This window comes from Roseovarius confluentis, assembly GCF_002917925.1.
Taxonomy (GTDB): domain Bacteria; phylum Pseudomonadota; class Alphaproteobacteria; order Rhodobacterales; family Rhodobacteraceae; genus Roseovarius; species Roseovarius confluentis.
On sequence record NZ_PPFE01000009.1, the window covers coordinates 1 to 57,552 of the forward strand.

The window sequence follows — 57,552 nt, forward strand, 5'->3', positions numbered from 1 at the left end:
GCTGCTGCCGCGTGGCGTCGCCCACGCCCGGCCGCTCCACCTTCAGAACATCCGCCCCGAACCACGCAAGAAGCTGCGTGCAGGTCGGACCCGACTGAACATGCGTGAAGTCCAGAATCTTGATGCCGTCCAATGCTTTCATCAGGTCATTCCCCCTTGTTTTTCGTGATGCCTGCGCGGGTCCAGACCTCGCGCACGTGGTCGTGAAGGCGCATCGTGTGGTCGCGCACGCGAGCCTCTGCGAGGTCCACATCGCGCGCTTCGAGCGCCTCGATAATTTCCATGTGATCTGCCACTGATTGCGGCACACGGTCCTCCTCGGCCATGGATCGGCGACGCACCGCGTGCATGTGCACGAACAGGTTTTCCGCCATGCGGGCCAGCAACTCGCAGCCGGAGATTTCGAGGATTTTCTGGTGAAAGCGGATATTGTCGTCAGAATACTCCGCAATATCCGCCCCGCTCTTGGACACCGAGTATTTCATCGCGATGGTACGCAGGCTGGCGATCTGGCGGTCCGTGGCGGTGTCACAGGCCAGCCGCGCCGCCATGCTTTCCAGCGCGGCCCAGGCAACGATCATCTCCAGAATGTCCGACAGCGTCTTGCGCTGCACGAAAATGCCGCGACGCGGGCGCACCTCCAGAAGACCTTCCTGTTCCAGCCGCACCAGCACCTCGCGCAGCGGCGTGCGGGACACGCCCAGTTGCTCGGCCAGGCCGCGTTCGTCCAGCCGCAGGTCGACATCGTCGGAATAGATATCCATGTCGAGGATCGCCTCGCGCATGCGGTTGTAGATGTGATCCTTGAGCGTGACAGAGGTATCGATCGGATTCAGTTTCATGGCAGCGTACCGAGGTGAGTCGTTAAGTTCGAAATCTGGTATACCACGAACCAGCATCGTGCAACGACAATCATTTGCGGATGCAGCAAAAAGTGTTGGCGTCGTCCGAAACGCAGACCGCCAAGGCGCCGCAAGAAACAAAAGGGCCGGGAAACCCCGGCCCTTTTTCGATACTTCGCGTTGTTGCGATCTATTCCGCTGCCACAGCCTCTTCTGCCTTTTCCACCCGCACGGCCGAGTATTTGAACTCGGGGATCTTACCGTAGGGGTCGATAGCCGGGTTCGTCAGAATGTTCGCCGCCGCCTCGACATAGGCAAACGGCATGAACACCATGTCCGGTGCAATCGCCCGGTCGGCACGTGCCATCACATCGATTGAGCCGCGCTTGGTGGAGATGCGCACCATGCCGCCCGGCTCAACCCCCAGCTTGCGCAGGGTCGAGGGGTGCAACGAACAGTTGGCCTCGGGTTCCACCGCATCCAGAACGCTGGACCGACGGGTCATCGACCCGGTATGCCAATGCTCCAGCTGCCGACCCGTCGTCAGCACCATCGGATAATCTGCGTCCGGCAGGTCGTCGGGCGGGATCACGCTGGCCGGGGTGAACCGGGCGCGCCCCTCGGGCCGCGGGAAGGCATCGCCGAACACCACGGCCTGGCCCGGGTCCTCGGGGCTGAGCGACGGATAGGTCACCGCCTCGCGCTCCAGCCGTTCCCAGGTGATGTTGTCGAGGCTGCGCATGTTGATCGCCATCTCGTTGAACACCTGCGACGGGTCGGTATAATTCCAGTTCAGGCCACAGCGCTTGGCCAGTTCGACCTCGATCCACCAGTCCTCTTTCGCCTCGCCCGGCGGCGGCACCGCCTGGCGCAGCATCTGGACGGTCCGGTTGGTGTTCGACACCGTCCCGGACTTTTCATAAAGCGCCGAGGCCGGAAGGATCACATCGGCATAGTTGGCCGTCTCGGTGATGAAGATGTCCTGCACCACAAGGTGATCCAGCATCGCCAGCGCGTCGCGGGCATGTTCCACGTCCGGGTCGCTCATCGCCGGGTTTTCACCCAGAACGTACATCGCCTTGATATGACCCTCGTGTACCGCGTCCATGATCTCGGTGACGGTCAGCCCCTTCTCGCTGCTGAAGTCGCCCGTTTCCCAGACTTCGGTAAACGCCTTGCGCACCCCGTCATCCGTGACCGACAGGTAGTCGGGCAGGAACATCGGGATCAGACCCGCATCCGACGCGCCCTGCACGTTGTTCTGACCGCGCAGAGGGTGCAGACCCGTGCCCGGACGGCCCACATGGCCGCACATCAGCGCCAGCGAAATCAGGCAGCGGGAATTGTCCGTGCCGTGGATGTGCTGGCTGACGCCCATGCCCCAGAAGATCATGCCGGACTGCGCCGTGGCGAATTCACGCGCCACTTCGCGCAGCGTCTCGGCGGGAATGCCGCACAGCTCTTCCATTTTTTCGGGCGGGAACTGCGCCAGATGCGCCTTCTCGGCCTCCCAGTTCTCGGTGAACGCCTCGATATACTGCTGGTCGTAAAGCTCTTCCTCGACGATCACATGCATGATCGCGTTCAGCATGGACACGTCCGCGCCCGGCTTGAACTGCAGCATATGGCTGGCGAACCGCTTCATGCCCTGCCCACGCGGATCCATCACGATCAGCTTGCCACCGCGCTTGGTGAATTGCTTGAAATACGTCGCCGCAACAGGGTGGTTTTCCGTCGGATTGGCCCCGATGATGATCGCCACGTCGGCATTCTCGATCTCATTGAAGGTCGCGGTCACGGCCCCCGAACCGACATTTTCGATCAGCGCCGCCACCGAGGAGGCGTGGCACAACCGCGTGCAATGATCCACGTTGTTGTGGCCAAAGCCCTGGCGGATGAATTTCTGGAACAGGTACGCCTCTTCGTTGGTGCACTTCGCACTGCCGAAACCGGCCACCTCGCGGCCACGACCTTTCAGGCCGTTTGCCGCCGCATCCAGCGCCTCGTCCCACGAGGCCTCACGGAAGAAGTCCTGCCAGTTGTCCGGATCGACATTCAGGCCCTTTGCCGGGGCATCCTCCCGCCGGATCAGCGGTTTGGTCAGGCGGTGCGAGTGCTGGATATAGTCGTACCCGAACCGGCCTTTGACACACAGGCGGCCTTCGTTCGCGGGGCCATTGATACCCTCGACGTATTTCACCTTGTCGTCCTTGACCTTCAGGCTGATCTGGCAGCCCACACCACAGAAGGCGCAGACGCTGTCGACCTCACGGTCATAATCGGCGCTGTCACCCACTTGGGCGTCATCCACCACCGAGGACGGCATCAGCGCCCCGGTCGGGCACGCCTGCACGCATTCGCCGCAGGCCACGCAGGTGCTTTCGCCCATCGGGTCGTCGAAATCGAATACCGGAAAGCTGTCATGACCGCGACCGGCCATGCCGATCACGTCATTGACCTGCACTTCACGGCAGGCGCGGACGCACAAGTTGCACTGGATGCAGGCATCCAGGTTGACGCTCATCGCGACGTGGCTGTCATCCAGAAGCGGCACACGGTCCTGTTCCAGCTTGGGAAAGCGGCTTTCCGATACGCCGGTCAGCTTGGCCATGTCCCACAGGTGGCTGGACTTGTCATGCGCCTTTTCCGGTTCCGGCTGGTCGGCGATCAGCATCTCCATCACCATCTTGCGCGCGGTTTCCGCCCGGTTCGAATTGGTGGTGACGTTCATACCTTCGCTGGCTTCGCGTATGCAGGACGCAACGAGATTGCGCTCGCCCTCCACTTCCACCATGCAGGCGCGGCAGTTGCCATCGGGGCGGTACCCCGGCGCGGGCTTGTGGCAGAGGTGCGGAATCTTCAGACCCCGGCCATTGGCCACTTCCCAAATGGTCATGCCCTTTTCGGCTTCGACTTCCTTGCCATCGAGTGTCAACTTGATCTTGTCGGTCATGTCTTACACCTCGTCCGGGAAATGTTTCATCGTCAGGCGAATGGGATTGGGCGCCGCCTGGCCCAGGCCACAGATGGACGCGTCCACCATGGTCTGGCTCAATTCTTCAAGCAGCGACTGGTCCCACGTATCCGCCTGCATCAGCTTCACGGCCTTTTCACAGCCAACGCGGCATGGTGTGCACTGGCCACAGCTTTCGTCCTCGAAGAACTTCAGCATGTTTATGGCGGCTTCCTTGGCGCTGTCCTTGTCCGACAACACCACGACGGCGGCGGACCCGATGAAGCTGCCATGCGGCTGCAACGTATCGAAATCGAGCGGCACATCGTCCATGTGCGCAGGCAGAAGCCCCGAGGACGGACCGCCCGGCTGATAGGCCTTCAGGGTATGACCGTCCAGCATACCGCCAGCGGCCTCGACAATGTCGAGGATGGTCGACCCGGCAGGCAGCAGATGCACGCCCGGGTTCTTCACGCGGCCCGATACCGAGTAAGAGCGCAGACCCTTACGGTCGTTCTTTTCCACGCCCGACAGGATCTCGCCGCCCTCGCGCAGAACGCGGGCCACCCAGTAGAGCGTCTCGACATTGTTCACCAGCGTCGGCTTGTTGTAGACGCCGACCTGCGCCACGAAAGGTGGGCGATGGCGCGGCAGGCCGCGCTTGCCCTCGATCGACTCGATCATCGCGCTTTCTTCGCCGCAGATATACGCCCCCGCACCGCGGCGCAGTTCGATATAGCCTTCCTCGACGATGCCCGCCTCTTCCAGCGCCTTGATCTCCTTGGCGAGGATCTTAAGAACAGCGGGATATTCGTCGCGCATGTAGATAAAGCAGGTCTTCGCCTCGACCGCCCAGGCGGCGATCAACATACCCTCTAGGAACAAATGCGGCGTGCGTTCCAGGTAATAGCGGTCCTTGAATGTGCCGGGCTCGCCCTCATCGCCGTTCACGGCCAGATACCGCGGCCCGGACTCCGCCCGCACAAAGCCCCATTTCTTGCCCGACGGGAAGCCCGCGCCGCCCAGGCCGCGCAGACCCGAATCGAGCAGCGTTTCCTGCACGGTCTCGAACACGCCGTCCTTGCGCAGTTCGGCCAGCTTCTCATAGCCTCCGTCGGCCTTGTAGGTCGCGAAATCCTCGTACTCGGGGACATGCGTGTGGGTATCGCCACTGGCGATGGCCGATTCGACCTTCTCCACCGTCGCGTTGTCGATGTGGTTGTGGCCCAGCTCCAGCACCGGCGCCGTGTCGCAGCGCCCCATACAGGGTGCACGCAGCACGCGCACCTCGGAGGGGTCCATGCCATCCTCCAGCGCGGCCTTCAGCTGTTGCGCCCCGGCCAATTCGCAGGACAGTGAATCGCACACCCGGATGGTCAGCGCGGGCGGGGGAACATCGCCTTCCTTGACCACGTCGAAATGCGCGTAAAATGTTGCAACTTCATAGACTTCGGCCTGCGCGATGCGCATCTCCTCGGCCAACGCGCGCAAATGCGCCGCGCTGAGGTGGCCAAACTTGTCCTGAATCAGGTGCAGATATTCAATCAACAGATCACGCCGCCGGGGCGCACCCCCCAGAAGCGCACGTACCTCTTCCCAGGCCTGGTCTTCCAGCTGCCGGCCTTTGGGCGTGTGCCGCCCCTTGCCCTTGCCAGATTTCCATACACCGCTGCGATCGTCCAATGCCATGATCGGTCCTCCCGTTGCTTCCGGGATACTAAGGCATGCATTGCGCAATCAAAAATCGTATGATTCAAATCCGCGATAAGCAGGACTTATTGCAGCACTTCCTTCAACGCCTGCACTGTGCGCAGCGCAGGGCCTCTGTCCGCGGTTACAAGGCTGAGAGATTTGCGCACTTCCGGCTCGACCAACGGAAGGATGCGGACAGACCGGGGGGCGCCGGTATTCTCGACCAGAACCTTCGGCACCACTGTCGCCGCTGCTCCCTGGATTGCCATCACGACCCCAGCCGTAAGGCCCGACAACTCGGCAACGACGCGCGGGCGCGTGCCGACGTCCTGAAAGACCGTGTCGATGATGTGCCGATTCTGCATCCCCGGCTCCAGCAGGCAGAGCGGCAGAGCCCCCGCCTCTTTCCAGGTGATCTGGGTCTTGTCCCCATCAACCATATCTGCCGGCACCAGCAGTACGTATTCCTCGTCGTCGATCGGCGTCACGCTCAGGAAGCTGTGGATGGCGCTCTCGGAATTGGCACTATCGGTATAGGTGATCCCGGCATCGTAGGTCCCGGCCTCCAGCCCGTGCAGAATAGCCAGCGAATTCATCGTCTTGACGCGCACGGTAATTCCGGGATTGGCCTCTCGCAGCTGGATCACGGTACGCGCCGCCAACGCTGCCGCAGTGGGGATCGCCGCCAGTGACAGCACGCCCGTGACATCCCCGGGCTCGGCACTGAACTCGGTCTCCAGCCGCTTGACGTCCTCGAGGATCTGCAGCGCGTGGCGCACGATGCTCTCCCCGTCCGGCGTCAGCCCCTGAAACCGGTTGCCCCGGTGCACGATCTTGGTCTCGAGGTGCTCTTCCAGCTTGGCGATGCGCATGGAAAACGCAGGCTGCGACACGCCGCATTCCTCAGCGGCGCGGGCGAAATGCTTCTGCCGTGCCAGCGCGGTCAGAAATTGCAGGTCTTTGAGGTCAAGCACGCGCGCTCCATCGTCTGTCGCCAGTCGTGCCGGGTTAAATCAAGCCCCGCGCCGGATGTCTATTTGAAACCGGCCCTTTGCCGCATCACACCGGGCTGTCCACCCGCCCGAAGATCTGCGCCGCGTGCTTTTCAAGGTAGATGCGCAGCCACGGCGTATAGATGTCCGGCATGGTGCGCGCATAGTCGCGCAGGTCGTCAAGGTCGACCCAGGCCGTATCCATGACCTCGGCAGGGTTCGGTTTCGGGGTGATCCGCTGCGAAACTTTGGCCACGAACACATCCACCACTTCGTGCTCCACCAGCCCGCCGCCAACGTCGGCGCGATATTCCAGCTGGTCGCGATAGTCCAGCGCCAGGCCTTCGACTCCCAACTCTTCTATCAGCCGGCGATGCGCGCAGGCCTCGGCGTCTTCGCCCCAGTTGGGATGCGTGCAGCAGGTATTCGCCCAAAGGCCCGGCGTGTGATACTTGGCCAACGCCCGTCGCTGGATCAGCAGCTCATTGCCGCAAAGCACGAACACCGACACCGCCTTGTGCCGCAAGCCGCGCTCATGGGCTTCCAGCTTTTCGACGGCCACCAGGTCGCCGCCGATCCAAGTCGGGATCATCACGCTCATGTATAGGCCGCTGGCACCAGCCGCGTCAGATGCGCCAGGTTCTTCAGCCCGATCTTCAGGTGGGCCATGGGCCGGGCCTTTACCAGTTTCTTGTTCATATACGCCTCGAAGGTCAGACGCTGCACGTCGATATCATGGCACAGCGACACGAACCGCTCGCGCCGCTCGTCCGACTTGTAATAGGCATTCTGCATAGACGCCAGCACCCGGAACACCGTCTTGTGTTCCTTCATGAAAAGCTGCCGCGCCAGCCGCAGGTCCTTGACCCGCCCCGATGCCAGCGTCGCCGCCGCTGCCGTGGCCGCAACGCGCCCGCCTGCCATGGCGTAGTAGATACCTTCTCCGGAACTGGGCGCGACCACGCCGGCCGCATCCCCGGCCAGGACGACATCCTTGCCATTATCCCAGCGGTCCAGCGGCTTCAGCGGGATCGGCGCGCCTTCCTTGCGGATCGTCTCACACTCCGCCAGCCCGCTGGCCACGCGCAGATCGGCGGTGGCCTGCTTCACGTCCACCTCTTTCACAAGCGATCCCATTCCCACGCTGGCAGATTTGCCATGCGGAAAGACCCAGCCGTAGAAATCCGGGCTGATCCGGCCGTCATAGATCACGTCGCAACGGGTTGGATCGTATTCTCCGACCTTGCCGGGCGCCGCGATGATCTCATGATAGGCGATAACATAGGGAATCCGGTCGCCGCCCTCCACCTCATCCCGCGCGACGTTCGACCGCGCACCGTCAGCGCCTATCACCAGCTTGCAGGGCAATTCACGTTCGTTCCCGCTGACCTTCTCGCGAAAGATAACCTTTACCTGTCCGTTCTCGCGCACGATCCGCTTGTATGTCCCGGTGGCGCGCACAGCACCCGCGGCCTCGGCCCGGACGCGCAGAAATTCGTCGAAATCCTCGCGGTCAACCATGCCGACGAAACCGTTCTCGATCGGAATATCCACCTTTCGCCCGGTCGGAGAAATCATTCTTGCCGTCGTGATCCTGGCCACCAGCAGGTCTTCGGGAATATCGAAATCCGCGACCAGGCGCGGAGGGATTGCGCCGCCACACGGCTTGATCCGGCCAGCCCGGTCCAGCAGCGCCACCTTGTGACCGGACCTTGCCAGGTCCTCCGCCGCCGTGGCCCCGCTCGGGCCGCCTCCTACCACCACAACGTCATACATCTCTCATTCTCCCGGTTGCAGCAGCGGCGCATGAGGCCGGTGCAGGATGCGCACCGCCACCAACGCGGCGGCCAAGAACAGCACGGCCTCGAGGCCGAAGACAGCGGCATAGGCTGCCTCATCGCTCAATATCGTGCGGGCCAGGTCCAGCGTGCCCGTGGCAATCAATCCGGCCAGCCCGGCAGCCACCGCCTGGGCTGCCCCGAAAACACCCATCCGCGTGCCGGTGGCGCCCTCTTGCGCTGCGGCAAGCCGCATCATCGAGCCAATCGCGCCCACGACGAAAAAGCCGTTGCCCAGCCCGAGAATAACCGTGAATGGCACCAGTGCCGCGCCTGCACCAAGGCCCATCAGGCCCACCGCAGACACCACGCAGCCGGTAACGGCCCATGTCCGTAAGCTGCCCAGCTTGAACGTCGAAAACGCGCCCGCCATCAGCATCCCCAACAGCGCCGCGCCATCCTTGCCGCCCGACAGCTTGGTCGACTCGTCAGGTGTCAGACCGTGGATATGGCCTGCGAAAGGCTCCAACACCAGTTCACTGAGGTAGAAGGCCAGGATCGACAGGAAGACAAACCCGGTAAACGCCTTCGCCGCCGGGTCCGCCCACGTCGCGCGCAAGGCCGGGCCGAGGTTTGGCTCCTGTGGTGCGGGCACGGCGCCAAGGCGCCGCTCGACTCCCCAAGTGGCGATCAATGCAGCCACGAAACAGGCCGCCGCGACCACTGGAACAACCAGCATCAGCCGCTCCGGGCTGTAGGGTTTCAGCGCGACACCCGCGCCCACCGACGCCGCAATCGCGCCCGCAATCAGCATCAGCCAGGCGAACGTGGCCGCCGCGCCTTTCTTGTCATCCGGAGCCGCCGTCGCCAGTAAGGCCAGGAACGAGGTCCCCGCCGCCCCGATCCCGAACCCGATCAGTGCATAGGCCAGTATCCAGACCGCAAGCGCGACCTGCGTACTCGGCGCAAAGGCGATTGCCCAGGCCGTCAGCACAAGCCCCGCGCCCACCACGAGCGTTCCGCCCAGAATGAACGGTGTCCGCCCGCCCTTGGTGTCAGAACGATGCCCCCAGATTGGACGCGATAACTGCACGGCGTAATGCAGCGCCACCAGGAACCCGGGCAACAGCGCAGGCAACGCCAGCTCGACCGTCATCAACCTGTTGAACAGGTTCACCGGCAGGGCCGCCATCCCGCCGATCGCGGCGTTGGCCAGGCACAGCCTTGTGATACCGCCCCACCCCAGCGTCATACCACCCCCCTGACCGCAAAGGCCGCGACCATCATGCCGCTGACATAAAGCGTGACGCCCGTAGCGTTATACCAAGGCGCGCGGCCTTTCGGATCGGACAGCAGCACGCGCATTGCCCAAAGCTGAACCAGCAGCAGTGCAGCAATCGCAGCGGCGTGATACACCTGCCCCCACCACGCCAATGCTGCGATTACCACAAGTTGCGGCACAGCCATGATCCAGCTGGCCACGTGCGCCGCGCGCTCCGGGCCGAGCGTAACGGGAAGGGAGTTCACCCCTGTCTGCCGATCTCCCTCCAAAGCCTTGAAATCGTTGAGCGTCATGATCCCGTGCGCGCCCACGGCATAAAGCAGCGCCAGGGCCACGATCTGCCATGCCGGCGCGCCGGCCGACAATACGGCAGCCCCGGTGAACCACGGTAGCCCCTCGTAGCACAGCGCGACCAGACCCGGCCCCCACCAACCCGATTTCTTCATCCGAACAGGTTCGGCCGAATAGGCCCAGGCCGCCAGCACGCCAAACACAGTCGCGCCAAAGCCCCACGGGCCCAGCGTCGACCCCAGCGCCAGCGCGGCAATACTCATGAAAAGGGCGATCCACAGGCCCCAGCGCCCCGGGATGCGGCCCGACGGGATCGGGCGGTCCGGTTCGTTGATCGCGTCCACGTGCCGGTCGCACCAGTCGTTGGCCGCCTGACTCATGCCGCAGACCACCGGCCCGGCCAAAACCATGCCGATCAACACCAGCCAAGGCGCCGACATCACCGGCACGCCGCTGGAAACGACGCCGCACAGATAGGCCCAGACCGGCGGGAACCACGTGATCGGTTTGATCAGGGTCAGAATGGCGCGCGGTTCGGGCCAGCGGCGCAACGCACGTATACCCAATGAGACACTCATAGTGTCAAGTATGGTTTACAACTCGGATTCGGGAAAGGACTTTTTCCGAGCCGGCGACGACCTTCCGGGAAATGCTTTCACAAAAGATTTCCGAAAAGCTTTCCTCAAAGCTTTTCGATGCCTATTCGTCCGCGTTGGAGTTGATCAGCCCGTGCTTGCGCAGCTTTACGTAAAGGCTTTGCCGCGACAGCCCCAGCATCTCGGCCGCCGCCACGCGATTGTTGCCCGTCAATTGCACCGCCGTCTCGATGCACAGCTTTTCGATGACGTCCGACGTCGCCGAGACCAACTCCTTCAACGAGGCCGTACCGACAAGGTCCATGACGTTCTTCATGGCCTCATCGCTGACCACGCTGGATATTTCCGCCTCACCCGTGTCGTTCGAGGTCGAGCTGCGCAGGATGAAACCGAAGCCGAAATCGCCCGCCGGGTCACGCAAACGTGCCACGGACACGCCGACGCTGGCTCGCGTGCCGACAACGCTGGCAATCTGCGTGGCATAGTTGCGCAGCTTGCCCTGCTTGGCGGCAGCCTCCAGCATCAATTTGACGTCGACCGCGCCGCGCACAAGGAAATCGGCAAGGTCGCTGTCACGGACATCGCGCAACTGAGCAGCATCCGCCATGGTCAGAAACGCCTCATTGGCGTCGCGGATCACGCCCTTGCCATCGGTGATCACGATCGCATCGCTGGTGGCAGCGTAAAGCGCAGCCATCACCTGCGCCGATTCGACCGCCGTGCCGGCGTCACCATCCGCGGGCCGCACGCGGCACAGCAGAAAAAGATCGCCCGCCGCGCGGAAAAATTCGGGGTAGAGCTTCAGCTCGCGCTCGTTGCGTCGCGCCACCAGGTCAATTCCGCGCGCCTCGCGCGACCCGGCCGCGCTGCGCATCGCTTCCAACAACTCTTCGCGGCGCCGTCCGTCGAACGCCTGCGCCAGAGAAGACCCGCTCAGAGTGTCGGTATTGGTCCCCATAAGCATCGCCGCCGCACTGTTCAGGTCGCGAATGCGGCCCTTTTCCGGCTCGACCAGGATCAGCGGCGTCTCGGACGCCTCCAGCACGACGTGATAGAATGTCTGCTCCCCGCGCAACCGCTGCTGGTCACGTTCGCGCGCCGTCTGCTCCGCGACAAGGCGCTGCTGGACCTCCGCAATGGGCTGCATGTCTCGCCCAAGCAGAAGCAACCCACCGTCATAAACCCTGTGCAGGGTATAGCGGATTGGAAATTCCCAAGTGGCATTGTCGATGTGATTCAGCTCCAGCCCCCGCGGAGTCCGGTCGGGCTCGGCCTGCATCTCCGCCAGTCGCAGATCGAGCTTCTCCTTGCTCTCGACGGTCAGGAAATTCTTGAAAGGCCGCCCAACCCAATGGTCCAGACACCCGAGCGATGGACAGTCGGGATTTACGGAAATGCCGGCGACCTCACCATCGTCGGCCACGTAGACAGCCACGTCACCGGCCTGTTCCACGATATTGTGCACCCCGGAAGGATCGGGCAATGCCCCGGCGCGTAGTCGCTCAGACTTACGAGTCTCACGGGTCATCAGACCACTCCGTCAATCCCCGAACCAAGTACCATCAGATCGCTCCGCTGAACGGCAACGCCTCTGCTACACTCGACAGGCCACATTTTTCTATCGCTTCTCTAGCAGTGCGAACCGCGTGATCTGCGCCGGTCTTAGATACGACTTTCGGATCAGCCTCGACGGCTCGCCCACCGATCACGATTGGTGGCATATAGTTTGCATTCGAGCGGAGGTAATCTATAAGTTCGATGGTTTTTTCAACCGAATTCCGCGTCGCGACCGAAATTCCGATCATCGCGAAGCGCCGAGTGCCCGAAAGTTCAGCCAATTCCTCCCGTGTCAGGCCAATCGCCATGTGAACCCAAAGCCCATGCTGGCGAAGATTGTCGGCAGCGACAAAAGCGCCAAGAGCATGCTGTTCGTACTGCGGCACGACCATCAGCACAGATTGACCAAGCGGGATGCTTCGGTCGCTCCACTGCGCCGAAGCCTGGCCCCCTTTGTCGCGAAACAATCCCTGCAAACGCGAGGCGCCAACGGTGACATCGACGAAACTCGCCCGATCACTGACCCAAAGCTCACCGAGATAGGCCGAGACGGCCGGGATGTATGACTGGAAAATCTCTTCACTGCTGACACCGGTTGCCATCAGCGAGGCGATGGCCGCCCGGTAGCTGCTTTCCGAGTCCGACATAAGCGCTTCGCACAGCCTTTGGATCCACTCCTCCCGAGTCCGCGGCGCGGACCTGGTCGTGTTTGAAATGACCGTTCTCAGCGCCGATTCCACGAGAAACCGAATGGCCGGCTGCTGCGTCTTGGAAAGGCCGGAGCCTTTTCTGTCAGAGGACTCTCCCACGCGCTTCTCCCCCGCGTTCGACAACATGACTGTGCCCGCAGGCGTCAGGCACGTATGTAGTCTCAATTAGTCTGCGCCCGCCGCGCCTCAATGTCAATTTTTCCTGACATACACGCATGACGCGATCATTTAATCCCCTGTTTTCCAGAACTTTATTTCTTGAATCCAAGATCTGAGCGACGCGAAAACACCTTTGAAAATCACATATGTTCGAGTCGCGCCCCGCTCTCACGTGTCGACAGATCACAACGGATCAAGGTGTAAATTTTAGTTGACACTTTGAAGCCCGCGCCCCTAGCATCGTGCTACGACCTTACGGTCTGCGAGGGGGAGTCAATGACGCTTCAAGCGCCACCAAAAACGAGCCCGGGCCTGCTCTACACACCCGAACAGCGCGCCCGTCGCGATGCCAGTATCTGGACACTCGTTCAGGGCGTTCTCGCGCCCGCTCAATTCCTTGTCTTTCTCGTCTCGCTCGGCCTCGTGCTGCGCTACCTATGGACGGGCGAAGGCTATACGCTGGCCACGTGGTCGATCCTGGTCAAGACCGGCTTCCTCTACCTGATCATGGTCACCGGGGCGATCTGGGAGAAAATCGTTTTCGGTCAATACCTTTTCGCCAGCGCTTTCTTCTGGGAGGACGTGTTCAGCTTTGCGGTCATCGCGTTGCACACGGCCTATCTATGGGCGCTTTTCACGGCCGCATTGTCCCCTCAAGGTTTGATGATCCTGGCGCTCGCGGCCTATGCCGCCTACGCAATCAACGCCACCCAGTTCCTGCTCAAACTGCGCGCGGCGCGGCTTCAGTCGGCAAGCCCGTCAGAGGTGCCGGCATGACCGACGAAACCACGCCTCTTCCGGCCACCGGATGCCGTGACGCCCCGGTCCTGAAACAGCGCGGTCAGCACGAAGTCTTCTGCGGACTGACGGGAATCATCTGGCTGCACCGCAAAATGCAGGACGCGTTCTTTCTGGTCGTGGGCTCGCGCACCTGCGCCCATCTGCTGCAATCCGCCGCCGGCGTGATGATCTTCGCCGAGCCGCGTTTCGGCACCGCGATTCTGGAGGAAACCGACCTTGCCGGCCTCGCCGATGCCCAAGCCGAGCTTGAGCGCGAGGTCGCCCGCCTGCTGGAGCGCCGCAAGGATATCCGCCAGCTCTTTCTCGTGGGCTCCTGCCCATCCGAGGTGATCAAGCTGGATCTGGCCCGCGCCGCCGAAAAGCTGTCGCTGCAACACGCCCCCCATGTGCGGGTGCTGAATTACTCGGGTTCCGGCATCGAGACCACCTTCACCGAGGGCGAGGACGCGTGCCTCGCTTCGATGGTCCCGGTCCTGCCGAAAACGGACGAGCATCAGCTTCTCGTGGTCGGCGCCCTGCCCGACGTGGTCGAGGACCAGATGCTCGACCTTCTGTCCAAGATGGGCATCGGGAACGTGAAAGTGCTGCCAGCGCGCCGCGCCGACAGCACTCTCGCGGTTGGTCCCAACACCTCTTTCATCCTCACCCAGCCTTTCCTCGGCGGCACCCTCGCCGCACTTGGAAAGCGCGGGGCGCGTCACATTCCTGCGCCTTTCCCGTTCGGCGAAGAAGGCACCACCGCGTGGCTTCGCGCCGTGGCAATGGAGTTCGGTGTCGACATCACCCTGTTCGACACTGTAACACACGCGCCCCGCGCACGGGCCAAAAAAGCGATCTCGCAGGCGGCAGAGAAACTGGACGGCAAGTCCGTCTTCTTTTTCCCCGACAGCCAGCTTGAGATCCCGCTGGCCCGGTTTCTCACCCGCGAATGCGGGATGAGCGCCATCGAAGTGGGCGCACCTTACATCCACAAGGGCGTTGTCGGCCCGGATCTCGACTTGTTGGAAGAGGGCCCGACACTCTCCGAAGGCCAGGACGTGGAGATGCAGCTCGACCGCTGCCGCGTCGCCCAGCCCGACCTGACGGTCTGCGGCCTTGGCCTCGCCAACCCGCTTGAGGCCGAGGGAATGGCCACCAAGTGGGCCATCGAACTCGTGTTCACCCCGGTGCATTTCTACGAACAGGCCGGTGACCTTGCGGGTCTCTTCTCCCGCACACTGCATCGCCGCGCCAAGCTGCGGCTGGAGGCGGCGGAATGAAGCTGTCGGTCTGGACATATGAGGGCCCACCGCATGTCGGCGCCCTGCGCGTCGCCACCGCGATGAAGGGCCTGCATTACGTCCTGCACGCGCCGCAGGGCGACACCTATGCCGACCTGCTCTTCACCATGATCGAGCGGCGCAACCACCGCCCGCCCGTCACGTACACGACATTTCAGGCCCGCGACCTGGGAGCGGACACGGCAAATCTTTTCAAAACCGCGGCTCAGGCGGCCTATGAGCGGTTTCAGCCACAGGCGATGATCGTCGGCGCTTCCTGCACCGCCGAACTGATTCAGGACGACCCCGGAGGCATGGCCGAGCAGATGGGCTTGCCCTGTCCGGTGATCGCGCTGGAACTGCCCAGCTACCAGCGCAAGGAAAACTTCGGCGCCGATGAAACCCTGTTTCAGCTGGTGCGCAACCTCGCCCGCCCGATGGAGCGCACGGGCCATGTGACCGCCAACCTGATCGGCCCCACGGCCCTCGGCTTTCGCCACCGCGACGACATCACCGAGGTGACCGCCCTGCTCGAGGACATGGGGATCTCCGTCAACGTCTGCGCGCCTTTTGACGCAACACCCCAGGATCTCACCCGGCTAGGTGCCGCGCATTTCAACGTGCTGATGTATCCCGAAACCGGCGAGGCCGCCTGCCGCTGGATGGAACGTGAACTGGGCCAACCCTTCACGAAAACCATACCGATCGGTGTCGGCGCCACCCGCGATTTCATCGCCGAGGTGGCCGAGATCACGGGGCAAGAGCCAAACCTCGACGTCAGCCGCCTGCGCCTGCCGTGGTACTCGGCCTCGGTCGATTCCACCTACCTCACCGGCAAGCGCGTGTTCCTCTTCGGCGACGGCACGCATGTCGCCGCCGCCGCGCGCGTCGCCCGCGACGAGATGGGGTTCGAGGTGGTCGGCCTTGGGTGCTACAACCGCGAGATGGCCCGCCCGATCCGCGCGCTGGCCAAGGCCTACGGCGTCGAGGCGCTGATCACCGACGACTACCTCGACGTCGAACAGCGGATCAAGGAACTGGCGCCCGAGATGATCCTCGGCACCCAGATGGAGCGCCATATCGGCAAGCGCCTTGGCATCCCCTGCGCCGTCATCTCCGCCCCCGTCCACGTTCAGGACTTCCCGGCACGCTACAGCCCGCAAATGGGCATCGAAGGCGCAAACGTCATCTTCGACACCTGGGTCCACCCGCTGGTCATGGGGCTGGAAGAGCACCTGCTGCACATGTTCCGCGACGACTTCGAATTCCACGACGACGCGGGCGCCAGCCACCATGGGCACAAGGCGGTCGACCGCAAGGCGGAAGACCGTCCCGGGCTTGACCCGGGACCTCCCGACCATCCGGCCGAAGAACCGCAACCTGCGAACGACAACAGTTCGATCACTTGGCTCGACGACGCGGAAAAGGAGCTGAAGAAGATCCCATTCTTCGTGCGCGGCAAGGCCCGCCGCAACACCGAAACCTACGCCGCCGAGCGCGGCATGACGCAGATCAGCCTCGATACTCTGTACGAGGCAAAGGCCCATTATGCGCGATGACGCCATGATAACCCGGCCTTACAAGGTCGTGATCCTGACGCTGGACAGCCATGCCGCAGGACCTTGCGAACGCGCGGCACTGAACCTCGGCATGGATTTCCCGGGTCTGGAACTCAAGGTCCACGCCGCCGCCGAATGGGGTGAAAGCGACGCCGCTCTGGCCGCCGCCCGCGCCGACATCGCCTCGGGTGACATCCTCATCGCCAACCTTCTCTTCCTCGAAGACCACATCAACGCGATCCTGCCTGACCTCGAAGCGCGGCGCGAAAATTGCGACGCGCTGGCGGGCATCATTGCCGACGCCAAGATCGTGCGCCTGACGCGCATGGGCACGCTCGACATGCAGGCCCCGGAATCCGGCACGCGCAAGCTGATGAAAAAGTTGCGCGGCCAGACCAAGCAGAATGTCGACAGCGGCGCCAAGAAGATGAAGATGCTCCGCCGCCTGCCCCGCATCCTCAAGCTCATCCCCGGCAAGGCGCAGGACCTGCGCGCCTGGTTTCTGACGATGCAATACTGGCTCGGCGCGTCGGACGAGAATGTCGAAGGCCTGATCCGCTTCCTCATTTCGCGCTACTGCCGCCACGATGATTGGCGCGGCGCGCGCGTGGCCCTGCCCGTGGAATATCCCGATACCGGGCTTTTCCACCCCGACCTGCCCGACCGCATCACCACCGACCCCGCCGACCTGCCGGGCCACATCCCCGGCGCGCCCACTGTCGGCCTCCTGATGATGCGCTCCTATGTCCTGTCCGGCGACACCGCGCATTACGACGGCGTCATCCGCACCCTTCATGCCCGTGGCCTCAATGTATTGCCCGCCTTCGCCGGCGGTCTTGACGGCCGGCCCGCCATCGATGCGTTCTTCCGCACCGAGCGTGGCCCGAAGATCGACGCGCTTGTCTCGCTGACCGGCTTCAGCCTCGTCGGCGGCCCAGCCTATAACGACAACGACGCGGCCATCGCGGTGCTCAACGACCTCGATCTGCCCTACATCGCCGCCCATCCGCTGGAATTCCAGACACTGGGCCAATGGGCCGACTCGCCCCAGGGCCTCGGCCCGATAGAAACGACGATGCTCATCGCCCTGCCGGAACTCGACGGCGCGACCTGCCCCACCGTTTTCGCCGGCCGCCACGGCCCCGAGGGCTGCACCGGCTGCGCCCATGCCTGCAAGGCGGCTCCGGACAACAAGGCCATGGCCCCTTGCCCCGAGCGCATCGACAGCCTGGTCGAGAAAACCGAGCGCCTGATCCGCCTGCGCCGCCGCAAGCCGGCCGAAAAGAAAGTCGCCATCGTCCTCTTCGGCTTCCCGCCCAACGCAGGCGCCGTGGGCACTGCCGCCTATCTGTCCGTCTTCGAAAGCCTGCACAACACCATGCGGGAAATGCAGGCCCAGGGCTACGACATCGAGGTACCCGAAACCGTCGACGCCCTGCGCGCCGCCATCCTGCAAGGCAACGCCGCCCAATACGGGCAAGAGGCCAATGTCGCCGCCCATGTCAGCGCCGACACCATCGTCGCAAACGCGCCCCACCTTTCCGAGATCGAAGAGGTCTGGGGCCCCGCTCCCGGTAAGGTGCAATCCGACGGGCGCGGCGTCTTCGTGCTGGGCCAGGATTTCGGCAACGTCTTTGTCGGCATCCAACCCGCTTTCGGCTACGAAGGCGATCCGATGCGCCTGCTCTTCGAGCGCGGCTTCGCGCCCACCCATGCCTTCGTGCAATTCTACCAGTGGCTGCGCAACACCTACCAGGCCGACGCCATCCTGCATTTCGGCATGCATGGCGCGCTGGAATTCATGCCGGGCAAGCAGGCGGGTGTCGGCCCGCGCGACTGGCCCGACCGCCTGATCGGCGAGATGCCCAACATCTACCTTTACGCGGCCAACAACCCGTCCGAGGCCAGCCTCGCCAAGCGCCGCTCCGGCGCCGTCACCATTTCGCACCTCACCCCGCCACTGGCCACCGCCGGGCTCTACAAGGGTCTGGCCGAGCTGAAAGACAGCCTGACCCGCTGGCGCGCCACGCGCCCCGGCGCGTCTGAGCGCGCCGATCTGGAAACCCTCATCGCCGAACAGGCCGAGGCCGTCGACCTGGGCGACACTGACCCCGAAACGCTCTGGCTGAAACTGCTGGAAACCGAGGATGCCCTGATCCCCGAGGGTCTGCATGTCGTGGGCCGGCCCATGTCCGACACGGCCCGCGCCGAGTATCTCGATCTCATGGCCGACGCCGATGCCGCGACCCGCGCAACTGCCGACAAACATCTGCGGGAAAGCACCGAGATCCCCGCGATCCTGCACGCGCTGGCGGGCGGCTATACCGCGCCGGTGCATGGCGGCGACCTCGTCCGCTCACCCGACATCCTGCCCACGGGCCGGAACATTCACGCGTTCGACCCGTTCCGCATGCCGTCGGAATTCGCCTGCCGCGAAGGAGCCGCACAGGCGCAGCTTCTGCTGGACACTCACAAGACCCTGCCGCGCACCGTGGCGATCGTCCTTTGGGGCTCCGACAACATCAAGTCCGATGGCTCGCAACTGGCGCAGGCCCTGGCGCTCATGGGCGCCAAACCGCGCTTCGACAGTTTCGGCCGCCTTTGCGGGGCGGACCTCATACCGCTCACGGAACTGGGCCGTCCCCGCATCGACGTCATCATGACCCTGTCGGGCATCTTCCGCGACCTGCTGCCGCTTCAGACCAAGCTGCTGGCCGAGGCCGCGCTCAAGGCCGCGCAGGCAGAAGAGCCGGTCGAACAGAACTTCATCCGCGCCCATGCGCTGGCCTATGCCGAAAAGATCGGCTGCGATCTGCAAACCGCCGCCCTCCGCGTCTTTTCCAACGCCGAGGGCGCCTATGGCTCGAACGTCAACATGATGGTCGACAGCTCCGCCTTCGACGACGAGGACGAACTGGCCGACGCCTACCTGTCGCGCAAATCCTTCGCCTACGGCGTCGACGGCAAGGCCGCCGCCAATGACAAGCTCCTGCAAACCGCGCTTGGCGACGTGGAACTGGCCTACCAGAACCTCGAATCCGTCGAGCTCGGCGTCACCACGGTCGACCACTATTTCGACACGCTGGGCGGCATCTCGCGCGCGGTCAAACGCGCCCGCGGCGGCGAAGAGGCGGCGATCTACATCTCCGACACCACCCGCGGCGCGGGCAAGGTGCGCACGCTGGCCGACCAGGTCTCGCTTGAAAGCCGCTCCCGCGCGCTGAATCCCAAGTTTCACGAGGCACTGCTGCAACACGGTGCCGAAGGCGTGCGTCAGATCGAAAGCGCCTTCACCAACACGATGGGCTGGTCCGCCACTACCGGCCAGGTCGAGCCCTGGGTCTACCAGCGCTTGTCCGAGACCTTCATCCTCGACGCGGACATGCGCCAGCGCCTGGCGGAACTCAACCCGACCGCCTCCTCGCGCATGGCCAACCGCCTGCTGGAGGCGCATGCCCGCTCCTATTGGCAGCCCGATACGGACACTCTCTCGGCCCTGCGCAACGCCGCCGACTCCCTCGAAGATCACCTCGAAGGAGTCGCAGCAGAATGACACGTAACCCCGAAAGGACAGGCGACACATGAGCCCTCGCGACGACATTCCGGCCCTCAGGGGCCAAGACGGCGAAGGATCGGTTCAGGTTCACCAGGACCCATCGATGAAGATCGAAGGGGCCAAGGTCTTCTCGGTCTATGGCAAGGGCGGGATCGGCAAGTCCACCACGTCCTCGAACCTCTCGGCGGCCTTTGCCAAGATGGGCAAGCGCGTGCTGCAGATCGGCTGCGATCCCAAGCATGACAGTACCTTCACCCTGACCGGTCGCTTGCAGCCAACGGTGATCGACATCCTGAAAGAGGTCGATTTCCACCCCGAGGAACTGCGACCCGAGGATTTCGTGGCCGATGGCTGGGGCGGCGTCAAATGCGTCGAAGCAGGGGGGCCGCCCGCCGGCACCGGTTGCGGCGGCTATGTCGTGGGCCAGACGGTCAAGCTGCTGAAACAGCACCATATGCTGGAAGACACAGATGTGGTGATCTTCGACGTGCTGGGCGACGTGGTCTGCGGCGGTTTCGCGGCACCGCTGCAACATGCCGACCGCGCGGTGATCGTCACCGCGAATGACTTCGACAGCATCTACGCCATGAACCGCATCATCGCCGCGGTTCAGGCCAAGTCGGCCAACTACAAGGTCCGGCTTGCCGGGTGCGTTGCCAACCGCTCGCGAGAGACCAACGAGGTCGACCGCTATTGCGCGAAGGTCGGCTTCAACCGCATCGCGCACATGCCCGATTACGACGCCATCCGTCGTTCGCGCCTGAAAAAGAAGACCCTCTTCGAGATGCCCGACGAGGAAGACATCGTCATGGCCCGCAAGGAATACGTCCAGCTGGCCGAGACCCTCTGGCGCGGCACCGAACCGCTGGCCCCCGCCCCGATGGAAGACCGCGATATCTTCGAGCTCCTGGGGTTCGATTGATGAACTACGCCGCCGCATATCGCATTGCCGTCCCGGGCTTGACCCGGGACCTCTTGGCCAACGTCGAGGCCCCGGATCAAGTCCGGGGCGCGACACGTGCAGGGGACTCGGCATGACTTACGACCGCACATTGACCCGGGTCGAAACCTATTTCGACAAGACCGCCACCCGCACGTGGGAGGCGTTGACCAGCGATGCGCCGGTCTCGAAGATCCGGGAAACCGTGCGGCGGGGGCGGGACGCAATGCGCGAACAGATGCTGTCGCGCCTGCCCAATGACCTGCGCGGCGCGCGTATCCTCGACGCGGGCTGCGGCACCGGCGCCATGACCACCGAACTCGCCGCACGCGGGGCCGACGTGGTGGCCGTCGACATTTCGCCCTCGCTCGTGGGCATCGCCCAACGACGTCTGCCCGAAACGCTGGCCCACCGCGTGGCCTTTCACGCCGGCGACATGCTGGATGCGGGGCTGGGCCGCTTCGACCACGTTCTGGCGATGGACAGCCTGATCTACTACCGCGACGCCGATATCGCCCGGTCGCTGGCTACGCTCATGGCGCGCACATCGGGCAGGATCGTATTCACCGTCGCCCCGCGCACGCCGCTCTTGATGGGTATGTGGTACGCGGGCAAGCTCTTTCCCCGCTCCGACCGCTCGCCCACCATGATCCCGCACAGCCCCGCGCGCCTGTCGCGCGCCTATGCGCGGGCCGAAGGCACCGGCACCCTTGTGCCGCTTCAACGTGTGACCTCGGGCTTCTACATTTCCCACGCGATGGAGGTGACTGCATGAGCCGTCCTTCGCCCCTCAAGCACCTCAGCCTGCGCGCCCTGCCCTTCGCGGACGCGGCCAGCGAGGGGTTGCCGATGGGCGAACTGCTGCGGCTCTCACTGTTCCAGGTGTCAGTCGGAATGGCCACGGTCATGCTGCTGGGAACACTCAACCGCGTCATGATCGTCGAGCTTTCGGTCCCGGCCACCATCGTCGCCGTCATGATCGCCCTGCCCGTCCTGATCGCGCCCTTCCGCACTCTGCTCGGCTTCCGCTCCGACACTTACCGCAGCGCCATCGGCTGGAAGCGCGTGCCCTACCTTTGGTTCGGCTCGCTCTGGCAAATGGGCGGCCTCGCGGTGATGCCCTTTTCCCTGCTAGTCCTGTCGGGCAATACCGTCCACGACGTGCCCTTCGCGGGCGAGGTTCTGGCCGGCCTGGCCTTCCTGATGACCGGCCTCGGCCTGCACATGACCCAAACCGCCGGTCTGGCCCTCGCCACCGACCGCGCGGATGAGGCGACACGCCCGCGCGTCGTGGCGCTGCTTTACGTGATGTTCCTGCTGGGCATGGGCGTCTCCGCCATCGTCATCGGCTGGCTTCTGCGAGACTTCAGCGAATTGGCCTTGATCCGCGTCGTGCAGGGCGCGGCGCTCGCGGGCATCGTGCTCAACCTCATCGCGCTGTGGAAACAGGAAAAGATGGCGCCGATGACACACGCGGAACGCGCCGCCCCCCGCCCCCGGTTCGCCGAGGCCTGGGCCGACCTGATGTCCGGCGGTCAGGCCGGGCGTCTTCTGGCGGTGGTCTTCATCGGCACCATGGCCTTCAACATGCAGGACGTCCTGCTCGAGCCCTATGGCGGCGAAATCCTGGGCCTCTCGGTGTCGTCCACCACACTTCTGACCGCGCTCTGGGCAACGGGCGCACTGGCCGGCTTCGTCTGGACCGGTCGCTCCCTGGCGCAGGGGCGCAATGCGCACCGGCTGGCGGCCCTCGGCGTTCTGATCGGTGTCGCGGCCTTTGCCATCGTGGTCTTCGCCGCGCCGATGAACTCGACCGCGCTCTTCTTTGCCGGGGCCTGCCTGATCGGGCTGGGCGGCGGCGTCTTCGCCGTCTCGACCCTTACAGCGGCAATGACCATGACCACCCAAGACAAGGCCGGCAACGGCCTCGCGCTCGGTGCCTGGGGTGCCGCGCAGGCCACCGCGGCAGGGCTCGCCATCGCCTTTGGCGGGGGCATCCGCGACGCGGTCAATGCTGCCGCCACCTCCGGCGCATGGGGCGAGGTGCTGAACACGCCCGCCACCGGTTATACCTTTGTCTACCACACCGAAATCGCCCTTCTCTTTGTCACGCTCGCCGTGATCGGGCCACTGGTGCGCAACCCGCGCGCCGCCACCCATTCCACCCCATCGGAGGCGGCCCGCATCGGCCTGGCCGACTTCCCGACATGATGTGCCGATCCATGGAAAGGATATGCCATGAGTAACGCTTTCTTCGCCAACTTCGATCTAGCCAGTCTTTCGATCTGGCTGTTCTGGATCTTCTTCGCCGGGCTGATCATCTACATCCAGCGCGAGAACATGCGCGAGGGCTACCCCCTGGAAGATGATGACGGCAACCTGTCCGCCAACCAGGGTCCCTTCCCGATCCCGGGCGACAAGACCTTCATCCTGCCTCATGGCCGGGGCGAACTGACCGTTCCGTCGGGCCAGCGCCCCGACCGGCAGAACGTGGCGCTGCAAAAAACCGCTGCGGGCAACGGCTTTCCGTTCGAACCCACGGGCGACCCGCTTGCCGATGGCGTCGGCCCGGCCTCCTGGGCCAACCGCGAGGACGTGCCGGAACTTGACGGTCACGGCCACCCCAAGATCGTGCCGATGTCGGCCAACGAACACTTCCACGTGGCCGCGGGCCGTGACCCGCGCGGCCTGCCTGTCATGGCCGGCGACGGCGAGGTCGTGGGCATGATCACCGATCTCTGGGTCGATGAGCCTGAGCAACTGGTCCGCTATCTCGAAATCGAACTCGACGGCGATCGCGGCGGCGGCAAGCGACTGGTGCCGATGACCCTGACGCGGATCAAGAGCAACCACGTCAAGGTGCTGAAGCTCTACGGCAAGCACTTTGCCGGCGTGCCGCAACACGCCTCGCCCAACCAGGTGACCAAGCTCGAGGAAGACAAGATCTCGGCCTATTACGGCGGCGGCACGATCTATGCCGACGACGCCCGCCTCAACCCCAAGCTGGGCTGAGACAACCGGACCGACGGAGGAGACGACGATGCCCCATGACGACTTTCACGTGGAACCGGTGCCGGGCCTGCCCGAACGCCCGCCCGAGGGCGAGCAGATTCTGTGGCAGGGCCGGCCCAACTGGTGGGCGCTCACGGTGCAGTCGCTCAACCTATACTGGGTGGTGGGCTATTTCGTCGTCCTCTTTGCCTGGCGCTTCGTCACCCTATTCGATCAGGTTGGCATGGCACATGCGTTCCGGGTGTCCTTCCCTTTCCTGGTCATCGGCGCGGTGGCTGCGGCACTCCTGCTTCTGATCGGCTATGTGCAGGCCCGCGCCACCGTCTACACCATCACCAACCGACGCGTGGCGATGCGCGTCGGCGCGGCGCTGACCGTCACGCTCAACCTGCCCTTCAGCCGGATCGCCAGCGCCGATCTGGCGCTGCGCCGCTCGGGCAACGGCACCATCGCGCTCGACCTGATGGACCCGCCGCCGCTCAGCTACCTGACCTGCTGGCCTCATGTGCGGCCCTGGCACGTGCGCAAGCCGCAGCCCGCGCTGCGCGCTATCGACGACGCCGCCCGCATCGCGCGCCTCATTGCCGAGACGGCCGAGGCGCAGGTCAATGCACCAAAACTGGCCCGTATACCGGCCGAAACCGACACCGGCGCGGACGACATCGCCCCAGGCGCCGTGCCGGCGGAATGACAAGGACCTGACACGACATGGCCCAGATCGACCACATCCACGCAAACGACCGCGACGGACATGACAAGGAACTCGTCCCGCGCGCGCTGGTCTTCGCGGTCTGCACCTTCGTGCTGATCGTTCTGGCGCTGGTCAGCTGGTCGCGCCTGTCGGGCCAGCCGGTCACCTATACGCCGCCCACCGGTACCATCACGCATGAACGCACCTTCAACCTGTCGGGCGACATGTCCGGCAGCGCCACCGTGACCGACCTCGACGGCACGCTCATCGCCGACCTGAACCCGAAAGAGGGCGGGTTCATCTCGGGCGTCTGGAGGGTGATCCAGCGCGAGCGCACCAAACACCGCGTGGCCCTGGCAGGCCCGCTGACACTCGTCCGCTACGACAAAGGACGCATCGCGATCCACGACCCGTCCACGGGCTGGAGTGCCGACCTCATGGGGTTCGGCATCGACAACGCCAAGGCCTTTGCAAGGCTTTTGGCACAATAGCAAAAGGAGACGCCAAAATGGGATGGCTGACCAAAGACATAGAAAGGGCGCCCTGCACGGTCGAAGTATCGCATTGCTTTGAATCGCTGCACGCGCATGTGCGGTTCAACAACGGGGCGGTGATCCACCCCGGCGACGAGGTAAAGGTCCACGGCCCCGAGATCATGGCGCCCTTCGGCGAGGTGGTCAGCGAGGAGCGCGAGGCCACCATCGTTCGCGCCAGCAAACTGGAACAGCTCTGGACCCGCCTCACGGGTGATTTCGAGGTAATGGAGCTGTGCGAGTTTTCCTTCTCAGAGGAGGTCACGCTATGAACGCCCACACCGGAAAGCACACCGCCGACGCCACCACCGTTGAAGAGGGGCTCGCGATCGCCGAAGCGCAGGATCGCCAGTACAACGATGAAATGGCGACCGAGACGGCGATGTCCAACACATTGCTCACGCCGCGGTTCTACACCACCGATTTCGACGAGCTTGACGCCATCGACGTCAGCCCGGTGCGCGCCGAATGGGACAAGCTGATCGACCAGATGCAGGCCGACCCCAACAAGGGCCACTTCAAGAAGAACGAGGATTGGGACCATGTCGATTGGGAGGGGATGGACCCCGCCCTGAAAAAGGAATTCATCGACTTCCTGATCTCATCTTGCACCGCCGAGTTCTCGGGCTGCGTCCTCTACAAGGAGATGAAGCGCCGCGGCAACAACAAGGACATTACGCAGCTTTTCCAGTTGATGGCGCGTGACGAGGCCCGGCACGCCGGCTTCATCAACGACGCCCTGCGCGAGGCAGGGCTGCGCGTGAACCTGGGCTTCCTGACGCAAAAAAAGAAATACACCTACTTCCGCCCCAAGTTCATCTACTATGCCACCTACCTTTCGGAAAAGATCGGCTACGCGCGGTACATCACCATCTACCGCCACCTCGAGGCCAACCCCGAGCATCGCTTCCACCCGATCTTCAAGTGGTTCCGCGAATGGTGCAACGACGAGTTCAGCCATGGTGAGGCCTTCGCCCTGCTGATGAAGACCGACCCCAAGCTGACAAGCGGCAAGAACGTTTATTGGATCAAGTTCTTCCTCACGGCGGTCTACGCGACGATGTATGTCCGCGACCACCAGCGCCCGGCTTTTCATAAGGCACTCGGCGTCGATCCCGACTGGTACGCGCACGAGGTATTCACCAAGACATCCACGCTGACCAAGCAGATCTTCCCGATCACCCTGGATATCGAAAGCCCGAAATGGCAGCCGCTCCTGGAGAAACTGCAAAAGGCCAACGTAGACCTCGACGCCGCGCGCAAACAGGGCGGCCCGATGGGCTTCGTGAAGCGTCTGTCGGCGCAGGCCCGTGCAGGCACGGCCTTCGTGCGGCTGGTGCTGATCCCGTCCAAGTCGCACAAGGTGCCGGAAAACGTGCGGCTGGAGCCGGCCTACTGATGACCGGCCCTCGCCATATCGCACGACCCGCCCCGGATTTGATCCGGGGCCTCGTGCCGGCAGAGGTCCCGGGTCAGACCCGGGACCGGGCGACCCGATGCTGACCTCGCCCTGGATCGCGGCCCTTGCGGCCCTCTTTATCTGGTGGTTCTCCACCGGGGCGATCCTGATGGTGGTGCGCCATGCCGACCGGGCCGGCGGAAACGCCCGCATGATCTGCCTGCTGTCGTCGCTGCCCTTGCTGGCTCTTGGCCTCTGGGGATTCCAGGCGACCCTGTCGATGGACACGACGCTTGCCGCCTATGGCGCGTTCCTCGCGGCGCTGGCGATCTGGGGCTGGGTGGAACTCACGTTCCTGACGGGCATGATCACCGGCCCCAACCTGCGCGCCTGTCCCGACGGCCTGCCGGAATGGGAACGCTTCATCCGCGCCTGGGGTACCGTGGCCTATCACGAAACCCTGCTGACGCTGATCTTCGTCGCGATGTGGCTGCACGCCGCCGGGTCGGTGAACACGTTTGGCCTCTGGACCTTCACAATCCTCTACTTCGCGCGCATCTCGGCCAAGCTGAACCTCTATTTCGGCGTGCCGCGCATCAACACCGAATTCCTGCCCGAGGCGCTTGGCCACCTCGCCAGCCATTTCCGCATCCAGCGGCTCAACTGGGTCTTCCCGATCTCCGTGTCGGCCCTGACCTTCGCCGTGGCCTGCTGGCTGGAACGGCTCTACGCGGCCCAATCCGCATTCGACGTGGTGGGCTTCGCGCTTCTGTCGGCGATCGCCGGCCTCGCGCTTCTCGAACATTGGCTGATGGTGCTGCCATTGCCCGATGCCAAGCTCTGGCGCTGGATGCTTCCCGCGCCCAAACCGACACAAGACAAAAATACAAGACCGGAGGGATCCCATGGATTTTGATGCCATGTTCAACGCGCAGCTCGGCGCACTCAAGGAAGAGGGCAACTACCGCATCTTCGCCGAACTCGAACGCCGCTGCGGTGATTTCCCCCGGGCGCGCAGCCATGACGCCGACACCCCCGACGAGGTCACGGTCTGGTGCTCCAACGACTATCTGGGAATGGGCCAGAACGACGAAATTCGCCAAGTGATGAAGGACGCCATCGACCAGTGCGGTACCGGCGCCGGCGGCACCCGCAACATATCGGGCACCAACAAGTATCACGTGGCACTCGAACACGAATTGGCCAATCTGCACGGCAAGGAAAGTGCCCTGCTCTTCACCTCCGGCTACGTGTCCAACTGGGCCGCGCTCGGCACGCTTGGCGCGCGCCTGCCCGACGCGGTGATCCTCTCGGACGAGCTCAACCACGCCTCGATGATCGAGGGCATCCGCCACTCCCGCGCACAGAAACGCATCTGGAAGCACAACGACCCCGAAGACCTCGACCGGCAACTGGCCACGCTGCCAGCCAACGCGCCCAAGATCGTGGCATTCGAGAGCGTTTATTCCATGGATGGTGACATCTGCCCGATGCAGGAAATCGTCGAAGTGGCCGAGAAACACGGCGCCATGACCTATCTCGACGAAGTTCATGCCGTGGGCCTCTACGGCCCGCGCGGCGGCGGTGTCAGCGAGCGCGAAGGTCTGGCCGACCGCATCACCCTGATCGAGGGCACGCTGGGCAAGGCCTATGGCTGCATGGGCGGCTACATCACCGGCTCGGCCGCGATGTGCGATTTCGTCCGCAGCTTTTCCTCGGGGTTCATTTTCACCACCGCCCTGCCCCCGGCCGTGGCCGCGGCAGCGCAAGCCAGCGTCGCGCATCTCAAGCAAAGCCGCGCCGAACGTGACGCGCAACGCGACCGAGTCGCCTACCTGCGGGCCCAGCTCGACAAGCGCGGCATCCCGCACATGGACAATGCCAGCCACATCATCCCAGTGATGATCAAGGACCCGGTCAAGTGCCGGATGCTGGCAGACATCCTGATGCAGGACTGGGGCATCTACGTGCAGCCGATCAACTATCCAACCGTGCCCAAGGGCACCGAACGGCTGCGTTTCACCCCCGGCCCGCTGCACAGCTACGACGATATCGACCACCTTGTCGAAGCGCTCGGCGTCCTGTGGAAGCAGTGCGCGATAGCCCACGCCGTTGCCTGAATTTCGCTGCGGCAATCCGTCAACATGCGGAACCTTCAAACCCGCCGCAAGGTTGAGAAGATGTCGGTTGATTTGGCCTGATATCAGCTATGTCATACAGACAGCCAAACGTATGGAGGACTCAATGAAGATCCACGTTACAGCCATCGCCCTTGCCAGTCTTGCCGCCCCCGCCTTGGCCCAGGACGGTGACGCCGAAGCCGGCGAAAAAGCCTTTCGCCAGTGCAAGGCCTGCCACATGGTCATCGACGACGCGGGTGAAACCATCGTCAAGGGCGGCCAGGTCGGCCCAAACCTTTATGGCCTCGCCGGTCGCACCGCAGGCTCGGTCGAGGATTTCAATTATTCCGACCTCGTGGTCGCCGCCGGCGAAGCAGGTCTCGAATGGGACCAGGAAAGCTTTACCGGCTACGTGCAGGACCCGACGCCGTGGTTGAAAGAATACACCGGCGAAGACGGTCGCGGGAAAATGACCTTCAAGCTGCGCAAGGAAGAGGACGCCGGTGATATCTGGGCCTATCTCGCCTCGGTCGGTCCCGAAAGCTGATCCACCATCCCGCATTCGAAAAGGCCGCCTTGGAGGGCGGCCTTTTTCGTGCCGCGTTGCACGCATCATGCTAGGATACACTCAAAACAGGAGAGAGCGTCATGATCGCAGGGGCACATGCAATTCTCTGGCTGCGCGAAGACGGCAAGGGCAATGACGCCTGCCGGTTCGCTGATGCCGAGGGCGGATATCTGATCGACGGATCCTCGACCGACGCGGACGGTACCGTTCTTCGATACCGCATCCGCGCCCGTGCCGATGGCACCACCCGGCGCGTCCGCATCGGCAAGAAATCCCGCCTGAATCTGCGCCACAAGAAGGACGGCAGCTGGACGTTGAACGACGCCCCGATGCCCGGCATCCAGGGCGCCACCGATATCCTCCTCGACTTCACGCCGGCGAGCTTTACCCTGCCAATCCGCCGTCTTGCCCTCGACACTGGGGCGCAGTCCGAAATCATCGCGGCACGGCTGGACATGGCAACCGAAAAGCTTACCCCGCTTCATCTCGTTTTCCGGCGCATTTCAGAAGACACCTACGAAGTCGAAACTGTCGAGACAGGTACGACCACAAGAATTTCCGTCGATGATCATGGCATCGTGCAATCGCAGCCGGGTCACTGGACCGCGCAGGCCTGACACCTGCTAGCCGGCCACCTGGCCGGCCAGCATCCAGATCCCCATGCCCAGCATCACCAGGTTTTCGGTCAGCGAAATGAACCCCAAGGGGACGTTCGATCCGCCACCGACGCAGGCACAGGTCAACTCGCGCTTGTCGATATAGACGGCCTTGAACACGCTCCACCCACCGACAGACCCGATCAAGATCGCCACAGGCGCGACCAGCCAGATCAGCGCGCTGCCCGTACCGATCAGCGCCATCATGCCCACGCCCGCGTAAAGCTCGGCAAAGGGATAGGCATAGCCATAAGGCACGTATCGCTGCGCCAGCAGATCATAGCCCAGAAAGCCATTCACGAAGCCTTCGACATCCTGAAGCTTCTGGATGGCCAGAACCACCATTGAGCTCGCAAAGAACCATTTCAACCATGTCAGCAGCGGAAAGCCGTCATAGAGGTTCAACACGATCGCCAGCGCCATCAGCGCAGTACTGGCGAAGATCGCGATGACGGGCATGTAGGTCGTGTCGTCTTCGCCCATCACGCGATAGCCGAAATGCGCTTTCAGTTCGCTGTACCCGCCGATCCGCTTGCCGTCGATAAAGGTTTGCGGCGTCGTCTCCACCCCGTGCGCCTCCATGAACGCGTCGGTTTCCTCGCGCGTAGTCAGGGGATTGTCGTCAATCTGGTATCCGCGCCGTTTCAGCATGGACAGTGACTTCAGCCCGAAGGGACACAAATGCCCCGGCATCACCATCCGGTACAGCGACGCGGTCTTTTCACCCCCCTCGCTTTTGGAACGGGCCGTGTCGGGGCCGTCGATCATGTCCGTCGATGTCATGATGAATGCCTTTCGGGTTACTCGCTTCAAGGCAAAACGCCACGACCGGCGTGGCCGCTTCGCAATTCACTGAATCAACGGAATGGCAGCCGGTTTGTTCCGGCGATCATCGCCGGACCCTCGACCCAAAGACGTCCGAAAGCGCGTCAGCCTACGGCGTTCAGCGTGACAATCTCCGCCGCCCGGCCCACGGCCGCGCGCGCGGTCACGGCGATATCGGCCGCCGTCAGGCCCGCATTGGCATACATGTCCTCGGGGCTTGCCTGGTCGATATAGCGGTCCGGCAAATGCATCGTGCGCACCGCCAGTCCCCGGTCGAACGCGCCTTCGGCAGCCAGCGCCTGCAGCACCATCGCGCCGAATCCGGCCATCGCGCCCTCTTCCACCGTGATCAATGCCCGGTGATGCCGCGCCAACTGCCGGATCAGATCCATGTCCAGCGGCTTGGCAAAGCGCGCGTCGGCCAGCGTCACCGACAGGCCCTCGGCCTCCAACGCCTGCGCCGCCGCCCGGCATTCCGCCAGATGCGCGCCGTAAGACAGGATCGTCACGTCGTCGCCGTCTTGCAGGACGCGGCCCTTGCCAATTTCCAGAACGTCGCCCCGCTCCGGCAGGTCGACCCCCGTCCCCGCCCCCCGCGGATAACGAAAGGCGATCGGCCCCTCGTCATGCGCCGCCGCCGTGGCGACCATGTGGGTCAGCTCCGCCTCGTCGGCAGCGGCCATGCAGACCATCCCCGGCAAGGCACCGAGATACCCGACATCGAATGCACCTGCATGGGTCGGCCCGTCAGCCCCCACCAACCCAGCCCGGTCAATCGCAAACCGCACCGGCAGGCCTTGCAAGGCCACGTCATGCACCACCTGGTCATAGCCGCGTTGCAGGAAGGTCGAATAGATCGCGCAGAACGGCCGCAGCCCACTCGCTGCCATTCCGGCGGCAAAGGTCACGGCGTGCTGTTCGGCGATGCCGACGTCGAACACGCGGCTGGGAAATCGCTCGGCCATGATGTTCACGCCCGTGCCAGACGGCATCGCCGCTGTCACCGCCACGATATTCGGATCGCGCGCCGCCTCCTCGGTCAGCGCCTTGCCGAAGACCGAGGTATAGGACGGCGCGCCGCCCGATTTCTTGGCCTGCACGCCGGTCTCGGGGTCGAACTTCGACACCCCGTGCCCGCAATCCGCGCTGGTCTCGGCGGGCGCGTATCCCTTGCCCTTCACGGTGCAGACATGGATCAGCACCGGCCCCGTCGCCCGCGTCCGTGCCGCGCGCAGCACCGGCAGCAATTGCCCCATGTCATGACCGTTGATCGGGCCCACATATTCAAACCCCAGCTCCTCGAACAGCGTCCCGGACTGACTCACGCCCGTCACAAGCTGCCGCGCCCGCTTCGCACCTTCGCGCATCGGCGCGGGCAGCGCCGCCTCGAACCCCTCGGCGAGGCTCTTGACCCGCGCCAGCGGCTCATTCGCGTAGAGCCCGCTCAGGTAGGACGACATCGCCCCCACGGGCGGCGCGATGCTCATCTCGTTGTCATTCAGGATCACGAACATTCTCCGCCCCTCGGCACCCGCGTTGTTCATCGCCTCATAGGCCATGCCCGCACTGATCGACCCGTCGCCGATCACGGCAATCGCATCGCCCGTGGGCCGCCCCATGTCGCGCCCCACGGTGAACCCCAGCGCCGCACTGATCGAGGTCGAGCTGTGCGCCGCCCCGAACGGATCGAACTCGCTTTCCTTACGCTTGGTGAAACCGCTCAGACCATCCTTCTGCCGCAGGGTCCGGATGCGGTCCCGCCGCCCGGTCAGGATCTTGTGGGGATAGCATTGATGGCCCACATCCCAGACCAGCTTGTCCATTGGCGTGTTGAACACCGAATGGATCGCCACGGCCAGTTCCACGACGCCCAGCGACGACCCGAGATGCCCACCCGTTTCGGAAACCGCGGAAATCACTTCGGCACGAAGTTCGTCGGCCAGCGCCGCCAAATCCTCGTCGGGCATCTGCCGCAGGTCCTGTGGCCCCGCCACGCGGTCAAGTATTGGTGTGTTTGGTGTGGTCTGTTGCATCGCACCCCCCTCAAGATGAGATCCGGCGCGGCCCGCAACAGGGGCTGCAAGCAGCGCTGTGTTCAAAGGTTCGGGCGACATCGCGCCGCCCGACCCCTTTTCCTTATTCGCCGTAGTCAGGCTCGCCCGAGGACGTGGCCAATTCCGGCCAGTCCTTGATGACGTTCGTGCCCTGAAGCGGCTGCTGATAGCCCTTGTGGCACGTCCGGCACGCCGCCTTGGGCGCGTCACCGTTCGTCGGCCCCAGCCGGCTTTCGGGCAGCAGCCCCGCAATCGGGATCAGGTAGTCGTTGTTCAACTCCTGCACCATCTGGATGCCCAGCGTCTCGGTCGCCCATTGCGGCGTCACCTGCGCCCCGTCATAGAAGGCGCGGCTGTTGTGACAGAACACACAGTTCACCCCCAGCGAGTTCGAGATGTAGTTCATCAAGGCGTAGGTGCGTTCCGCGTGCTGGATGCCGGGGTAGCCATCGACACCCGGCACACCGGCCACGCGGCTGTCCAGATCGTGCACCTTGATGGATTCACCATCCACCAGGTAGGTCTGCAACGCGTCCGACGGCAGCGAGGTATAGCTCGACAACGGCGTCACCCGGTTCTGCACGGCCCCCCAGCCTTCGACCCGCTCGTTGACCGGGCTGATGTCGAACCAGATATCGCTCGGCACGGGCTGGCCGCGGTGGCAGGTATAACAGGTCACGCCGACTTCCTTGTTGGCGTTGACATGCCCGTCCCAGTTCTCGTTCAGGTTCTGGGTCATGCCGATCATGGTATAGCCCACCGAGGTCTGGTAGCTGTCCATGTCCTCGAAGAGGTTGGGAATACCCGTCCACTGCCGCATCGCGGCCAGAAGCCGGTCGTAGTTCTCGACCGTCAGGCCTTCCAGCCCCGGCGGCACGTTCTCACGCGCATCGCCGGCCAGCTCCTCTCCGCCTTGCGGCACCACAGGGTCCGAGCGCGTGGCCATGTAGCCAGCAATGCCCGGATCGGGTTCGCCGAGGTCGGACTTGAACTCGGGCACGGACATGCCAGTGCCACGCGGGCCGGTCTGAAGGCTGTCCACGGCGCTGGACTGATTGGCAGAAACCAACCAAGCCGCCACCAGGACCGCGCCCCCCACGACCCCGATGGCAATCGCGGGGCCATAGATGTTCGTGGGGTTGTCGGCGTTCCACTTGTTGAACCAGTTCGGTAGCATGGCTCAGTCCTCCTTGCCGATAAAGGCTTCGTAAGACCCGTAAGCCTCGTAGCCGTAAGAGCCATCATAAGCCGGTGCAAAGTTGTGCTCCTGCGCCCAGATGAACCAGTTGTCCACGACCGTACCGGTCAGCAGAATGCCGATCCCGCCGGTGATCGGCGTCAGAACCGCGAACCACCACGCCCAGCGGTGGATGCCCTCCATCGTGGCGTTGAAGCCCATGGTCCAGCGCCAGAACAGCGCCGCGCGTTCCGTGGCCGTGCCCCGGTCGACGATCTGCTCCAACTCGCGGTCGCCGCCATAGCGCGTGACGGCCAGGATGGTCGCGCCGTGCATGGCGAACAGCAGCGTCGAACCGTACAGGAATACGATGCTCAGGCAGTGGAACGGGTTGTAGTAGAGGTTGCCGTACCGGATCGAGAACGCCGTGGTCCAGTCAAGGTGCGGGAAGATGCCGTAAGGCACCGCCTCGCTCCACGATCCCATCAGGATCGGACGGAAGAGGTTCAGCACCAGCATCAGCCAGATCGCACTCGCAAAAGCCCAGAAGACGTGCTTGCCCATCTTGTGCTGCGCCGCCAGCAGGTAGCTGCGGATAAGCCATGTCATGACACTGACCAGCAGCAGGAAGCTGGCAATGATGAACCAGCCCCCGTCATTCAGCGGCGGGATCGACAGGCCATGCTCCGGCCCCGGCGGCTCCAGCGCCAGCCAGAAGCCCTGCCGCAGAAACTCCGGGATCGACCAGTTGACCTGCGCCAGCATGTTGAAGCCGACGATGTTCAGCGCCAGGATGAAGGTCACGAGGCTTACCAGCCCCGTCCAGCCCAGGTAGATCGGGCCGATCTGAGCGTTGCCGATCCAGCCCACCAGGTTGCTGAACCGCGGCTTGAACCCGCGCTCGTCCATCATGTGGTTGTCGTTGTCCATGCCCCATTCTGGGTTTCCCCGGACTTGGACCTGCGTGAATATGTTCTGATACTCGATCATCTCTTATACCCCCATCTGCGACGGCCAGACCGGCAGCTCGAGCCACCAGTTCCACCACTCGGGCCAGCCCTTGGTCCAGACCGGGCCGCTGATGATAATGCAGATCGCCGACCAGAAGCCCGCGTTCAGCGCCAGCAACAGGCCGACGCGGTGGATGCCCAGCGTGCCGACCGAGTAGCCGATGAAATCCCGGAAAAACGTGTCCTCGTGGTCCGGCGTCTTCATGACCTCGCCCTTCTCGGGGTTGGCCGCCGACAGGATCAGACCGCCATGCAGCGCCAGGGCCAGCGTGGTGGTGAAGAAGAACGTCACCGCCAGCATGTGCGCCGGGTTGTAATGGAAATGCAGGTACGCGTAGCCGGTGTTGCTGACCCAGTCGAGGTGACTGAATATACCGTACGGGAAGCCATGCCCCCACGCGCCCATCAGGACAGGGCGGAACACGACCAGCGTGACATAGGCGAAGATCGCAAAGCTAAAGGCGAAGGGGACGTGATACCCGATGCCCAGCTTGCGGCAGATCTCTACCTCGCGCAGCGCCCAGCAACTGAAGGCGCCGATCGCGCAGATCGTGATGATCTGCCATAGGCCGCCCTCCATCAGCGGGGCCGCGCCCAGGCCGTAGGACAGGTCGGGCGGCGCGATGTTGATCAGCCAGGGGTTCCACGTGCCCTGGTGGGCCGCCCCCCAGAAGATCAGGATGGTGCCAAGAAGCGCAAAGAACGCGCCCAGCACGCCGAAAAAGCCCACGTAGAACGGCCCGACCCAGAAGTCGAACAGGTCGCCTCCGATCAGTGTCCCCCCGCGGACCCGGTATTTTCTCTCAAAGCTGAGCAACGCCATTGTTTCTCTCCGCGTTTTCGGCCGGCCAGTCTTGCCCGGCCGTCACTCTTTGTTCGGTTTGTTGCGGGCGGGCGGACCCGCCCGCAACGAGGTTTGACGATTGTCTTGGATCACTCGGACGCTGCAGCGCGGGACGCTGCTGCATTCTCGAACCAGTTGACGCCGTTCGACAGAACCACCAGGTGGATCATGACGGCCAAAAGGAACAGGAATGCGCCTTGTGCTACGAACACGCGGCGCGGATCGAAAATGAGCCAGATCTTGTAGAACTTCGACATTTTCTTTCCTTCCTCAGAACCAAGGAGCCCAGATGTACGTCGCGATGTGCGCGATGACCGCAACCAGTGTGAACAGCGTAAGGCCGCTCATATACACCGAATGCAACTCCTGGGCTTGCTCGTCGGTAAGACCTGTAAAGGACAGGTCGGTGTTATCAGCCATGAACTTTCCTCCGGAACGTTATGCTGACGCCGCGAACCCCGCGGCCGGGTTCCCCAAGGGCCTTGCGGGCCCTTGAAGGTCTGCTCGCCCAGTCGGGCGGATACAGCTCGGGTTTCGGTCTGGGCACCATGCCTCAGACCGAGAAAATCAGCGGCGTGATCCGGTCCGCCTCGGACCAGGCGCGCGCCAGCGGACCGCGCACGTTCAGCGTGTGGCGCTCCGCGATATCGCGGACCCAGCGGAACGTCGTGAACGGCACCGCACAAAAGAAGATCAGCGTGAAGTACACCCAGAACTCCGCGGTTCTGCGGCGTCCCGTGGTGCTGCGTCTCGGCGGGTTGGACGTCATGTCAGTCATGGTTGTTGTCCTCCTCTTGGACATCTGCCGTGGCGGCTTGGGCCACGGGCGAAAGGGCTTTCACGGTTTCCAGCACGACCCGCTCGGCGCCCTCCCTCAGGGCGGCCTCCTCGGCGGCATCGCGCAGCGTCTTGGCAGCGGAAATTCTGGTCAGCACCGGATGGCTTTCCACGATCCGGTTCAGCTCGGCCTGCGCATCTGCGTCCCACGGGAAATCCCGGCGCAGCGGCGTCGGCGTGGCGGCCCCCGCATCCATTTCGGAGCCCAGCGGCAGGATGTGAAACAGCGCATCGAACAGGCCATTGCACACTTCCTGGATCAAATAGGTCGCCCCGGCATATCCCATGAAGGGCGTGCCCGTGGCCCGCCGGATCGCGGCACCCGGAAAACTCGCCGGGATAAAGGCAGGCTTCGGCCCGTGCCCTGCGCTCATCTCGGCCAGGTACATCTTTTCGTTGATCGACCCCATCAGGATCAGCGGGCGCTTGTTGTGCACCAGCGACCGCACTTCCTCGTTGTTGGTCTTGGTCCCCGCACAGCGCGCCACGGCAAACCCGCAGGGCAGCCCCATGTCGTTTTCCAGGAAGTTGCGGATGCCCCGCGCGTAGGTCTCGTTCGCAACGATCCCGAAACTGGCCGTGGCAAAGAAATCCTGCGTCACCGAGCGCCACAGGTCCCACACGGGCTTGATCGTCGAATGCCTCTCGCGCTCGATGAAGGACTCGGCGTCCAGCTCCAGCAATTCGCCCAGCTTGCGCAGGAATTTCGTCGTGCTGTCCACGCCGATCGGCGCTTGCAGGTACGGCTTGTCCAGCACTTCGCACAGCCCCCTGCCGAACTCGCGATACATGCAAATGTTCACATCGGCATTCACCAGATCCCTCATCTCGGCCAGGTGCGCGCCAAGCGGCATCACCATGTTGACCTCGGCCCCGATCCCCTCGACCAGCCGCCGGATCTCGGCCAGATCACTGGGCATGTTGAAGGTGCCATACATCGGCCCAAGGATATTGACTCGAGGCTTGGCATCCTCCGCGCGCTTCTTCTCGGGCGGCATCCGGCCCTTGGTCATCCCGAACTCGGTGAAGATCCAGGTCATCGCTCGGTCGGCGGCTTCCCACTGATCCTCGTCGATGGTCCGCGGCAGGAACCGCTGGATGCTGGTGCCCTGCGGCGTCACGCCCCCGCCGATCATCTCGGCAATGGATCCCGTGACCACGACCGCCGGCAACGCCGGGTCGAGCGTGCCCCAGGCCCGCTTCATCGCGCCTTCCGTACCTTCCCGGCCCAGCTCTTCTTCGCCCAGGCCTGTCACCACGATGGGCAACTCATGCGGCGGCAACGCGTCGGTGTAATGGAGCACGGACGTCACCGGCAGGTTCTCGCAGCCCACCGGGCCATCGATCACCACCTGCAAGCCCTTCACGGCACAGAAGGCATAGACCGCCCCCCAGTATCCTCCCGCGCGATCATGATCCTGGATCAACATGACCCGCCCTCCCGTAGTGCAGGGTTCCACCCAGCCATGGGCGCCAGAATGCTCCATGGTGTGGGCACGCACCCCATCGCCGTCCCGGACTTGATCCGGGACCTCTGCACCCGGAATGATCCACGGCGCGCGGCGGGATTTTCCTCGCCGTCCCGGACTTGATCCGGGACCTCTTCGCCAGAAATGCTCCACGGGGTGGGCACGCAATCGGCGTCGCCGCTCGCTTCCGCCCACCGAGGGGATTTTGTGAACAAAATGCCCCTCATATCATCTCCTGCGCTTTTTTGGCCCGCGCGGCTTTTTCCAGTTTCTTCTGGTTCGTCGCCCGGAAATCCTCGCGTACGTTGGGCTGGCCTTCCCAGACCCCGGCGGTATCGCCGCTGCCCACGCCCTCGAAAAACTCGCGCATCCGGTCCATCCGCCCCTTGTTGGCGATGGCCGCGTTGACCACCTCCGCCAGGCTTCCGGCCCCGGCCGGCCCCATCAGGGGCCGCGCGGAAATCAGGTTGGTGAAGTAAAGCCCCGGAACGCCCAACTCCTTGGCCTTCTGCACGACCGGCGTCGTGCCGATGGCCAGGTCCGGCTTGATGGCTTCCATCGCCGCGCAATCGTTTTCCAGCGACGCGCGGTACTGCACCTTGGTGCCTTTGCTTTCCAGCCAGGCGGCATCCTCCGCCGACCACGGGCTCTTGGCACAGGCCGTGCCCACGTAAGGCACATCCGCCCCGCTCTCGATCAGCAGGCGGGCCACCAACAATTCGCTTCCCTCATAGCCCGACAGGGTGATGGTTCCGTCGATCTTCTTGGCGCCCAAGGCCGCCTCGATCGCCGGCAGGAACGCATTCTGCGCCTGCGCCACCTTGTCGGCAGGCACGTCAAAGGCATCGCCAATCGCGCTGAGCCACGCCGCCGTCCCGTCCCGTCCGACAGGCGCGCTGCCCACGACGGGCCGCCCGGCGGCCTCGAATTCGCGCACGGCGGCGGTGTAAAACGGATGGATCGCCGCCACCGCGCCACAATCCAGCGCAGCATAAAGCTCCCGCCACTCCCGGCACGGCACGACCGGCCCCGCGGCCAGCCCCATGGGCGCCAGCATCTGACCGATCATCACCGGGTCGGCCGGGAACATCTCGCCCAGCAAGGTCACTGTCGGCCTGTCGGAGACGCCCCCGTCAGGGGCGGCGACAGGCCCGGCCTCGACCTCTTGCCGTGCGTAGTTCAGCATCGCCCCGGCCAAAACATCCTTGGCCTCCGCATGGGTCGGAATGCCGAAGCCCGGCACGTCGATGCCGACGATCCGCACGCCGTTGATTTCCTTCGGCAACAGCCGCAGCGGCACGCCGCTCGCCGTCGGCACGCAAAGGTTCGTTACCACGACTGCATCAAAACGGTCCGGATCAGCCAACTCGTGCACAGAGTCGCGGATGTCCTCGAAAAGCTTGCCGGTCACCAGCGTCTCGGAATTGAACGGCACATAGCCCACCGACCGCCGCGCGCCGTAGAAATGGCTCACGAAGGTCAGGCCGTACACACAACAGGCCGAGCCGCTCAGCACGGTGGCCACCCGTTTCATCCGCAGGCCCACGCGCAAGCTGCCGAAAGCGGGACACATGCTTTGCGGCTTGTCGTGTGGACCTTGCGGATAGTCGCTCGCATATTGATCCAGCAGATCGCTCTGCCCGGCCATGCGCGCGGCTTTCTCCATCTCGTTGCCGGAATGGCATCCAAGGCCCGGGTCGCCCGTCAGCTCCGGCGCGTCCTCACGCGCCTTCCCGCGGATGACCCCCGCCTTTCCGGCGTCGTCATATGTGACTTCATCCGTCATGCATGCCTTTCCGGACCGTCCGAAGACGCGATATCTTTCAACAACCGTCTGATCTGCTCCGGCCGCGCTTCGGCGATCATCCGGCAGGCCTCGATCAGGCGTTTCGTGGTGCTCTGTTCAGGCGTCGTCATAGACCACCTCCAGGCTTTCCTTCGGCGCGGCGTTCTTGCCCCGCATGTCCTCGTCCGTTGCAGGCTCCAGCGTGACGCTGCCGCCCGTCTCGGACTCGTCGAAGAGCCCCAGCAATCCGTCCTGGTCCAGCGGCGCAGGACGCACCGGCGGGGCCAGCGACACCGCTTCGGCCAGACCGGCAAACAGGCTGCCCCACTGGCTCTTTTCGGTGCCGACGATCTGGTAATTTGCCGATTTCTTGCGCAAATCGTCATCCTGCGGGATCGCGGCCAGCACGGGGATGTCCACCGCTTCGGCAAAGGCCTGCGCCTCGCCCGAATGGTCGTCCTTGTTGACCACCAGCCCCGCGACGCCGACGTTGCCGCCCAGCTTGCGGAAATACTCCACCGCCGAGCAGACGTTGTTGGCCACGTACAGCGATTGCAGGTCGTTCGACGCCACGAGGATCACCTTCTGCGCCATGTCGCGGGCAATCGGCAGGCCGAAGCCCCCGCAAACCACGTCGCCCAGGAAATCCAGCAGGACATAGTCGAAATCCCAGTCATGGAAGCCGAGCTTCTCCAGCAGTTCGAACCCGTGGATGATGCCCCGGCCACCACAGCCACGGCCCACTTCCGGGCCACCCAGCTCCATGGCGAAGACACCGCCGCGCTTGAAACACACGTCGCCGATCTTCACCTGCTCGCCGGCAAGGTTCTTCTTGGTTGAAGTCTCGATGATCGTCGGACACGCCTTGCCGCCGAACAGCAGGCTGGTCGTGTCCGATTTCGGGTCGCACCCGATCAGCAGCACCCGCTTGCCCTGTTCGGCCATCATGTGGCTCAGGTTGGCCAGGGTGAACGACTTGCCGATCCCCCCCTTGCCATAGATCGCGATGATCTGCGTTTTGCTGGTGGGCTCGCCCTGTGGCACTTCCAGGCTCGGCTCCGCGCCGGCCTCGTCCCGCAGGCGTTTGTCGAAATCCTTCAAATTGGGGATGTCGTCCTTCACGCGGCGTCCTTCCAGTTGAGTATCATTTTCAAACAGCCGGCCTCCTCGAAGGCCGTCCGATATGCGTCCTCGGCCTCAGTGGCCGGGGCGCTATGGGTGATCAGGCCACCCAGGCTCAGCGCGCCGCTGTCCAGCAGCGCACCCACGGCGGCGAGGTCCTCGCGCGCCCATTCCGCGGCGATGCGCAACCGCGCCTCGCGCATGAAGGCGGGCGGAAAGGCAAAGCTCAGGCCGCCGGGATAGAACCCCGCCAGCACGATCTCGCCGCCTTTCGTCAGCCGTCCGATCAAATCGTTCAGAATGCTCGCATTGCCCGAGGCATCGTAAATCGCACGGTAGTCGCGACGCTCATCCGCATCCGGTGCGACGACCTCGTAGCCGGCCGCGCCACCGCGCCGCGCCGGATCGGTTTCCCAAACCACGGGCGCCGGCGCTCCGGCGGCAATCGTCAGCCGCGCCAGAAGCCGACCCAGCACACCGTGCCCGACAATCAGCTCCGGCACGCGCTTGTCCAATCCGGCCATCGCGTGCCGCGCGGTCGCTGCCAAGGCCAGCAATGCGCCTTCCGCTCCCAGCGTCGAATCGATTCGCGTCACTCTGTCGGCAGGCGTCACCAGCCGGCTCGCCGCCCCTCCGAACAGGCCAAACGCACCGTCGAAGCAATCCGCCCCCGGCACGAACACCGTCTCGCCTGTCCTGAAACCACTTTCCGACCCGGCCTCGACCACTTCGCCCGCAGCCTCGTATCCCGGCACCAGCGGGTACCCCGAGCCTGGGAAAGGCGGCATCTCACCGGTCCAGAACAGTTTTTCCGTGCCGGTCGAGATCCCCGAATGGGCAATATCCACCACGATATCGGCAGGGCCTGGCTGCTTGAGCGGCAGCGTGTCCAGGTGCAGGTCTTTCGGACCATTCAGGAATACGGCACGCGTCTCCAACTGTCTGAACTCCCCCCGGTTATTGTGTGAGTCGCGCCAACGCAAGGCGCGATCCGGTTACATGTCAGTCTATGCGGACATCAATTTGTGTCAACTAAACTTTACACTTTACAGCGAATCGGCTGCCTGACACCGCCATGCGAGGGGTCAGCCGGGTTTGCTGCAGGCCAGCGCTGTGGTGATAAAGGGCCGGATCGGTTTCGGCATCGCGACATCCTCGAAGCCCGCCGCGCGGCACATCTCGGCAATCCGCGCCTGCGACCGCACGCGTCCGGTGCCCATCGCCATCGTGTAGAATGCGAAATAAACGTCACCCGCCCGCTCGGGCGTGTCGCCACCCGACATCGGCTCCGACACGATCAACCGTCCGCCAGGCGGCAAGGCCTCGAACGCCTTGCGCAACAGGTCGGACACAGTGTCGTCCGCATGATCGTACAGCACCCGGATCAGGCAGATCGTGTCCGCCACCTCCGGCAAGCCCACGTCCCTGAAGCTGCCGCCTCGCAGATCGATCCGACTCCGCAGCCCCAACTGCGCTACCCGGGCCTCGGCCTGCGGCATCACCTCGGGCAAATCGAACAGGACACCCCGCGCCGCCTTGTTCCGCCGCAGCACTTCGGACAGGAAGACCCCCGACCCGCCTCCGACGTCCATTACCGTCTGCGCTCCTTTCAAGGGCAACATCTTCAGCGTGTCACGGGCGACCAGCACCTGGCTCTCCGCCATCAAAGTCGAGTACCTGTCTGCCACTTCCGGCGCGACCTCGCCCTCGGCGCCGAACACGTAGGGCCAGAACCGCGCCAGGCGCGTTTCACTTTCGCCGCGCAACAGCGCCATGGGATCGGCCATGTCGGCATAGAATTCCGCATTGTGCCGGATCATGTTCTCCAACCCCGGCACACCCAGAATCGCAGCCCCCTTCCGGGCCAGTGCATAGGCTCCGCCGCGCCGCCGCTTCAGCAGCCCCAGCGCAGCACCTGCGCGCAACAACTGATCCATCCTGTCGGCCGGCACGTCATGGCGAAACCCCAGCGCGTCGGCGCTGCGCGGCCCGTCCAGCAGAGCACGCAGAATCCCGGCCTCCACCAGCGCACCCAGCACCTGGGAGGCCACGAACCCCTGCAAAAGATCGAAAATCTCCGCGCCATCGCGGCGCGCCAAACCCTTGCCGAACGGCAAGGCGCTGGCGAAATTCTGAAATCCCGGTTTGGCGACCTGTCGATTCAACCAGCCCGCAATGCCGGTGCGCCGCCGCATCTCAGGCTCCCGCACCGCCATGGCGCGTTACACCCGGTATCGGGCGGGCATCTTCGGCATGATCGCCTGCGCTTGCAACCGCACCATCTCGGCCAGCGCCGCCTCGCCCGGGCAGGACGGGATCGAGGCAATCGCCCCCGCCAGGATATCCTTCAGCCGCGCCACAGCGCCTTCGACACCATATTCCGCCACCGCATTGGGCCGCCCGTGCAGGTCGTCCTGCCCCACCGGCTTGCCCAGGGTCTTTTCGTCCAACACGGCATCGCGCAGATCGTCCGCCACCTGGAATGCCTCGCCGATCAACGCTCCGAGGTCACCCCAAGGCTCGGCATCATGCCCCGCCGAAATCGCGCCCATCTCCGTCGCCGCGATGAACAGCGCCGCGGTCTTTGACCGGTGATAGGCCGCAAGGTCCACCTCCCGCTCGCTTTCCCAGCCTTGCCCGGCGCAGATCCCCCCGGGCATGCCAGTCCGCGTTGCCAGCGCCCGTATCAGGCGCAGACCCCGGGCCGGGTCCTCTTCGGCGGCCCGCGCCAGAACATCGAACGCTAGGATAATCAGGCTGTCACCCGTCAGCACCGCCAGCGGCTGCGAATAAGCCTTATGCACAGACGGCTTGCCGCGCCGCAACTCGGCGTCGTCGAAACAGGGCAAATCATCATGTACCAGCGACGCACAATGGATCACCTCCAGTGCCGCTGCCGCCGCATCGCTCAACGCAGGCCGGTCGTCGCCGCAGGCCGTCGCCACGGACATCAGGATCGTCGGTCGAATGCGCGCCCCGCCCGGCAGGCAGGCATAGCCCAGCGCCTCGGATAGTTGCGCCGGCGCCTCCTGTCCCTGCGTCATATCCAGCGCGCGCAGAACGGCGGCATCGATTCGCTGCGAGAGGGGCATGTGGCGCTCCTTGATCAGGGCATATGTCACCATATGGAGACATGCATTGTGTAAGCTATACTGGACACTCCGCGGTTTCGAGTCAACAATCCCTGACATGACACAACCGAGCCACCCGGCCTCAGACGCGCCCCACGCCGCAATCATCGGCGCAGGGATTGGCGGGCTGGCCACTGCCGCGCGCCTCGTTGGCGCCGGGCTACGCGTCACAATTCTGGAACGCCACAGCCATCCAGGCGGCAAGATGCGCACCCTGCCCTCAGCCGTCGGTCCTGTGGATACCGGCCCCACCGTCCTGACCCTGCGCCCGGTGTTCGAGGCGCTCTTCGCCGCCCTTGGCACGCGCCTGACCGATCACGTCACCCTGCACCGCCAGCACCTGATCGCCCGCCATTTCTGGCCCGACGGCAGCACGCTCGACCTGTTTGACGACCCGGCGCGCAACATCGACGCCGTGACCGCCTTCGCCGGCGCACGCGCAGGGCGGCAGATGCGCAGCTTCTCCGACCGCGCCCGCGCCCTTTTCGAGGGGTTCGACGCGCCCGTCATGCAATCCCCCGAGCCAACGCTCGCGGCCCTCACCTCCCATGTCCTGCGTCACCCGCACCTCATCCGCCAGATGGCCCCGAACAAGACGCTTGCGCAGCTGCTGGACGCCAGTTTCGACGATCCGCGCCTGAGGCAGCTATTCGGCCGCTACGCCACCTATGTCGGCGGCTCGCCCTACCACGTGCCCGCCCTTCTGGCGCTGATCTGGCAGGCCGAGATATCCGGCGTCTGGGGGGTCGAAGGCGGCCTGAACCGGCTGGCCCGTGCACTGGCCGACGCGATCACCCAAGCCGGCGCCACGATCCATTACGACACCCATGTCGATCGCATCTTCACCGAAAAGGGCCGCGCGGTGGGCGTGACCCTGCAGGGCGGCCGCCACCTGCGAGCTGATGCCGTCGTGTTCAACGGCGACCCGAGAGCGCTGGCCACCGGCGCGCTCGGCCCCGGCCTTGACCGCGTGGCGCCACAAACCACCGAAATCCCCCGCAGCCTCTCGGCCGAGGTCTGGGCCTTCGCAGCCAAGCCATCGGGTCCTGACCTGGCCCATCACAACGTCTTCTTCCGCGCCGACCCCAAGCCCGAGTTCGACGCGCTGATGCGGGGCCGCGGCATCCCCGACCCCACGCTTTATGTCTGCGCCATGGATCGCGGCCTGCCCACCGCGCCGCCCACGCCTGAACGCTTCGAGATCATCGCCAACGCCCCACCCCTGCAGGACCCATCCGGCCCAGAGGAGTTCACCGCATGTCAGACACGCACCTTCCAGACGCTGGCCCGCTTCGGTCTCGACTTCGATCCGCTTCCGGGACCGGACGCGCTGACCACGCCCTCGGGCTTCGACCAGTTGTTTCCCGAGAGCAGAGGATCCCTCTACGGGCAAAGTCCGCATGGAACGATGGCGGCCTTCCAGCGCCCGACCGCCCGGACGCCGGTCAAGAGCCTCTACCTGGCGGGCGGCGGGGTGCATCCGGGGGCCGGGGTGCCGATGGCGGCCCTCTCCGGCAAGCATGCGGCCGAGGCGATACTGACGGACCCAATTTCAACCTCGCCGTCCCGCCCAACGGCTACGCATGGTGGTATGTCGACGGCCTGAAAGACGGCGGCGGCCGCGCCATCTCGATCATCGCCTTCATCGGCTCGGTCTTCTCGCCCTGGTACGCCTGGTCCGGGCGGCGCAACCCGGAAAACCATGTCTGCATCAACGTCGCCACCTATGGCGCCGGCGGGCGCTTCACCATGACCGACCGGGGCAGCAGCGCCCTGCGCCAGACAACGGACAGCTTCACCGTCGGCCCCTCTTCGCTGCACTGGAAGAACGGCCAACTCGTCATCGACATCAACGAGATCGGCGCTCCGCCGATGGTTTCCCGCGTCCGGGGCCGCGTCACCGTCACGCCCTCCGCGATGACACGCGTGGAGCTGCCTCTCACCCCCGATGGCGCCCATGTCTGGCGTCCCTTCGCGCCCACGGCACGGATCAGCGTCGATCTCGACGCGCCAGGCTGGCAATGGGACGGCCATGGCTATTTCGATGCCAATTTCGGCACGCGAGCCCTGGAGCAGGACTTCACCTACTGGACCTGGGGGCGGTTCCCGACCGGGACGGGCAGCACCTGCTTTTACGACGCCACCCGCCTCGACAGGTCGGAACTCGGGCTTGGCATCCGCTTCGACAATCAGGGCAACGCCCGGGTCGTGACGCCCCCTCCGAAAACCCGCATGAAACGCACCGCCTGGGGTCTTTACCGCGAAGGCCGGGCGGACCCGGGCCACACCCCGACGCAAGTGCAACCCATGCTCGACGCGCCTTTCTACGCCCGCGCCGCCGTGCGCAGCGTCATCGACGGCGAGGAGACCACAGGCGTGCACGAGACCCTCGATCTCAAACGCTTTCGCTCGCCGTTTCTGAAGCCCATGCTGGCAGTTCGGGTCCCCCGGCGCGCGGGCTGGACATTCGCGAAAGACTGAAGGCAGCTATCCGCTCCACGCCTGGAACCCCACGGCCCCGCCGTAGATCCCCAGCATCGTCAGGCTTTCCCAGCCCATATTGGCGGGTCCCGACTTCTCGCGCAGGATCAAGCCGATCAACAGCACGGAGGTCATCGCCAGCCCCACCACGACCCAGAACAGATCGCCTGTGCCGATGGCGTGATACAGCGAGCCGTCACGATAGCTGATATCCGACAGCGTCAGGAAAAGCACATCGAACGTGTTGCCCCCGATAATCCCACCCACGGCCAGCTGCAAAGCACCGCGTCGCACAGCGGCCAGCGTCGTGACCAACTCCGGCAACGACGTCACGACTGCCGTCATCAACGCACCCACCAACGCCGAGGACAGACCCAACTGTTCGGTCAACGCGCCCGCCGATCGCGCAATCGCATAGCCCGCCAGTCCCAGAAGCAGCATCAGCGCCAGGAAAGGCACCAACAACGAGGTCACGCTTTTCTGTGCATCTTCCTCATCTTCAGGCTGGTCGTCACGCGTCTCCTGCGTGTCCACGGCCCGCCACATCGGGCTTTGCCGAATGCCCACGCTGGCATAGGCCCCGAAAAGATAGATGCCCACCAGCACAACCGACGCCGGATGCACTGACCAAAACGCCATTTCGGGCATCACGTAGGCGGCCAACGGCACGGCCAGCATCAACATCAGCAACGTGCTCTGAAACAGGTTCGCCACATCCGCGGCGGCATGTTCCAGGTTCGCACGCCGATAGATCAGATCCGCGAACGCAAGAAACGCCGTTTGCGCCGCGATCCCCCCGATACCGTTGGAAAAGGCGAGGCTCGCGCGCCCATCCAGCGCCGACGTGATGGAAACCACCGTGCCCGACAGCGACGTGGCAGCACCCAGCAAGAGCCCCCCGGTCACGGCCTCGCCCAACCCGCTCCGGTCCGCGATCCGGTCCGCCATCCCGGTCATTTTCGTGCCTGCTATCAGGATCACGAGCGCCGCGCCTGCGAAAACAATCAGGTTGGCGGTCAGGGAAAGGTCAGAGAGCATAACGCTTCAACCGCACAGCCAATGGCCGGGTTCCATACATGTCCGGGATGACAGCCAAGGAATGTCAGCGCCGCGCCTCGGCCCGCACCACTTCTGGGTTGAGCCGCATGACCGAAAGGTTGAGAGCGCCCGCGACACTGACCCAAGCGAGGTAGGGCACGAACATCAGCCCGGCCAGCCAGTCCACCTGCCACAGCGCGATCATCCCACAGAACACAGCGATCCACAGGCCCACCAGCACCACCAGCCCCAGCCGGATGCGGCGCAGCCCGAAGAACACCGGCGTCCACAGCCCGTTCAGCGCGATCTGCAGCGCCCAGAGCGCCATGGCCACCGAATTGTCGGGGCTCACCGCCGCCCGCGCGCCCGCTCCCGCCATCAGCAGGTACAGCGTCGTCCACGCCACCGGGAACAGCCAGTTTGGCGGGGTCCATGTCGGCTTGTTGAGATCCTCGTACCACTTGCCCGGCGGGAACAGCGCCCCCGTCGCACCCGCCGCAAAGCAAGCCGCAAGAAAAATTGCAAAGCAAAGCCAGATCATGATCTCGATCTAGCGTGCCTCCCCGACACCGGCAAGGCCGGATCGTCCCGGTCCCGCGCCTTCAGCGTCGCCATGGTCGAACACAGCGCCTCACTCCAGTCGCGCCCCGGCGCCTTTCGCTCCGCTGCCGCCTCCACAAGGTAGGCCACCTCGGGCAAGGGCCGCGCGTGCAGCACGGCCGAGCGTGGCATCATCATCGTGCCGCCAGCCCGCAGGCTCGCCAGCATCAGCCACCCCAGCTTCTGCGCGCCCGTGGTCCGCGCCCGATGCGCGATGGAATCATGCCCCAGCCGCCGCAACTGCCGCCCGATCCCGGCATAGATGTACCGCGCCGCGAAAATCCCGGGCCGGGCGCTCACGGGCAGAGTCGCCACCCCCGCCTCGGACCGGGCGTAAAGCCCCTCGGCCTCGCGCAACAGCCGCGCGATGACCCGGTGCAGGGCCGGCGACATCTGCGGATTGGCCAGGAACGCCGCCTCGTCCAACCCCTCGTCCTCCATCCAGTCGCGCGGCAGATACAGGCGCCCCTCGCGGGCATCCTCGCCCACGTCGCGGGCAATATTGGTCAACTGCATCGCCACGCCCAGGTCACAGGCCCGTGCCAGCCCGTCGGCCTCGCGCATCTCCATCAACACGCACATCATCGCGCCCACCGCCGAGGCCACGCGCGCCGAATAGGCGCGCAGCCCCGACAGGCTGTCATACCGCCGGCCCTCCGCGTCCCACGCGAGGCCCTCCAAAAGCGCCTCGGGCAATTCGCGCGGCATGTCGAACCGCCCCACCATGGCAGCGAAGGCCCGGTCGGCGGGCGCATTCCGCGGCACCCCGCGATAGGCCAGGTCCAATCGCTCGTGCAGCCGCGTCACCGCCTCGGCCTTCTCGGAATGCAGGTCGACCGAGTCGTCCGCCAGCCGGCAGAACGCGTAGAGCGCCAGCGCCGGGTCGCGCACCCGCCGCGGCAACAATTTCGAGGCCGCATGGAACGACCGCGACCCATCCCGGATCGCCTCGCGGCAATGCGCCATGTCGGCGGCTTCCGTGCGCGTCAGTTTCATCTCACCCGCACCTCGTCGGCATCCGGAACCAGCTTGCCCAGCACCTCGGCGCTCGACACCACGCCCGGCAGCCCCGCACCGGGATGCGTCCCCGCCCCGACAAGGTAAAGCCCCGCAACCTCCTCGCTCACGTTATGCGGCCGAAAGTAAGCGCTCTGCAAAATCCGCGGTTCCAGCGAAAAGCCCGATCCATGCGGGCTCAGGTACCTGTCCCGGAACGTCTTGGGCGTGAACACCTCCGAGGCGGTCAGATGATCCCCCAGCCCCGGCAGCAACTGCTCTTCCAGCACCGCCTGAACCTTCCTCCGATAGGTCTCCGCCATCGCGCTCCAATCCACCGGGTCGTCGAATCCCAGATGCGGCACCGGGCTCAGCGCATAGAAGGTGTCATCCCCCTCCGGCGCGGCGCTCGGGTCGGTCACCGTGGGCCGATGCACGTAAAGGCTCATGTCCTCGGATAGCGTACCGTTGATGAAAATGTCCTTCACCAACCCCTTGTAGCGCGGCCCGTTCAGGATCGTATGGTGCCCCACATCGGCCCACTTGCCACGCGTGCCCTTCGTTCCGAAATACCAGACGAACAGCCCCATGGACCACCGCGAGCGCTTCAACTTGCGCCCGGTCCAGCGCCGCTTTTTCACATTGCGCATCAGCAGGTCATAGGTGTGCCCGGCATCGGCATTCGACACGGTCACGTCCGCTTCGACCACCTCGCCGCCGGTCAAGCGCACACCTGCCGCGCACCCGTCGTGCACCACGATCTCGTCCACCTCCGCGCCCTGCCGCACCAGACCGCCCTGGTCGGCCACGACACCCGCCATGGCGCGCGCAATCGAATCGACGCCGCCCATCGCGTAATGCACGCCGAATTCCTTTTCCAGGTGACTGACAAGGATATACATCGACGTCACGTTGAACGGATCGCCCCCGATGAACAGCGGGTGAAACGAAAAGGCCATACGCAACCGTTCATCCTTGAACCGCGTCGCCGCATGGGCATAGACCGACCGATCCGCCCGCAGCATCCCGAAGGTCGGCAAGACCTTCACCAAGTCCAGGAACCGGTGCATCGACCGCCGCCCCAGATCCTCGAACCCGAACGCGTAGCGCCGTTCGCTGTCTTTCAGAAACCGTTCGTAGCCTTGCGCATCGCCGGGGCTCAGCCGCGCCACCTCGGCGCGCATCGCGTCGGTATCCTGCCGCGCGGTAAACCTGCTCCCATCGGGCCAGCGGATCTCGTAAAACGGGTCGAGCGGGCGCAGATCCACGTCATCGCGAAACCGCCGTCCGCAGGCCGCCCACAGATCCTCGAACACCTGAGGCACCGTCATGATGGTCGGCCCAAGATCGAACCGATGCCCATCGCGCCACAGACTCGACCCGCGCCCGCCGGGGCTCTCCAGCCGGTCCAGCACCGTCACGCGATAGCCTTTCGCACCCAGCCGCATGGCCGAGGCCAATCCGCCCAGACCCGCGCCAATCACCACCGCATGGGGCCGCATGGCCTTCTCGGCCTGCTCACGAAGTGCGGGGTCCAGACGTGTCAACATGTACCCAGCCTACATGTGTCAAGTTACGTTGACAATCATCCAGTGAAGTTCTTTTATGGGCCGGAACGCGCTGGACAACCGGACGTCGCGATTGGCATGAATGGGACTGCCGAGACGCGCGCTTTGACCGAAGGGGGACAGGGTCATCCAAATCGTCAGCCTCAGCTTTTTCCGTTTCGCACCGGGCCTCTCAAGGCTCTGGGCCTTCACCATGATGGGCCTCGCCCGTCCCGCGCTGGCCCGCGTTCCCGGCATCGGCTTCTGGAAGCTGTGCGGCTCGGGCACCGGCGAGGGGTTTACGCCGAAACCCAACACCGGCGTCTATGCCATTCTCGCCACCTGGCCCGATCTTGCCACCGCGCAGCGCCAGACCGCCGAGGCCCCCGTATTCCGGCGTTACGCCCGCCGCGCCATCGAATGCTATACGCTCTTCATGCAAACCACCTCGGCGCGGGGCGCATGGTCCGGCGTGGCCCCTTTTGACGCCACCGTCACCGCCGGCACCGGCCCCGTCGCCGCCCTCACCCGCGCCACGATCAAGCCTCTTGTGGCGCTCAAGTTCTGGCGCCGCGTGCCCGACATCAGCACGGTCATCGGCGCCGATCCCAACGTCGCCTTCAAGATCGGCATCGGCGAGGTGCCGCTTCTGCACCAGGTCACCTTCTCGGTCTGGCCCGACACCGCGGGCATGGCCGCCTTCGCCCGCCACGACGGTCCGCACGCGCGCGCCATAAAGGCCGTGCGCGACGGCAACTGGTTCCGCGAAGAACTCTACGCCCGGTTCGACATCGTCGCCGACCGCGGCACGTGGCAGGGCGCCAAACCACTTCAACACCTGGGGGTCGGCGCATGAGCCTCGCCTTTCCGTTCTCCGCCATCGTCGGACAGGACACCATGAAACAGGCGCTGATCCTGACCGCCATCGACCCCGGCCTCGGCGGCGTGCTGGTCTTCGGAGATCGCGGCACCGGCAAGTCCACCGCCGTCCGCGCCCTCGCCACCCTTCTGCCGCCCATCACCCAGGTCAAGGGTTGCCCGGTCAATTCCGAACGTCCCGAGGAGTGCCCCGACTGGGCCACCGTTTCCGACACCGATCTGGTGGAACGCCCCACCCCCGTCGTGGACCTGCCCTTGGGCGTGACCGAGGACCGCGTCACCGGCGCACTCGACATCGAACGTGCTCTCACCAAGGGGGAAAAAGCCTTCGAGCCCGGCCTACTGGCCCGCGCCAACCGCGGCTATCTCTATATCGACGAGGTGAACCTTCTGGAGGATCACATTGTCGACCTCCTGCTCGACGTCGCCCAATCCGGCATCAATGCGGTCGAACGCGAGGGCCTCTCCATCCGCCATCCCGCCCGCTTCGTTCTGGTGGGCTCCGGCAACCCCGAGGAAGGCGAATTGCGCCCGCAGCTTCTCGACCGCTTCGGCCTCTCGGTCGAGGTCAGGTCACCCACCGATATCGACGAACGCATCGAGGTCGTCCGCCGCCGCGACGCCTTCGACATGGACCGTGAGGCCTTCACGGCCAAGTGGCAGCTCGAGGACGCAAAAATCCGCGACTCCATCCTCGCCGGCCGCGCGTTGCTCCGCAAACTCGAGGCGACCGACGCCATCCTGCGCGACTGCGCCGCCCTCGCCGTGGCCCTCGGCGCCGACGGGCTACGTGGCGAACTGACCCTACTCCGCGCCGCCCGCGCACTCGCCGCCTTTGAGGGCGATGCGGCAATAACCCGCGACCACCTCGCCGCCGTCGCGCCTCTCGCGCTCAGCCACCGCCTGCGCCGCGACCCGCTGGACGAGGCCGGCTCCACCACCCGCGTCACCCGCACCGTCGCCGAAACCTTCGGATGACAGACGGGGCCGACACCGCCCGCACCCAGCGCGCACTCGCGGCCCTCGCGGTCGATCCCGGCGGCCTCAAAGGGATAACCTTCCGCGCCCGCATGGGCCCCGCCCGGCAGGCGCTCGAAACCGCCCTGCGCAAGCTGCCCGGTCCCCAGCACCGCATCCACCCTGCCATCTCCGACGATCAGCTTTTCGGCGGCCTCAACATCGCCGCCTCGCTGGCCGAGGGCCGCCCGGTGCGCGATGCTGGCCTCGCCGATCAGCCCACCATGCTCACCCTCACCATGGCCGAGCGCACGCCCTCCGGCCTCGCCGCCCGCCTCGCGCAGCTGCTCGACACGGATCGCGGCCACGCCCTCATCCTGCTTGACGAAGCCGCCAGCGCGGAGGAAGGCGCGCCGCAAGCCCTGCTCGACCGCCTCGCCTTCCACATCGAACCGAAAGAGGCCGCCACCCCCGTCCGTCTCCCCGCCGCCGCCGACCTTGACGTCGCCCGCAAACGCCTGCCGCGCGTGCAGATACCTGACGGCGCCCTGCCCATGCTCGTCACCCTCGCCGCCCGCTTCGGCATTCACAGCCTGCGTGCCCCCAGCCTCGCCCTGCGCACCGCGCGCGCCCTCGCCGCGCTCGACGCCGAGATGACAGTCACCGACGCCCAGCTTCAGGAAGCCGCCGAACTGGTCTATCCCTCCCGCGCCACCATGATGCCCACCGAGGCCGAGGACGAGGACGAAACCCCGCCCGAAACCCCCGAGCCCGACCAGGCCAACGCCCCGGACACCGACCGCGACCAGTCCCTCACCGACCTTCCCGACGACATCCTCGTCTCCGCCATCGCCGCGCTCCTGCCGCCCGACATCCTCGACCGTCTCGCCGCCAAATCCACCCGCCCCGCCAATGCGGCAGGCAGCGGCGCGGGCGACCGCCGCCGCGGCAACCGCCGGGGTCGCCCCCTGCCCTCACGCCCGGGCCACCCCTCGGCCCAGGCCCGGATCGATCCGATCGCGACCCTGCGCGCCGCCGCCCCTTGGCAGACCCTCCGCCGCACCGGGCGCAACGCCGACCGCGCGCTCGTGATTCTGCCGTCTGACATCCGCATCAAGCGGTTCGAGGACCGCTCCGACCGCCTGCTCATCTTTACCGTCGACGCCTCCGGCTCCGCCGCCGTTGCCCGGCTGGCAGAGGCCAAGGGGGCCGTTGAACTCATGCTCGCCCAAGCTTACGCCCGCCGCGACCAGGTCGCCCTGCTGGCCTTTCGCGGCACCGGCACCGACACCTTACTGCCGCCCACCCGCTCGTTGGTGCAGGCCAAACGCCGCCTCGCCTCGCTGCCCGGCGGCGGCGGCACGCCCCTCGCCTCCGGCTTGATGGCCGCAGGCGACCTTGCCCAATTGGCCCGCGGCCGCGGCCTCACGCCGATGCTGGTCCTGTTGACGGACGGCCGCGCCAACATCCCGCTCACCGGCGATCCCGACCGCGCCACCGCGAACGACGACGCCACCCGCATCGCCGCCAGCCTGCGCGCGCAGGGCATCTCCGGCGTCCTCGTCGACACCTCCAACCGCCCCACCGACACGGCCCGCACCATCGCTGTGGCCCTCGGCGCGCGCTACCTCGCCCTGCCCCGCGCCGACGCCCACGGGATCAGCACCGCCGTCACCTCGGCACTCGGAGCCTGAGTGCCATGGACTGGGCCCGCGACCTGCCCGACTGGCCCCATGCGGCTGCATCTCACCGCGTCCGCCACCGCCCGCACGACTGGCACATTCAGGAATGGGGCACCGGCCCCACGCTCCTCTTGCTGCACGGCGCAGGCGCCAGCACGCATACTTGGCGCGACCTCATTTCACGCTTGTCTGAAAACCACCACGTCATCGCCCTCGACCTGCCGGGTCACGGCTTCACCCGCGCCGGCAGCGTCTCCCGCCTCGGTCTGCAGACCACCGCCGAGGATATCGCCGCCCTCTGCACCTCCGAGGACTGGCAGCCAACAGCGCTCATCGGCCACTCCGCCGGTGCCGCCGTCGCACTCGACCTTGCCACGCGCCTGCCCGGCACCCCTGCCGTCATCGGCCTCAATGCCGCGCTCGACCGGTTCGAGGGCATGGCGGGCTGGCTTTTTCCGATGCTGGCCAAGCTCCTGGCGCTGAACCCGCTCACCGCCATCGCCTTCTCGGCGGGCGGCGCACGTCCGGGCCGCGCCCGCAACGTGATCCGCGCCACCGGCTCAACGCTCTCCGAAGAGGGCCTTGCCTGGTACAGCCGCCTCCTCGCCGACCGCGCCCATGTGGACGGCACATTGCAGATGATGTCCCGCTGGAGCACGGACGCCCTGCTCGACCGCCTGCCCGAAATTGAGAATGACGTGCTGCTGATCACCGGCGACCGCGACACGGCCGTGTCGCCCCAGGTGTCGGACCGTGCCGCAGCCGTTCTGCCAAATGCCGAACGGTTCACGCTGGAGGGCCTGGGCCACCTCGCCCACGAGGAAGATCCCGACCGCCTTTGCGACATCATGCTGGATTGGCTCCAAGGCAAATCTTTTTAAAAAAGATTTTCCAAAAGCTTTCTCAAAGCTTTTGGCGGCTCACCTCTGCCCCAGCGCCGCGCGCCCTTTCCGGCTGTACCCCCGCGTCATCCGGTCCGCGATCATCGCCAGCGTCGCCATCCCGATGCCGGCAATCATCCCGACGCCGAAATCCCCGTTGTTGAGCCCGATGTATATCTCCTGGCCCAAATCACTCGTGCCCACCAGCGCCGTGATCACCAGCATCGCCACCCCGAACATGATCGTCTGGTTCAGCCCCAGAAGCAGCTGCGGCAGGGCCAGCGGCAACCGCACCCGCCACAGCATCTGCCACCGGGTCGACCCGCACGCCTTGGCCGCCTCGATCACCTCGGCGTTGACGCCGCGCAACCCATGCTCGGCATAGCGGATCGCGGGCACGATCGCATAGGCCATGATCGCCAGAAGCGCGGTGAAATCCCCCAGCTTGAAGAACATCACGAAGGGGATCAGGATCACGAAAAGCGGCATCGTCTGCAACGTGTCGCTTATGGGGCGCAGAAAGGCCGACACCGCGTCATTCTCGGACGCGATCACCCCCAGCGTCGTACCGATCAGGAACGACAGCGCCACCGCCAGCCCACACAGGTAGAACGAAATCGTCGCCTCGGGCCAGACGCCCGCCAGCATCAGGAAGGCCAGCCCCACCGCCGTGCCGATCGCCAGCCGCCGCCCGCCCGCCTGCCACGCCAGCAGCACCATCACGCCTGCAATCGAAAGCCACGGCAAGCCAGTGATTCCGAAATAGAGCAGGATCGCCAGCAGCGAGACCCCGATGGCCGCCCGCACCCGGCGCCGCACCAGCAACCAACCGACCAGCCCCACCATCGCTACGGCGTAGCCTATCTTCATCGGAGTGGTGAACTCGAAGCCCCAGGAAAACGGGCTGATCGTCTCATCCAGCCCCATCTTCACCGGCAGCATCAGGTAAAACAGCGCCGTCGTCTTGATCGCCTTGATCGTGCCCGCGAATTCCACCAGCAACCAGTTGAACGCGTCGTTCATCGCATCCGCCGGATAGACCTCCCACGCCCGCGGATACTCCTGCAGGAACGGGAACACCCGCGCCAGTCCCAGCATCAGAACCGCGAACACCGCCGCCACGATCCAGTAACGGTAGCGGGCGACGAAACTCTCGTCCTCGCCCCCGTCCGGCGACCGCCCCATCGCGGCCCGCGCCGTGATCCGGTCCATCACCATCGCCATCAGCGCGATCACCACGCCCGCCAGTATCGCCTCGGCCACGTTGGCCTTGCGGATATGGGTCAGCACTTCCCAGCCGATATCGGACGTGCCGCCGATGATCGACGCGATGATGATCATCGAAAAGGCGGCCATCATCGTCTGGTTCACCCCCAGCAGGATCTGCCGCAGCGCACTGGGCACCCGTACGCGCCAGAACATCTGGCCCGCCGTGGCCCCCGCCATCATCCCCGCCTCGATCACCTCCTCGTCGACTCGGGCGAGCCCCAGCGTGGTGTTTCGCACCATCGGCGGCACGGCATAAAGCACCGAGGCGATCAGCCCCACCACCGGCCCGAAGCCGAAGAGCAGCAGGATCGGTAGGAGATAGGCAAAGACCGGAATTGTCTGCAACGTGTCCATCGTCGGCGTGATCACCCGCTCGGCCCGGTCGGAATAGAATGCCCAGGTCCCCACGCAGAACCCGATTGCCACCGCCAGCGGTACCGAGACCAGCACCAGCGCCAGCGAATTCATCGACTCGAACCAGTAGCCGATCACGACCATGTAGAACATCGCCAGAAACGTGAACACGGCCAGCTTCCAGCCCGACACAGCGAAGGACGCGATCACCAAAAGGCCGACCGTCAGCGCCCAGGGCATCCAGTGCAACAACTCCCGCACCCACGACATCGGGTAATCCATCACGTCCGAAAACGCGCGGAACGCCGGGCCGGCGGTCTCCACGACCCAGTCCATCCCGGTGTTCAGCCACTCGGTCATCGGCCATTCCCACGCCTCGGGGAACTCCATCAGCCAGCCCAGCCGGTCACGAAAGCCCAGCGCCACCAGCGTGAGGCCGATCAGCGCGAACCACGCCCAATGCATCCTGGCGGCGTTCATGCCGGCGCGTCCTCCTGCTCGGACAACCTCGCCAGCGCCTTCACCACGCTTTGCGCTGTAACCACGCCCGTCACCGTGCCGCCTTGCTCCACCGCCAGCCCCTCGGGACGCGACGACAACATCGGCAACAGCGCCTCGACCGACACATCGCCCGCCACGCGCTCACGGCCGTCGGCCGGGCCGGCAT

General features: G+C 64.8%; 54 protein-coding genes (1 of these 54 only partly in view). 22 read left to right on the top strand and 32 right to left on the bottom strand.

The window, feature by feature from the left end; all coding sequences use genetic code 11:
• The 11 genes from C2I35_RS22690 to C2I35_RS17245 form a co-directional block, all read right to left on the bottom strand.
• On the bottom strand, positions 1-253 hold a 253-nt coding region (locus C2I35_RS22690), incomplete at its 3' end, for a CoA transferase (RefSeq protein WP_342749726.1).
• The gene (locus tag C2I35_RS17200) at positions 147-842 is read right to left on the bottom strand and encodes a GntR family transcriptional regulator (protein ID WP_103764296.1); all 696 of its coding nucleotides are present in this window, start codon (positions 840-842) and stop codon (positions 147-149) included. The genes C2I35_RS17200 and C2I35_RS22690, both read right to left, overlap by 107 nt.
• Positions 843-1,032: 190 nt before the next feature.
• A complete protein-coding gene (gene fdhF, locus C2I35_RS17205) occupies positions 1,033-3,795 on the bottom strand; it encodes a formate dehydrogenase subunit alpha (RefSeq protein ID WP_103764297.1) in 2,763 nt (920 codons plus the stop codon).
• A 3-nt stretch (positions 3,796-3,798) separates the two neighbouring features.
• On the bottom strand, positions 3,799-5,484 hold the full coding sequence (locus C2I35_RS17210) for an NAD(P)H-dependent oxidoreductase subunit E (RefSeq protein WP_103764298.1): 1,686 nt from the start codon (positions 5,482-5,484) through the stop codon (positions 3,799-3,801).
• 86 nt (positions 5,485-5,570) lie between these two features.
• Positions 5,571-6,461 carry a LysR family transcriptional regulator gene (locus C2I35_RS17215; RefSeq protein ID WP_103764299.1) on the bottom strand — a complete coding sequence of 297 codons (891 nt, stop codon included), beginning with the start codon at positions 6,459-6,461 and terminating at the stop codon, positions 5,571-5,573.
• A gap of 85 nt (positions 6,462-6,546) precedes the next feature.
• Positions 6,547-7,080: an isopentenyl-diphosphate Delta-isomerase gene (idi, locus tag C2I35_RS17220; protein WP_103764300.1), complete on the bottom strand. Its 534-nt coding sequence runs from the start codon at positions 7,078-7,080 to the stop codon at positions 6,547-6,549.
• Positions 7,077-8,255 (bottom strand): geranylgeranyl diphosphate reductase, encoded by a 1,179-nt coding sequence (locus C2I35_RS17225; protein WP_103764301.1) that lies wholly within the window; start codon positions 8,253-8,255, stop codon positions 7,077-7,079. Before C2I35_RS17225 ends, idi begins: the two co-directional genes overlap by 4 nt.
• 3 nt (positions 8,256-8,258) lie before the next feature.
• Complete coding sequence (locus tag C2I35_RS17230) at positions 8,259-9,509, bottom strand: BCD family MFS transporter (RefSeq protein ID WP_103764302.1); 1,251 nt, start codon at positions 9,507-9,509, stop codon at positions 8,259-8,261.
• On the bottom strand, positions 9,506-10,408 hold the full coding sequence (gene chlG, locus C2I35_RS17235) for a chlorophyll synthase ChlG (RefSeq protein WP_103764303.1): 903 nt from the start codon (positions 10,406-10,408) through the stop codon (positions 9,506-9,508). Before chlG ends, C2I35_RS17230 begins: the two co-directional genes overlap by 4 nt.
• Positions 10,409-10,529: 121 nt before the next feature.
• The gene (ppsR, locus tag C2I35_RS17240) at positions 10,530-11,954 is read right to left on the bottom strand and encodes a transcriptional regulator PpsR (protein ID WP_103764304.1); all 1,425 of its coding nucleotides are present in this window, start codon (positions 11,952-11,954) and stop codon (positions 10,530-10,532) included.
• Positions 11,955-11,988: 34 nt separating this feature from the next.
• The gene (locus C2I35_RS17245) at positions 11,989-12,630 is read right to left on the bottom strand and encodes a cobalamin B12-binding domain-containing protein (RefSeq protein ID WP_245890530.1); all 642 of its coding nucleotides are present in this window, start codon (positions 12,628-12,630) and stop codon (positions 11,989-11,991) included.
• 498 nt (positions 12,631-13,128) lie between these two features.
• Here C2I35_RS17245 and bchF point away from each other — a divergent pair, with 498 nt between their 5' ends.
• From bchF to C2I35_RS17325, 16 genes are all read left to right on the top strand, one after another.
• Entirely contained in the window at positions 13,129-13,629 is a 501-nt protein-coding gene (gene bchF, locus C2I35_RS17250) for a 2-vinyl bacteriochlorophyllide hydratase (protein WP_103764306.1), read from the top strand.
• Positions 13,626-14,912, top strand: coding sequence for a ferredoxin:protochlorophyllide reductase (ATP-dependent) subunit N (locus C2I35_RS17255; protein ID WP_103764307.1), 1,287 nt, complete (start codon positions 13,626-13,628; stop codon positions 14,910-14,912). Before bchF ends, C2I35_RS17255 begins: the two co-directional genes overlap by 4 nt.
• The gene (bchB, locus tag C2I35_RS17260; protein ID WP_103764308.1) at positions 14,909-16,471 is read left to right on the top strand and encodes a ferredoxin:protochlorophyllide reductase (ATP-dependent) subunit B; all 1,563 of its coding nucleotides are present in this window, start codon (positions 14,909-14,911) and stop codon (positions 16,469-16,471) included. Before C2I35_RS17255 ends, bchB begins: the two co-directional genes overlap by 4 nt.
• The gene (locus C2I35_RS17265) at positions 16,461-20,024 is read left to right on the top strand and encodes a magnesium chelatase subunit H (protein WP_103764309.1); all 3,564 of its coding nucleotides are present in this window, start codon (positions 16,461-16,463) and stop codon (positions 20,022-20,024) included. Before bchB ends, C2I35_RS17265 begins: the two co-directional genes overlap by 11 nt.
• Positions 20,025-20,052: 28 nt before the next feature.
• Positions 20,053-20,949 carry a ferredoxin:protochlorophyllide reductase (ATP-dependent) iron-sulfur ATP-binding protein gene (gene bchL, locus C2I35_RS17270; RefSeq protein WP_103764310.1) on the top strand — a complete coding sequence of 299 codons (897 nt, stop codon included), beginning with the start codon at positions 20,053-20,055 and terminating at the stop codon, positions 20,947-20,949.
• Between the two features lie 112 nt (positions 20,950-21,061).
• Positions 21,062-21,742 (top strand): magnesium protoporphyrin IX methyltransferase, encoded by a 681-nt coding sequence (gene bchM, locus C2I35_RS17275; RefSeq protein ID WP_103764311.1) that lies wholly within the window; start codon positions 21,062-21,064, stop codon positions 21,740-21,742.
• The gene (locus C2I35_RS17280; RefSeq protein ID WP_103764312.1) at positions 21,739-23,178 is read left to right on the top strand and encodes a PucC family protein; all 1,440 of its coding nucleotides are present in this window, start codon (positions 21,739-21,741) and stop codon (positions 23,176-23,178) included. The genes bchM and C2I35_RS17280 overlap by 4 nt, the downstream gene beginning before the upstream one ends.
• A 27-nt stretch (positions 23,179-23,205) precedes the next feature.
• Positions 23,206-23,979 (top strand): photosynthetic reaction center subunit H, encoded by a 774-nt coding sequence (gene puhA, locus C2I35_RS17285; protein ID WP_103764313.1) that lies wholly within the window; start codon positions 23,206-23,208, stop codon positions 23,977-23,979.
• A 28-nt stretch (positions 23,980-24,007) separates the two neighbouring features.
• Entirely contained in the window at positions 24,008-24,670 is a 663-nt protein-coding gene (gene puhB / locus C2I35_RS17290) for a photosynthetic complex putative assembly protein PuhB (RefSeq protein WP_103764429.1), read from the top strand.
• Positions 24,671-24,687: 17 nt separating this feature from the next.
• Positions 24,688-25,161, top strand: coding sequence for a photosynthetic complex assembly protein PuhC (gene puhC / locus C2I35_RS17295; protein ID WP_103764314.1), 474 nt, complete (start codon positions 24,688-24,690; stop codon positions 25,159-25,161).
• A 17-nt stretch (positions 25,162-25,178) separates the two neighbouring features.
• On the top strand, positions 25,179-25,475 hold the full coding sequence (locus C2I35_RS17300; protein WP_103764315.1) for an O2-dependent cyclase accessory protein: 297 nt from the start codon (positions 25,179-25,181) through the stop codon (positions 25,473-25,475).
• The gene (acsF, locus tag C2I35_RS17305; protein WP_103764316.1) at positions 25,472-26,602 is read left to right on the top strand and encodes a magnesium-protoporphyrin IX monomethyl ester (oxidative) cyclase; all 1,131 of its coding nucleotides are present in this window, start codon (positions 25,472-25,474) and stop codon (positions 26,600-26,602) included. The genes C2I35_RS17300 and acsF overlap by 4 nt, the downstream gene beginning before the upstream one ends.
• Before the next feature lie 97 nt (positions 26,603-26,699).
• Complete coding sequence (puhE, locus tag C2I35_RS17310) at positions 26,700-27,518, top strand: putative photosynthetic complex assembly protein PuhE (RefSeq protein WP_103764317.1); 819 nt, start codon at positions 26,700-26,702, stop codon at positions 27,516-27,518.
• Positions 27,508-28,722, top strand: a complete 1,215-nt coding sequence (gene hemA / locus C2I35_RS17315; RefSeq protein ID WP_103764318.1) for a 5-aminolevulinate synthase — start codon at positions 27,508-27,510, stop codon at positions 28,720-28,722. The genes puhE and hemA overlap by 11 nt, the downstream gene beginning before the upstream one ends.
• A gap of 124 nt (positions 28,723-28,846) precedes the next feature.
• Entirely contained in the window at positions 28,847-29,269 is a 423-nt protein-coding gene (locus tag C2I35_RS17320; RefSeq protein ID WP_103764430.1) for a c-type cytochrome, read from the top strand.
• A gap of 101 nt (positions 29,270-29,370) precedes the next feature.
• Positions 29,371-29,907: a putative glycolipid-binding domain-containing protein gene (locus tag C2I35_RS17325; RefSeq protein WP_103764319.1), complete on the top strand. Its 537-nt coding sequence runs from the start codon at positions 29,371-29,373 to the stop codon at positions 29,905-29,907.
• Between the two features lie 6 nt (positions 29,908-29,913).
• Here C2I35_RS17325 and C2I35_RS17330 read toward each other — a convergent pair whose 3' ends face one another.
• From C2I35_RS17330 to C2I35_RS17395, 15 genes are all read right to left on the bottom strand, one after another.
• Complete coding sequence (locus C2I35_RS17330; protein ID WP_211286176.1) at positions 29,914-30,714, bottom strand: MauE/DoxX family redox-associated membrane protein; 801 nt, start codon at positions 30,712-30,714, stop codon at positions 29,914-29,916.
• A 161-nt stretch (positions 30,715-30,875) separates the two neighbouring features.
• Entirely contained in the window at positions 30,876-32,804 is a 1,929-nt protein-coding gene (gene dxs / locus C2I35_RS17335; protein ID WP_103764320.1) for a 1-deoxy-D-xylulose-5-phosphate synthase, read from the bottom strand.
• Between the two features lie 103 nt (positions 32,805-32,907).
• Complete coding sequence (gene pufC, locus C2I35_RS17340) at positions 32,908-34,002, bottom strand: photosynthetic reaction center cytochrome PufC (protein WP_103764321.1); 1,095 nt, start codon at positions 34,000-34,002, stop codon at positions 32,908-32,910.
• 3 nt (positions 34,003-34,005) lie between these two features.
• Positions 34,006-34,992, bottom strand: coding sequence for a photosynthetic reaction center subunit M (pufM, locus tag C2I35_RS17345; protein ID WP_103764322.1), 987 nt, complete (start codon positions 34,990-34,992; stop codon positions 34,006-34,008).
• 3 nt (positions 34,993-34,995) lie between these two features.
• Positions 34,996-35,835, bottom strand: coding sequence for a photosynthetic reaction center subunit L (gene pufL, locus C2I35_RS17350; protein ID WP_103764323.1), 840 nt, complete (start codon positions 35,833-35,835; stop codon positions 34,996-34,998).
• A 110-nt stretch (positions 35,836-35,945) separates the two neighbouring features.
• Complete coding sequence (pufA, locus tag C2I35_RS17355; protein WP_057794643.1) at positions 35,946-36,113, bottom strand: light-harvesting antenna LH1, alpha subunit; 168 nt, start codon at positions 36,111-36,113, stop codon at positions 35,946-35,948.
• A gap of 13 nt (positions 36,114-36,126) precedes the next feature.
• Positions 36,127-36,276: a light-harvesting antenna LH1, beta subunit gene (gene pufB / locus C2I35_RS17360; protein ID WP_057794645.1), complete on the bottom strand. Its 150-nt coding sequence runs from the start codon at positions 36,274-36,276 to the stop codon at positions 36,127-36,129.
• 133 nt (positions 36,277-36,409) lie between these two features.
• Positions 36,410-36,634, bottom strand: coding sequence for a cytochrome PufQ (gene pufQ, locus C2I35_RS17365; protein ID WP_057794646.1), 225 nt, complete (start codon positions 36,632-36,634; stop codon positions 36,410-36,412).
• Positions 36,627-38,123 (bottom strand): chlorophyllide a reductase subunit Z, encoded by a 1,497-nt coding sequence (gene bchZ / locus C2I35_RS17370; protein ID WP_103764324.1) that lies wholly within the window; start codon positions 38,121-38,123, stop codon positions 36,627-36,629. The genes pufQ and bchZ overlap by 8 nt, the downstream gene beginning before the upstream one ends.
• A gap of 262 nt (positions 38,124-38,385) precedes the next feature.
• The gene (gene bchY, locus C2I35_RS17375) at positions 38,386-39,948 is read right to left on the bottom strand and encodes a chlorophyllide a reductase subunit Y (protein WP_103764325.1); all 1,563 of its coding nucleotides are present in this window, start codon (positions 39,946-39,948) and stop codon (positions 38,386-38,388) included.
• Positions 39,945-40,079 carry a hypothetical protein gene (locus C2I35_RS22660; RefSeq protein WP_274593557.1) on the bottom strand — a complete coding sequence of 45 codons (135 nt, stop codon included), beginning with the start codon at positions 40,077-40,079 and terminating at the stop codon, positions 39,945-39,947. The genes bchY and C2I35_RS22660 overlap by 4 nt, the downstream gene beginning before the upstream one ends.
• Positions 40,066-41,070 carry a chlorophyllide a reductase iron protein subunit X gene (locus C2I35_RS17380; protein ID WP_103764326.1) on the bottom strand — a complete coding sequence of 335 codons (1,005 nt, stop codon included), beginning with the start codon at positions 41,068-41,070 and terminating at the stop codon, positions 40,066-40,068. The genes C2I35_RS22660 and C2I35_RS17380 overlap by 14 nt, the downstream gene beginning before the upstream one ends.
• On the bottom strand, positions 41,067-42,008 hold the full coding sequence (bchC, locus tag C2I35_RS17385; RefSeq protein ID WP_103764327.1) for a chlorophyll synthesis pathway protein BchC: 942 nt from the start codon (positions 42,006-42,008) through the stop codon (positions 41,067-41,069). Before bchC ends, C2I35_RS17380 begins: the two co-directional genes overlap by 4 nt.
• A 147-nt stretch (positions 42,009-42,155) precedes the next feature.
• Positions 42,156-43,265, bottom strand: a complete 1,110-nt coding sequence (locus tag C2I35_RS17390; RefSeq protein ID WP_245890531.1) for a methyltransferase — start codon at positions 43,263-43,265, stop codon at positions 42,156-42,158.
• A 27-nt stretch (positions 43,266-43,292) separates the two neighbouring features.
• Positions 43,293-44,162 (bottom strand): polyprenyl synthetase family protein, encoded by an 870-nt coding sequence (locus C2I35_RS17395; RefSeq protein WP_103764432.1) that lies wholly within the window; start codon positions 44,160-44,162, stop codon positions 43,293-43,295.
• A gap of 97 nt (positions 44,163-44,259) precedes the next feature.
• On the opposite strand from C2I35_RS17395, the gene crtD reads away from it, so the two are divergent.
• Together crtD and crtC are read left to right on the top strand one after the other, a co-directional pair.
• A complete protein-coding gene (gene crtD / locus C2I35_RS17400) occupies positions 44,260-45,807 on the top strand; it encodes a 1-hydroxycarotenoid 3,4-desaturase CrtD (RefSeq protein ID WP_103764329.1) in 1,548 nt (515 codons plus the stop codon).
• Entirely contained in the window at positions 45,804-46,682 is an 879-nt protein-coding gene (crtC, locus tag C2I35_RS17405) for a carotenoid 1,2-hydratase (RefSeq protein ID WP_103764433.1), read from the top strand. Before crtD ends, crtC begins: the two co-directional genes overlap by 4 nt.
• Positions 46,683-46,688: 6 nt before the next feature.
• Here crtC and C2I35_RS17410 read toward each other — a convergent pair whose 3' ends face one another.
• The 4 genes from C2I35_RS17410 to C2I35_RS17425 all read right to left on the bottom strand — a co-directional run bounded on the left by C2I35_RS17410 (position 46,689) and on the right by C2I35_RS17425 (position 50,866).
• Complete coding sequence (locus tag C2I35_RS17410) at positions 46,689-47,720, bottom strand: sodium:calcium antiporter (protein WP_103764330.1); 1,032 nt, start codon at positions 47,718-47,720, stop codon at positions 46,689-46,691.
• A gap of 64 nt (positions 47,721-47,784) precedes the next feature.
• Positions 47,785-48,261, bottom strand: a complete 477-nt coding sequence (tspO, locus tag C2I35_RS17415; protein ID WP_103764331.1) for a tryptophan-rich sensory protein TspO — start codon at positions 48,259-48,261, stop codon at positions 47,785-47,787.
• The gene (crtB, locus tag C2I35_RS17420; protein ID WP_103764332.1) at positions 48,258-49,316 is read right to left on the bottom strand and encodes a 15-cis-phytoene synthase; all 1,059 of its coding nucleotides are present in this window, start codon (positions 49,314-49,316) and stop codon (positions 48,258-48,260) included. Before crtB ends, tspO begins: the two co-directional genes overlap by 4 nt.
• Positions 49,313-50,866, bottom strand: a complete 1,554-nt coding sequence (locus tag C2I35_RS17425; protein WP_103764333.1) for a phytoene desaturase — start codon at positions 50,864-50,866, stop codon at positions 49,313-49,315. Before C2I35_RS17425 ends, crtB begins: the two co-directional genes overlap by 4 nt.
• Before the next feature lie 145 nt (positions 50,867-51,011).
• Here C2I35_RS17425 and crtA point away from each other — a divergent pair, with 145 nt between their 5' ends.
• From crtA to bchO, 4 genes are read left to right on the top strand one after another with little or no spacing between them, the layout of a single operon-like run.
• A complete protein-coding gene (gene crtA, locus C2I35_RS17435) occupies positions 51,012-51,719 on the top strand; it encodes a spheroidene monooxygenase (RefSeq protein WP_103764335.1) in 708 nt (235 codons plus the stop codon).
• Complete coding sequence (gene bchI, locus C2I35_RS17440; protein ID WP_103764336.1) at positions 51,716-52,720, top strand: magnesium chelatase ATPase subunit I; 1,005 nt, start codon at positions 51,716-51,718, stop codon at positions 52,718-52,720. Before crtA ends, bchI begins: the two co-directional genes overlap by 4 nt.
• The gene (locus C2I35_RS17445) at positions 52,717-54,393 is read left to right on the top strand and encodes a magnesium chelatase subunit D (protein WP_103764337.1); all 1,677 of its coding nucleotides are present in this window, start codon (positions 52,717-52,719) and stop codon (positions 54,391-54,393) included. Before bchI ends, C2I35_RS17445 begins: the two co-directional genes overlap by 4 nt.
• Positions 54,394-54,398: 5 nt before the next feature.
• Positions 54,399-55,262: an alpha/beta fold hydrolase BchO gene (gene bchO, locus C2I35_RS17450; protein WP_103764338.1), complete on the top strand. Its 864-nt coding sequence runs from the start codon at positions 54,399-54,401 to the stop codon at positions 55,260-55,262.
• A gap of 39 nt (positions 55,263-55,301) precedes the next feature.
• Here bchO and C2I35_RS17455 read toward each other — a convergent pair whose 3' ends face one another.
• Both C2I35_RS17455 and C2I35_RS17460 read right to left on the bottom strand, forming a co-directional pair.
• The gene (locus C2I35_RS17455; protein WP_103764339.1) at positions 55,302-57,365 is read right to left on the bottom strand and encodes an ABC transporter permease subunit; all 2,064 of its coding nucleotides are present in this window, start codon (positions 57,363-57,365) and stop codon (positions 55,302-55,304) included.
• Positions 57,362-57,552: the end of a quaternary amine ABC transporter ATP-binding protein gene (locus tag C2I35_RS17460; protein WP_103764340.1), read on the bottom strand. It continues 892 nt past the right edge of the window; the window shows 191 of its 1,083 coding nt (coding positions 893-1,083); its start codon lies off the right edge, out of view — the gene reads right to left on this strand; it ends in the stop codon at positions 57,362-57,364. Before C2I35_RS17460 ends, C2I35_RS17455 begins: the two co-directional genes overlap by 4 nt.

Coding starts and splice junctions, on each gene's coding strand:
- C2I35_RS17200 (WP_103764296.1), bottom strand. CDS start 842: ATGAAACTGAATCCGATCGATACCTCTGTCACGCTCAAGGATCACATC.
- fdhF (WP_103764297.1), bottom strand. CDS start 3,795: ATGACCGACAAGATCAAGTTGACACTCGATGGCAAGGAAGTCGAAGCC.
- C2I35_RS17210 (WP_103764298.1), bottom strand. CDS start 5,484: ATGGCATTGGACGATCGCAGCGGTGTATGGAAATCTGGCAAGGGCAAG.
- idi (WP_103764300.1), bottom strand. CDS start 7,080: ATGAGCGTGATGATCCCGACTTGGATCGGCGGCGACCTGGTGGCCGTC.
- C2I35_RS17225 (WP_103764301.1), bottom strand. CDS start 8,255: ATGTATGACGTTGTGGTGGTAGGAGGCGGCCCGAGCGGGGCCACGGCG.
- C2I35_RS17230 (WP_103764302.1), bottom strand. CDS start 9,509: ATGACGCTGGGGTGGGGCGGTATCACAAGGCTGTGCCTGGCCAACGCC.
- chlG (WP_103764303.1), bottom strand. CDS start 10,408: ATGAGTGTCTCATTGGGTATACGTGCGTTGCGCCGCTGGCCCGAACCG.
- ppsR (WP_103764304.1), bottom strand. CDS start 11,954: ATGACCCGTGAGACTCGTAAGTCTGAGCGACTACGCGCCGGGGCATTG.
- C2I35_RS17245 (WP_245890530.1), bottom strand. CDS start 12,630: ATGTCGGACTCGGAAAGCAGCTACCGGGCGGCCATCGCCTCGCTGATG.
- bchF (WP_103764306.1), top strand. CDS start 13,129: ATGACGCTTCAAGCGCCACCAAAAACGAGCCCGGGCCTGCTCTACACA.
- C2I35_RS17255 (WP_103764307.1), top strand. CDS start 13,626: ATGACCGACGAAACCACGCCTCTTCCGGCCACCGGATGCCGTGACGCC.
- bchB (WP_103764308.1), top strand. CDS start 14,909: ATGAAGCTGTCGGTCTGGACATATGAGGGCCCACCGCATGTCGGCGCC.
- C2I35_RS17265 (WP_103764309.1), top strand. CDS start 16,461: ATGCGCGATGACGCCATGATAACCCGGCCTTACAAGGTCGTGATCCTG.
- bchL (WP_103764310.1), top strand. CDS start 20,053: ATGAGCCCTCGCGACGACATTCCGGCCCTCAGGGGCCAAGACGGCGAA.
- bchM (WP_103764311.1), top strand. CDS start 21,062: ATGACTTACGACCGCACATTGACCCGGGTCGAAACCTATTTCGACAAG.
- C2I35_RS17280 (WP_103764312.1), top strand. CDS start 21,739: ATGAGCCGTCCTTCGCCCCTCAAGCACCTCAGCCTGCGCGCCCTGCCC.
- puhA (WP_103764313.1), top strand. CDS start 23,206: ATGAGTAACGCTTTCTTCGCCAACTTCGATCTAGCCAGTCTTTCGATC.
- puhB (WP_103764429.1), top strand. CDS start 24,008: ATGCCCCATGACGACTTTCACGTGGAACCGGTGCCGGGCCTGCCCGAA.
- puhC (WP_103764314.1), top strand. CDS start 24,688: ATGGCCCAGATCGACCACATCCACGCAAACGACCGCGACGGACATGAC.
- C2I35_RS17300 (WP_103764315.1), top strand. CDS start 25,179: ATGGGATGGCTGACCAAAGACATAGAAAGGGCGCCCTGCACGGTCGAA.
- acsF (WP_103764316.1), top strand. CDS start 25,472: ATGAACGCCCACACCGGAAAGCACACCGCCGACGCCACCACCGTTGAA.
- puhE (WP_103764317.1), top strand. CDS start 26,700: ATGCTGACCTCGCCCTGGATCGCGGCCCTTGCGGCCCTCTTTATCTGG.
- hemA (WP_103764318.1), top strand. CDS start 27,508: ATGGATTTTGATGCCATGTTCAACGCGCAGCTCGGCGCACTCAAGGAA.
- C2I35_RS17320 (WP_103764430.1), top strand. CDS start 28,847: ATGAAGATCCACGTTACAGCCATCGCCCTTGCCAGTCTTGCCGCCCCC.
- C2I35_RS17325 (WP_103764319.1), top strand. CDS start 29,371: ATGATCGCAGGGGCACATGCAATTCTCTGGCTGCGCGAAGACGGCAAG.
- C2I35_RS17330 (WP_211286176.1), bottom strand. CDS start 30,714: ATGATCGACGGCCCCGACACGGCCCGTTCCAAAAGCGAGGGGGGTGAA.
- dxs (WP_103764320.1), bottom strand. CDS start 32,804: ATGCAACAGACCACACCAAACACACCAATACTTGACCGCGTGGCGGGG.
- pufC (WP_103764321.1), bottom strand. CDS start 34,002: ATGCTACCGAACTGGTTCAACAAGTGGAACGCCGACAACCCCACGAAC.
- pufM (WP_103764322.1), bottom strand. CDS start 34,992: ATGATCGAGTATCAGAACATATTCACGCAGGTCCAAGTCCGGGGAAAC.
- pufL (WP_103764323.1), bottom strand. CDS start 35,835: ATGGCGTTGCTCAGCTTTGAGAGAAAATACCGGGTCCGCGGGGGGACA.
- pufA (WP_057794643.1), bottom strand. CDS start 36,113: ATGTCGAAGTTCTACAAGATCTGGCTCATTTTCGATCCGCGCCGCGTG.
- pufB (WP_057794645.1), bottom strand. CDS start 36,276: ATGGCTGATAACACCGACCTGTCCTTTACAGGTCTTACCGACGAGCAA.
- pufQ (WP_057794646.1), bottom strand. CDS start 36,634: ATGACTGACATGACGTCCAACCCGCCGAGACGCAGCACCACGGGACGC.
- bchZ (WP_103764324.1), bottom strand. CDS start 38,123: ATGTTGATCCAGGATCATGATCGCGCGGGAGGATACTGGGGGGCGGTC.
- bchY (WP_103764325.1), bottom strand. CDS start 39,948: ATGACGGATGAAGTCACATATGACGACGCCGGAAAGGCGGGGGTCATC.
- C2I35_RS22660 (WP_274593557.1), bottom strand. CDS start 40,079: ATGACGACGCCTGAACAGAGCACCACGAAACGCCTGATCGAGGCCTGC.
- C2I35_RS17390 (WP_245890531.1), bottom strand. CDS start 43,265: ATGCGGCGGCGCACCGGCATTGCGGGCTGGTTGAATCGACAGGTCGCC.
- C2I35_RS17395 (WP_103764432.1), bottom strand. CDS start 44,162: ATGCCCCTCTCGCAGCGAATCGATGCCGCCGTTCTGCGCGCGCTGGAT.
- crtD (WP_103764329.1), top strand. CDS start 44,260: ATGACACAACCGAGCCACCCGGCCTCAGACGCGCCCCACGCCGCAATC.
- C2I35_RS17410 (WP_103764330.1), bottom strand. CDS start 47,720: ATGCTCTCTGACCTTTCCCTGACCGCCAACCTGATTGTTTTCGCAGGC.
- tspO (WP_103764331.1), bottom strand. CDS start 48,261: ATGATCTGGCTTTGCTTTGCAATTTTTCTTGCGGCTTGCTTTGCGGCG.
- crtB (WP_103764332.1), bottom strand. CDS start 49,316: ATGAAACTGACGCGCACGGAAGCCGCCGACATGGCGCATTGCCGCGAG.
- C2I35_RS17425 (WP_103764333.1), bottom strand. CDS start 50,866: ATGTTGACACGTCTGGACCCCGCACTTCGTGAGCAGGCCGAGAAGGCC.
- bchI (WP_103764336.1), top strand. CDS start 51,716: ATGAGCCTCGCCTTTCCGTTCTCCGCCATCGTCGGACAGGACACCATG.
- C2I35_RS17445 (WP_103764337.1), top strand. CDS start 52,717: ATGACAGACGGGGCCGACACCGCCCGCACCCAGCGCGCACTCGCGGCC.
- bchO (WP_103764338.1), top strand. CDS start 54,399: ATGGACTGGGCCCGCGACCTGCCCGACTGGCCCCATGCGGCTGCATCT.
- C2I35_RS17455 (WP_103764339.1), bottom strand. CDS start 57,365: ATGAACGCCGCCAGGATGCATTGGGCGTGGTTCGCGCTGATCGGCCTC.